A 46,183-nucleotide genomic window follows, 5' to 3' on the forward strand; every position below is an offset into this window, starting at 1 on the left:
CAAACCTGGAAATCTCCCAATCCAAACGATACAAAATAAAACACCGCGGGATGGAGCAGCCAGGTAGCTCGTCAGGCTCATAACCTGAAGGTCGTAGGTTCAAATCCTACTCCCGCAACCAAATAAAACAAGGGCTTAGCCGAAACCGGCTGAGCCCTTGTTCTTTGTTTGGCACAAATTTGGCACACTCAGCGCCAAGCATCGGCGATCACCGTCAACACGGTCCAACCCGCAAGTGTCCAAGCCGGAAGTGTCGGGAGCTTCTTCGGACCAGTCTTGAACGAACGTTCCAAACTCACTATCTCTTTTAGGAATGGAGGCGATGAAGATGCCCTGGGCCAAGAGCTTTGATGTGACGGAGACGCTTGAGAAGGCCATGCAGGCCTTCTGGTCGCATGGCTACGAGGCAACTTCGATGCAGGACCTCGTGGATTGTACCGGCATCAATCGAGGCAGCCTTTATGCGACCTACGGGGACAAGCGTGCGCTGTTCCTGGCGGCTTTGCGCATGTACGACAGCAAGATGCGCCGCGAATTGCTTGCCAAGCTGGAGGCGGGTAACACGCCACATGAAGCCATACGCGCGCTGTTTCAGGCGTTCATGGACGACGTCCTGGAAGGCGGTAGTAATCGCGGCTGCCTGCTAACGAACACGGCACTGGAGCTGGCCGCTCACGATCCCGAGGTTGCGCAGATCGTCGCGCACGCGCAGGAGCAGATGGAGGGCTTCTTCGCCCGCATGATCGCCGAGGGCAGGAAGCGAGGCGAGATTCCTGACCATGTCGATGTTGAGGATGCCGCGCGCGGCCTTCTGGCGAGCCTTATTGGCCTTGTGGTGTTGGTGCGCAGCCGCCCCGACAAGGCCCTGCTCCAGAGCATCGTCGAGGATGCCATGCGTCGCCTCGACTGATTTTTTTGATTTGGTTTGGAACGAACGTTCCAAACCGGGCGATGAAAACCAACCAACTGAAAGGAGACGACCATGACTGCCGAATACCAACTGAACCTGCCGTTTCAGACTCTCGAAGATGCCGAACCTAAAGCCAAAGAGGTTTTGGAGAAGGCCAAGGCACAGGTGGGCTTCATCCCGAACATGTATGCCGGGATGGCCAATTCGCCGGGCCTGCTAGAGACCTACCTCGACGGCTATGAGCGGTTTCGGAACCAATCGGGCTTTACGCCGGCCGAACAGGAGGTGGTGTTCCTGACCATCAGCCGCGGCAATGGCTGCGACTACTGCATGGCCGCCCACAGCATGATTGCGGAAAAGATGTCCAATGTGCCCGCCGAGGTGACGGAGGCAATCCGCAACGGGCAGCCAATCCCGGACGCCAAGCTCGCCGCGCTCGCCACCTTCACCGAGACGCTGCGGGAAACCCGGGGCCTGCCTTCGAAGGCGGATGTCCAGGCATTCCTCGACGCGGGTTTCGAAGAGCGCCACGTGCTGGAAATCATTCTGGCGCTCGCGGTGAAGACGCTCAGCAACTACGCCAATCATCTGCTGCATACGCCGCTCGATGAGGCGTTCGCCGGCCACGCGTGGGAAAGGGCGGCCTGACCGGCCCACTGCGGAGCATCGCAAGGTAACGCGACCGTCCCTATCGGGCAGGAGACCTTGTCCGGTGGGGGCGTCGCCCCACGCACCGAATGTCGGCTCTTCACCTTCGAGGCCGCCATTTCTGGATACGGTTGTTGAGGAAGTCGGCAACGAAGACGCTGCCGTCCTCGGCCACGGCGACGGCCATGGCGTGGCGGAGTTGCCCGGGGCCAATGCCTGTCTCGCCGAAAGCGATAAGAAAGGTGCCGTCTGGTGCGAACTTCTGAACCCGGTCGTTGTAGAAATCCGCGACGAAGACATTGCCCTCCGGGCCGATCGCGATGCTGGTCACCGTGGCGAACCAGCCTTGGAAGGGTCCGAAGATGTTCATGGCGAAGGGGCCGCCCCATTTGTGGGAAAGCGCGCCGTCGGGCCCAAAGACTTGGACCCGGTCGCCATAGCCGTCGGCGACGAACAATCGCCCGTCGCTGCCCAACGCCACGTCGGTTGGGTAATTGAATGCGCCCGCGCCGGTGCCGATCTCGCCGGTGGTACCCCATTGGCGGACAAAGTCGCCGTCGGCGCGCAGGTGCTGGACGCGCTGATTGTAGAAGTCGGCGACATAGAGGTCGCCCTCCGGCCTGACGGCCACGCCGCCGGGCGCGTTGAACTCGCCGGGGCCAGCGCCCTTGCGGCCGATGAGGCGCTTCGAGGTGCCGTCGAGGCCGAACACCTGAATGCGGTCGTTGAAATACTCCGGCACATAGAGCGTGCCATCACGGATGGTCAGGTTCATCGGCCGGCCGAGCTCGCCCGGACCGTCGCCGGGCTGGCCGAAGGCTCGCTTGAAGCTGCCGTCGAGGTCGAAGACCTGAATGCGGCCGTTGCGGGAATCGGCGACGAAGAGCTCATCTGCGGTGACGGCGAGTCCGGTCGGATCGTTGAACTCGCCGGGTGCGGTGCCCTTGCCGCCCCAGGCCTTGACGAATTCGTAGCCGGGCTCCCTGGCCGAAGGGACGAAGGCGATCCAGCCGGCCAAGACCAGCACCACCGACCCCGCGACCACGGCCGCGAGTGCTCTCAGGATCGTTTTTCGCTTTACCATCCGGGCCCCCTCAGAAATTGACCCGGAAGCCGGCCCGGACGATGACATCGTCCTCAAGCGCGGCGCCATTGAGGTTTTGCGCGACGGGAAGCTGCACGATGGCCTCCGCCACCCATCGCTTGGTCACGTATTGCAGGCCGGGTGAGATGAAGAGCTGTTCGCCGCCGGAATCGGGATCATCGGCGCCGCCGACCCGGTTCTTCGCCCGATGCACGAAGTTGCCCTCAAGCACACCATAGAGGAACCCCGGCACGCCCGCGCCCAGCTCGCGCGGCCAGAGGCGATATTGCAGCGAGGCATCGAGGCGCAACTCGTCGCCGAACTCGAAATCGTTCGCCTCGGTGTTGACCTTGTAGCTGGCCTGCGCGTCGATCTGGTAGTCGAGCGTTTGCCAGGTGGCCACAACACCGAAGAATGGATCCCAGGAACCCGATCCGAGTTGCAGCGTGGCGGGGAGCTTGCCCAGGCTGTCGGTATCGTCGTCGTCGCCGGTGGGCAGTTCGATGCCAGCAAAGGGTGCAACCCGGAAAGTGCGTCCCTTCGCATCGGCGCGGAAGGCGGTGTAGCGGCCGAACAGGCGAATGTCGCCCAGGCCGCTCGTGTCGCGGTTCACACGCGCGCCGCCGGAGGTCGTGAGATCGAGGCTCTTGTCGAGAAAGGGAGCAACACCGAAGAGGGCCAGATCGCCCGTCGCGCCATAGCCGAGCACCGATATGCCGCCCAACACTTCCAGATCCCGGTTCGCGGCACTCGGGTCGTCATCGGCCTTCCGGTAGAAGAACTGCTGGCGAAAGACGAACTCGCCCTTGGCCACGGGCAGCGCCGTGTTGAAGGTCTGCGGCGCGGCGTTCGCGCCGGTCGGAAGGCTCGCCGTCAGGACGAGAAGCAACAGGCCAAGGGCGGATCGGGAAAGGCATGAGAGCGGGGCTATCTGCATGCGGGTGTCGTCTGTCCTCATTGGCCGCCGCCCGCCGGTGCCTCGAAACCGTCCAGCGTGAAGCCCGCGTCCTCGACGGCCTGCGCCGCCTCCGCCCGGTCGAGGGTTTCGCCCTCAGCCATCTCGACGATGACCACGCCGTCTTCGATATGTGTCTCGACGCGCGCGACCCCGTCGATCGCGCTCAGGCTCTTTTCGATCCCGTAGGCGCAGAACGGGCAGGCGAGGCCGGCGACATGGACCTTGTAGGTGGGCCCGGCGGCGTGGGCCGCCGTGGCGACGGTCAGGGCGAGTGCCAACAGGATTGGCGGAAGCACCTTACGCATCGGCCGGAACCTTCTCTTGCGGGTCGGCCCGCTCTCCGCCATCCCAATCGGTATCGCTCAATGCGCTCAGGATGCTGCATGCGCGGAGCGCCCCGCGCCCCGGACAGTCGGCGATCAGCTCGTCGAGAGCGTCGCGAATGCGGATGAGCTGGTCGATCTTGCGCTCGACTTCGGTGCGCTTTGCCTGGGCGCGGTCGCGGACATCGCCACAGGCGGCGTCGGGCTGCGCCTGAAGCGAGAGAAGTTCCTCGATCTCCTTGAGCGAGAAGCCAATCTCCTGCGCCTGCCGGATGAAGCGGATGCGCGCCACGGTCTCGGGCGGATAGGTTCGATATCCGCTCTCCGGCTTGCGTGGCTGCGCGATCAGGCCTCGGCGTTCGTAGAACCGGATCGTCGCGATCCGCACGCCTGCCGCCTTCGCCGCCCTGCCGATTGTCAGATTCGCCATGTGTTTCCTCCCTGGTCGCAACCCTAAACCCTGCACCACGGTGCAGGGTCAAGTGCCGCGGTCGCGCGAGATGATGGAACTGGCTACCCCGCACAACAGGACAGCATCGCCACGTCCTTGTCGAAGGTCTGCGCGGCGAGCTTCAGCCCTTCTACGGTCGTCAGGTACGGGAAGAGCATCTCGCCGAGCCCCTTTGCCATCATGCCGGTTTTGAGGGCAAGCGCCAGGGTCTGGACACTGTCGGCACCTTCGGGGGCGAGTATCTGCCCGCCGAGCAGGCGGTCGGTTCCCGCGTCCGCGACCAGCTTTATGAGCCCGCGGGTGTCGCGCGCCGCGAGCGCCCGGGGCACCTGATCGAGTGGCAGGGTTGAGGTCTTGACGTCGTAGCCCGCGTCCCTGGCCGCGGCCTCGCTCAGGCCGACGCCGGCCACCTGCGGATCGGTGAACACCACCCATGGCATGGCGGTGTTGTCGTAGACGAGGCTGTCGCCATTCAGCGCGTTGTGGGCAGCGAGTTTGGCGCCGTAGGCGGCCATGTAGACGAATTGATCGCGCCCGGTCACATCCCCGGCGGCGTAGATGTCCGACCTTGAGGTGCGCATCCGTTCATCGACCGCGATGGCGCCTTTGTTGGAGACTTGCACCCCGTTTTCTGGGAGGTCGAGCCCCCGCGTGTTGGGCGTCCGCCCTGCCGTTACGAGCACCTCTTCGGCCATCAGCGTTTCTTCCTGTCCGTCAATCTCCACGGTCAGGGCAACCCCGCCGTTTGCTTGCACGATCCGCCGATAAGCGAGGCCATCGCGCACGGTCAGGCCCTCGTCGCGCAGATAGCCGGTCAGGGCTTCCGAGACTTCCGGCTCGGCCTCGGGTAGCAGACGAGAGCGGGTGACCAGCGTCACCGCCGTGCCCATGCGCGCGAACATCTGTGCAAGCTCGCAGCCGACATAGCCGCCGCCGATCACGATCAGCGAGCGGGGCAGAGCCGTCAGCTCCAGCGCGGTGGTGCTGGTTAGCCAGGGCACGTCGTCGATGCCGGGGATATCCGGCTTTGCCGGCGCGGCGCCGGTCGTGATGATGGCCTTACCCGCCGGTACGATCTGTCCGTTCACGGCGATGCCGTCAGGGCTCAGGCGCGCGGCCCCGTCGAGGTAGGAAATGCCGGGCCAGGCGGACAGAAGATCAATGTATTTGCCCTGGCGCAAGCTCGCGACGAGATCGTCCTTGGCGGTCACGAGTGCTTGCCAATCCGTCACCTGCGCCTCGCAGGAAAGGCCGGGGAAACGGCTTGCCGTGCGCGCGCCATGCAACGCCTCGGCGGCGCGGATCATGGTCTTCGACGGCACGCAGCCGACATTCACGCAGGTACCGCCGATGGTGCCGTGGCCGATGAGGGCGACATTGGCACCCTGTTCGGCCGCCGTGATGGCGGCGGAGAACCCCGCGGAACCGGCGCCGACAACGGTGAGGTCGTAGCGTCCGCCTGACGGCGGCGTGCAGCAGTCAGTCATGTCAGCTGTTCTCCTGTTTTGCATTGGTATCGGTCTTGCAGCAGGCGGCAGCCTGCCGCCGCCGCCAGAGGCCGTAGGCCGTAATGCCGATGAAAAGCGCCAGTGCCGGCAACAGCACGTAGTCCAGCCAGCCGAGCCAGGCCGAGAGCCCGACCACGCCCAGCCCGATGGCCAGAACGGGTGTGAAGCAGCAGATGGCGGCGATGACGGTGCCGATAACACCGGTCTTGATGATCGTGGCGTCTTTCATATGCGTTGCCTTACGATTCCGGTTTGGCGGGATATCCCGCATTCGTCGACGCAGCGGCGATATCCGCCGTGGACGTGGTGCTCGGGTCGAACATGGCGGTGGCGATCTTGGCCTCGAAGTTCACTTCGACGGAGCGCACGCCTTCGACCCCTTCCATGGCCTTGCGCACGGTGATCGGGCACATGGCGCAGGTCATGTTCTCGATGGCGAAGGTTTGCGTGACGGTTTCCGCCGCCGCGGTTGTCGATTGAGCGCTCGCCTGCGACAGGGGCGTCATGGCAAGTGCCGCGGCGATACTCAGCAGGGCGGCGGCGGCAGTGATGACGAGAGGTCGTTTCATGTGTTCGTCTCCTAGTAAAACAGCGGCGCCCACCAGTTGATTGTGAGCGCCAGAATGACCAGCGCCGTCCCGATCCAGAGGGCCGTTTGGGTAATGATCGAGGATTGCGGTCGCGCGCAGTAACTGCCGTCCGCACAGGCTTTTTTCGGCTTCACATAGACTTGGTAGAAGCCGAGCCCGATGAAGACGAGGGCCACCGCGGCGAAGTAGGGCTTGTAGGGCTCCAGCGCGGTCAGATTGCCGATCCACGCGCCCGAGACGCCGAGCGTCAGCAACACGAGCGGCGCGATACAGCACGACGACGCCAGAACAGCGCCGATGAGCCCACCGGCCGCGTACCAGCGCTTTCTGTTTTCACCCGCCTTTTCCGGCGTTTCGTGGGCTTCAGAGTCGGTTCGCACCTCATGCATGTCGGTCTGTTCTCGATCTTGTTCATTATTTAAGGTAATGTCTGTAGTAACTACAGACTCAAGAGGTTCTTGCAAAAAAGATGAAGCACGACACGTCAGGGAAGGGATTGCACCGCGCTGCGCTTGCGCGCCGGACCGGCTGCAACCTGGAGACCATCCGCTACTACGAGAAGATCGGCATGATGCCGGAGCCGCCGCGCACGGAGGCCGGGTATCGCGTCTATGATGACCGCCATGTGGAGGGGCTGCGGTTCATCCTGCGGGCGCGTGAGCTGGGCTTCTCGCTCGACGATATCCGCGGGTTGCTCGCCCTCGTCGACCGCGGGACGCAAACCTGCGCCGAGGTCAAGGATCGTACCGAACGGCATCTTGCCGACGTGCGTGAGAAGATCGCCGATCTCAGGCGCATCGAGCGGGTGCTGGCTGATACGGCGGCGCAATGCTCCGGCGAGGAGGTGCCCGATTGTCCCGTGCTGGAGGCGCTGACGGGTTGATGCCGTGGTCCGGTTCATTCCCGGGCGTATGCTCCGGCGTCTGGAGTATTACCGCGAACACCCGCGTTCACTCGACCTGGCAAGCGATCGATTGGCCATCGAAATTTCGACCGCTCTGGCAAGATTCTGTGTTATCGTTTTGCAAGAACAAAGAGTGAATATGGTAATGAGTGTCAACTGTGCTGAGCAAGGCGATTTTCTTGATGTCGAAGCTATAGACGGCGTGCAGACCGAACCTGCCTCGCTTGTCGGTGTTCCGGCGAACGACAACAGCCCGATACCCCGGCATATGTCCAAGCTCTTCACCTCGGCCATGGAGATCGAGGTCGAGGAAGCGAAGGAGGCCGGGGCTCTCGGCTTCATGGCGCGGGCCATGGTACAGGCCAGCATGCCGCACCGGCGTGTCCCCGGGAACGAGTTCTCGCGCACCAACGGTGCGTTCACCATGACAATGCTGGCCCCGTCAAAGGTCGGCTTGCCTTATGGCAGCATTCCGCGCCTAGTGACCGGCTTCCTGACCACCGAAGCTGTCCGGACTGGCGAGCGTGAGGTCGTACTCGGGCGGAGCCTGAGCAAATTCATGCAGGAGCTCGACATTGCCCCGACCGGGGGCCGGTGGGGATCAATCCCCCGTCTTCGCGATCAGATGACGCGGCTGTTCGCCTGTTCAATTTCCTGCACCTACACCTCGCAAGGGGCACTCAGTCTGGAAAATGTCAACATCGCGGATACGGCGTCGCTGTGGTGGACGCCGCACCAGCCCGATCAGGCAGCCCTGTGGGAAAGCACGGTCGTGCTCTCAGAGCGGTTCTACAACGAGATCACGCAAAACCCGGTGCCCATCGACGTCCGCGCGCTCAAGGCGCTGAAGAAATCTCCAATGGCGCTCGATGTCTATCTCTGGCTGACCTATCGCATGTCCTATGTGAAAAAACGGACGCCGATACCCTGGTCCGCGTTGCAGCTTCAGTTCGGGGCCGATTACGCCACAACGGCGCAAGGCCGTCGCGACTTCAAGAAGGCATTCCTGCGCGCACTGGCCAAGGTTTCCGTGGTTTACCCAGCCGCCCGCATTGACGCCGATACGTCGTCGGATAAGCTGACGCTTCTGCCGAGCCGCCCGCATGTCGGACGCTTATAGGCTCTCTCTGAAGATCGGATTTAATTTCACGCATTAACGCTCCCGCCTTATGAGTAACTCTCAGTTCGAATTCACCATTAAGGACCGAGGTTTTCGCCGCTTTGACGCTGTGCAGCGCGGTTTTGTGTGCGGGGAAGGTTTTACGCATTAACGCTCCCGCCCTCTATGGGTGCTGATCCTGTGAAAAACCCTGTGGATAGAAAAAGTTATCCACGCATTAACGCTCCCGCCCTGGAGGTGGCGGATTTTCTGGAAGTCGGAAAATCCGTACGCATTAACGCTCCCGCCTTTACGCATTAACGCTCCCGCATTACCTATATATACCTGTATTATTAAATACCTGTAGTTGGGATCAGCGATTGGGGATAACTCGATTTTGTGCGATTATGAAGCAGGATGCGGGGCCGCGATCCGGCTGCCAATCGCTGCGGCCGTCTGCCGTAAAGGTTCCGGGCGATTACGTGCTGCCCCGTTTTTCCTGCTTGGGATAAAGGGAAGGGGCCGGTATGCCAATGGGCGCACAGCCGGCGGTGCAAGCCGAACCGGCGACATATCGCACCTATTCGGATATGGGCGTTTCAGGCCGAACCAGCGCCGGGCCTGCACCATGACCAATTGCTTTTGAAGGTGGGGCGGCCTGAGAGGCCGCTGTGTTCATTCTGCAAGGGTGTCTGGTGCCGTCACCTTCCCCGGGGTGCCAAACGCCACAGAATGGCCGTTGTGTTCGTCTGACGCCCGTTCCAGTCACGCAACAGCTGCCTCCCGGTCGAGCTCGTGCAGGTTCCGGATAATGTTGCCTTCGATGACGGCGCGTTTGCGAACACGGACCAGATATTTCTGCGAGACGGTCAGCCGCTCGGCCGCCGCCGTGTCGGTGCCGGTGGCGATGGTGCCGCCAAGACGTTTCGGGTCCCAGCCCGCCCGGCGCATGATCGGCTCCATCCGAATATCCGAGACGGAGACATAAGCGGCGAGCCCGCGCGCCACCCCGAATTCCAGCATCCCGGTCATCAAGAGCGCGGCAATGTTCCGCGGGGCGCGCTCGTGGTCGGCGCAGAAACGGGTGCTTTCCCAGATGCGGGGATCACGGGGCGGCTCGCCGTCCACGAGACCGGCGAACACGTCGCCCAAAAGATAGGGGCCGGTCGTCGGCAATAGCCGTGTGCAGGCATCGACGCGGCCTGCGGCGTCCTGATGAATGAGATAATGGGCGTCCGGGATATCGAACTGGTCGATCTCCAGGCCGTTGATGACGGTCACGCCCCAGCTAAGGCGCTCGCTGAAAACCTGTCGGCGGAGCTGGTGCATGGACGCCAGCGCGTCCCAATGCAAATGGGCGTTCTCTTGCGATATAATGGACAGCACATGTCTTCCTCCGGTTGTTTGACGACCGCCGATTGAGGCAGAGACTGCGCTGCCTGTCAGCCTGTATACCGGGACAGGGTCATCGCCCTACGGATCGATGATGCGGCTTTGAAGGGCGCGGATGATGGCGTGATGCGTGGTCGAGGCTCCCAGCTTGAAGCGGACATTTTGCAGGTGAAACACTACCGTCCGACGGCTGATGCGAAGAATCCGGGCGATATCCCACATGGACTTGCCCTGCGCGTACCAAAGCAGACACTCGCGTTCGCGCGGCGTCAGATAGGGCACGGGCAGTTGCGTGGCGGCGTTCTGGGAAAGATCCCGGACGGCATTGTGAAACGCGAGGCCGAGGAACTGCAGAAGCTGTCCCTGGGCGTCGAGAAGGCGCTTGGTGTCCTTGGCGCGCAGATCGGTGACCATCGAGACCATGGCGTGCGATCCAGCCGGCCCGAAGACCGGAATCCCGATGCCTTCGGCAACGCCGACATCGGCCGCTTCTCGGAAGAATTCCAGCTGGCGCGCCGTCAAGTCTTCGCCGAAACTCAGCGCGCTCCACTGGAAGGGCATCAGTTGCTGCGGCCCGCGCAGGACAACCGGGTCGATGAGATCGTAGCGGTTATCGAGGTAATGCCGGTACCAGGCCTCGGGGAAGGTGGTGAGGATGGCGGGCGGATCGAGGCCGGCCCTGTTGGTCTTGATGATCTGATGGGCCCAGCCGTGAAAGCCGAGCTCGGCAAGCGCGCGGGAAAAGAGCGCCTCCAGTTCGGTCTGATTGGAGACGTGGCGAAGGCGGTCGAGGAAGCTGACGGCTTCGATACGTATCGCGGTTTCCCCCGTTTTGCTTTGTGGGGGCTTATGTAAATGAATAAAAATGCATTTCTGTTTTTCTGGAAATCGATAATTCGTTATTATTAAAGAAAACAATGAATGGATACAGGACCTTGATTATTGGAGTTGTTTCGCAAAAGGGAGGGGTTGGCAAGAGTACGCTGGCGCGGCTGATTGCGCGGGAATACGCGCAGGTCGGATGGCATGTGAAGATCGCCGATCTCGATATTCAACAAGGTACCGCCTTCAGCTGGCAGGCCCGTCGCCTTCAGAACGCATTGGAGCCGACGGTGGCGGTCGAGCGCTTCGGGACCGTGGCCCAGGCGATGCAGGCCGCCGGCGCCCATGATCTGATGGTGCTCGATGGCCCGCCCCATGCGAGCATGGGCACAAGGCAGATCGCCGAGGCCAGTGATCTTGTGCTGCTGCCCACGGGGCTTGCGCTGGATGATCTGGAGCCGTCGGTGCTGCTGGCGCATGAGCTGCGCAAGGCGGGGATCGCGGCCAGCCGGGTTGCCTTTGTGCTGAGCCGTGTCGGCGACAGCGACGCTGAACTCGACGAGGCGCGCGCCTATATCGACCAAGGCGGCTATCACTGCCTCAAGACGACGCTGCCCGAGAAAACGGCCTATCGTCGTGCCAGCGACGAGGGGCGGGCGCTGACCGAGACGCGCTTTGCCTCGCTCAAGGCACGGGCCGATGCGCTCGTCCAGGAAGTTGTCGATCTGGTTGAAACCAACAAGAACCGGGAGGCGGCATAGCATGACGAAAATCGCTCCCCCCCAACGCACGCGAAAAGGCGCGCCACCGTCACCGAGCGAAACGCTCGATAATCTGCACCGGTCCGAGGCCGCGGAGCTGAAGCCGCTGAACTTCAAGGTGCCCGCAGAGTTCCACCGGGAGTTCAAGGCGCATGCCGCCATCCACGGCGTCTCCATGGTCGAGCTCTTGCGGGAAGGCTTCGAGATGGTGAAAAAGAAGCGCGGCTGTTGACGAAATAACGAAGTGTCGAATTCGTTACCTGTCCAATGTTACAGCTTGTCGGGCTGAGATTGGATGCCCAAAACAGTAGTGTTGCCGAAATCCGCTGGTTGCGTATCGCTAGGGACCTATTGATACACGGAAATCGGCAACACTTTCATTTTACGTCATAGTAGCTGACTTTTCCACCCGTCAGGAATGAAATTCCGCTGAGCCACATAAGTCCCTGGTTGCGTAAAAATAGGGACTATTGCCATGTCATTCATTCGCGTGTTGTGGCGAACGCTGCGGTTCGTCGTCTTCGATCTCCCGAAGTGGATACTGATCCTTGCCGGGTTTTTTGTCTTTCTCCATTACGCGGCGCAAACGCCGCTCGGGGCTTGGGCCATTGCCGCCGTCGCGGCGGTCGTGGCGCTTCCCGTCCTGGTCGGGCTCTGGCGCTATATGCGCCGCCCGCGTCAGGCCTATGGATCGGCGTCCTTTGCCAAGGGCCGTGAGTTGCGCAAGGCGGGTCTGCTCACCTCAAAGGGGCCGATCATCGGCAAACGCGATGGCCGGTTCCTGCGCTATGCGCGTCCGGGTCACCTGCTGACTTTCGCACCAACGCGCTCGGGAAAGGGTATTGGCGCGGTTGTGCCCAATCTGCTGGATCATCCGGGTTCGGTCTTCGTGACCGATATCAAGGGTGAGAACTACCGCATCGCCGGTGGCTACCGGGCGGAGCTTGGTCGCATTGTCGTCTTCGCGCCTTTCGATTCGACACTGTCCAATGCCTTCTTCAACCCGGTCGATTTCATCCGTGTGGGCACGCCGAACGAGGTGGATGACGCGCGGCTGATGGCGGAAATGATCGTGGCACCCAATGTCGTGACTGCGGATCATTGGGAACGCGAAGCGCGCGTCCTGATCATAGGGCTCTTGCTGCATATTGCGCGGGATCTCGAAGATGAGGAACGGACGCTGCGGCAGTTGCGGGTCATGCTGATGCGCTCGCGCATGGGATTTGATGAGGCGCTGGCGGCGATGATGGGGTCGGCCAGTGAGACGGCGGCGCGGATCGCCGAAGGCTTTTCGCAGAAGGAGGACAAGGAACGGTCGGCTGTCATCTCGACGGCCCAGGGCTGCACGGAGATCTTCGAGAGCCCGCAGCTGGCGGAGATGACCGGACGGTCGTCGTTTCGCTTCGAGCAGATTAAGGAGCACACCTTCTCGGTCTTCCTGATCGTGCCGCCCGAGTTCGTGGCGGCCTATCAGCCCTTCATGCGGCTCATGGTCGGGATCGCCACCGCCGCGATGAGCCGTAACACGCGCACCCCTGACACGCCGGTGCTGTTCCTGCTGGACGAGTTGCCCGCCTTGGGCCGGATGCGCCCGATAGAGGATGGCATCGGCTATCTGGCAGGCTATGGCGTGCGGCTCTGGCTGTTCGTTCAGGATCTGGACCAGCTTCAGAAGACCTATCACAAATGGCGCTCGATGATCGCCAACTGCGCCGTGCGCCAGGCGTTCAACGTGCAGGACCCGGAGACGGCCAACATGCTTTCGAACATGCTTGGCCAGCGCACCGTGAAGGTGCGCAGCGGCGGGCGCAGCGGGCGTTTTGCGTGGCTGGGCCTGCCCGCGTCCTTCAGCGAGAGCGAAAGCGAGACCGGACGGCCGCTCTTGTCCCCCTCGGAGGTCACGCTGCTGCCGGACAGCCGCATGCTGGTCTTCGTGCAGGGCTGCCGTCCGATACTGGCGGAGAAACTCCGCTACTACGCGGATGCTGTTTTCCAGCGCCGTCTGAGCCGTCCGGCCGAGGCTGCCGAGGATGCGGCCAAGAATTCGTTAAATCCAGAAATCCTGAAAGGGTGAATTAATGAATTCATTACACAGAGGTGAAACCGGTCTGCTGATCGTGTCGGCCGTCTGCATGGCGGGGGCGTTTCTAAGCGTCGCGGCGCTGGCAGCGCGTGCTGAAAAAAACGTGGACGTGGACCACCTGCCAGGATGCACCGACGCTGAAACGCTGGGAATGGTGCAGGAGAGCCTCGATGCTTGCGACAAGCTCACGGTGCTCGGGCTTCACAGTCCACACGAACTGAGGCTCAGTCATGGTGCGGACCTGCGCACTTGTGTGGTCGATGTGATCACCGATTTCGGGGCGCGCACGACGACCTTTATGGTCGGCTGGAAGGATCGTGGTTCCGGGCTGACATTTGTCGCCGGCGAACCCCTGGAATAAACAGGATTGCCGGTCAGTCGAACATGTCGAGATCGAGCCCAAAGGCGTCACCGCGCTCGCGTTCCCTGGACCGGGCGCGCTGGCGCTCCTTCATGCGGCGATAGGCCTTGTCGAGCTGCTCCTTGCGCGCGTCACTGAGTCGGCTCTGCCGGATCGCCTTCTCGGAGACGCGTGACAGCGCCAGCGCGCGCAGCTTCACCTTCTGCAGCATGATCCGCTTGAGGTCTTGCCGGCTCCCGGCGGCATGCTGGAGCATCTCGAAGTCGCGGACGGCGACGCGCGTGCGCTGACGGGCGCGCTCGATCTGGCTGCGGGTGTGCTCCAGTCGGTTGCGCGACTCCCGCCATTTGCGGCGGCGCTCGCCCAGATACTGTGACATCCGCTTCGCTTCGGCGCGCGCGGCGTCCCGCTTGTCTCCGATGCGCAGGCCCCGGACCTTGCCCAGCACATGCGGGTTATCCCGCACGAGCTTTTCGGCCTCGGCCACGCCGTGCTTTTTCTCCAGCACATCCCAAGCGCTCTTGGCGGCGTAGGGGTCGCCGTAGACCTTGTCGAGAATCCTGAGCAGGCTCACCGTGCGCCGCTGGAACCATTCGGTGTCGGTCTTCTCGCGATCACGATAGTAGCTCTCCTGGCGCCTGGCATAGGTGATCCGGTTCTCGGCCTGCCGATAGGCGGCCTCCACCTCGGCCCAGTAGCGATAGTCCATATCGGCCGCGTCGAGCGCGTTGATGGCGTTCTCGTGCAATGGCTCGGACTCGCGCATGCCGTCGAGGGTGCGCTTTTCTTCCGGAGAGAGCTCATCCGCATCGGTGGCGTCCGCCCCTTTGGTGCGGTCGCGCTTCAGCTCGGCGGCGCGGCGGATCAGGAAGGCGTCGTATTCCTCGCCAAAGCGATCTTCGAGGGTATGGAACCGCACCCCCTTGCCCATATCCGAGAGTTTGGCGAAGCGGTCGCCGTCGGTCAGCACCAGACCCTGGCCCTTGCGCTCCATGGTGATGCCCTTGGCATTGAGGCGTTGCGTCAGCTCCTCCCACGACCCGGCCTCGTGGAAATCCGGCTTCAGATGATCCCGCAGGGCCCGGACGGCGTCTTTGTCGAAGGGCCGTTGCGCCGCGCGATCCTCGCGCTTGGCTTTCCAGAACTCGGCATCGCTCGGCTCGGGGCCAAGGTCGGCCTCCAGACCCTTCTCGCGGACATATTCCCGATTGCGCAGGACATTGAGCCCCAGCTCCCGGGCGCGTTCCTGCACGATCCCGGCGAGCCGTGTTCCGTCACGGTGCCGGTTATAGGCCTTGTGCCGGGACGGGTGGATGCGGTTGACGAGGAAGTGCAGGTGCGGGTGGTCGGTGTCCTGGTGGGAATAGACCAGCGCCTGGTGCTCGCTCAGCCCCATATCGTCGAGCACCTTGCGCGCCAAATCCCGTTTGACCTCTTGGGTGACTTTTCCGGCCTCCGCGTCCTTCGGGTCGAAGGTGATGATGAAGTGATAGGCGGGGGTCTTGCAGCGATGGTTCTGGGCGGCGGTGGCGTCCATGACGGCGGCGGCCGCGCGGGGATCGGTTGTGTAGAGATTGTGTCCCTCGACGAACTCGACGCGGTCGGGGGACAGGCCCTTCACTTGCCCGGCCAGGTAAAGGCTGGACGCCTTGAAGCTCTCCGGCTGACGCTTGGGGACCTTAAACCGCATCGGTCCCGCCTTCGTCCTCGTCCGGGCCCGGCCCGAACTCCGACCCGGTCTCAGGGGGTGGCTGCGATATGGCGTCGTGGATCGGTCTGACGGCCTGTTGGACGGCGAGAAGTGCGTCGCGGGCCTCTCGGAGATCGAAGGCTTTGCCCATGTTGGCCCGGTGGGCGAGGCTGTTCACCCAATGGCCCGCCGCGTTGATGGTCTCGATATGGGCCTCGATGGTGGGCGTCAGATCGGCGCGGCGCGAGACATGCTCCACCAGTTTGCCGCCGACATATTGCGCCCAGTCCCGATAGGCTGTCTCGCCGGTGGCGTCGGCCAGCTGGCTGAGATTCGTCGCGATGGAGGACAGCTCGTAGAGCAGGGCCGTCATGGCTTTGTGCTGCGGCGGCTTCGCTCTGGGCTTCTTGCCGGTTAGCATGGCCCGGGCGTACTCGGCCACAGTGACGCCAACCTCCTCGGCGGCACGCTCAAGGTCGCGCTTCTCAGCGGGCGTGAGACGGACGCGCAGATACTTCGTGCGCCGTTTATCGGGATCGAGCGGCGGGCGCGCCATCAGCGGAGCCCTCCGTCAGGAGTTCCTTGGCCTCGCAGAGCAAGATTGACGGCGCTTGAGACCCCGGCAGGGGGTCGAATGCCCCAGAAATTGTTGTACCCCAAAAACCCTCGATGGCCCTTGTCAGGGTCTCGATTCAGGGATTTTTGGGGTACAACATCCATCTTGCCTCCCTACTGAAGTTACACTTCTGCTCACCCCTTTATGGGGCCAACTTCCAGCGGGAGCAAGATTCACACTGACAGGTCAGTGACTTAATCTCTATCGGAACCAACGGAATACTAGCCGAAATTAACCCCGCCGACAAGGTTCAATCACCTTCCACAACACTCAAATGCCGCCAACGCGCCTTGTCCCCCGGTCAGGCTACGACCTATCGGCCGCCGCCATAAGCCCCCGGATGAGAAACCAACGGAGTGAATGGCTCGTGTGGACATACGTAATCCTGGGGCTCGCCGGCGCGGCGAATGTGGCCGGACTGGCGGTGGCGGAGTCGCTACCGATGAAGGCACTGAGCACGCTTTGCGTCGTGGCGGCCGCGGTCGCCGCCGTCATCGTGCATCACCGTCGCCAGCGGTAGGGCGACCGGCTGGTGGGGGATGGCAGGTTGCTTTCGGCGGACGGCACGAGACCGTCCACGCCGACGGCGTAGGCCGTCGGCGGGCCGGCCCGGCTCAGGCGGCGCGCTGGCGAAGCCGCGGGTTGCTCTCCAGCATCGCGATGACGCAGCTCCACGGGGACAGGCCGGCGTCGTAGGCGGCGGCGATGTCGTGCATGTGGTCCGGGCCCAGCTCTTCGCCGCTCTCGATCAGGAGCGCGTCCTCCACCTCGATGACGAATTCGTCCCAGCTCTGCTCGGCGAATGTGTCGATGGCGTTCAGTCGATTCATGGCTTTCCTCCTTCCGTTGGTTCCGTGCCGCGTCGCCGCGGCCTTCATGGGCGACGAAAAGCGGCCGGCCGAGCCGTCCCGAGCGCACCGTCAGGCCGCAGCGGGAGCGGAGGACGCGGAGGCGCGGCTTTGTTGTCTCGCGAGGAAGCCGGCGCAGCCGGCGGGGAAGAAAGCCGTGACGACGGGTTGCGCCGGGCGGCGCCGGACGCAGGTTCGCCCAGTGAAGAAGGCCGCTTGCGACGCCGGAACCCGGCGGACGAGGGAAGACATCGACGCGCGCCGAGACCATCGCCGGGGGCAGAGCGGACGTGGGCGTTGGCGTCAGGTGAGGCGCTTGCGGTCGAGACCAGAAGAGGGAAGGAACCACATGGAGGATCATCGCCGATGACGACAGCCGAAAACCCCGTGAGCGTCCGCGTCAAAGCGGGGCTGTACGAGTTCACCTTCGCCCTCGCGCCGGAGGAGTTGGACGAGGCCACGGCACGCGCCAGGCGGTGCGGGCTGACCTTCGATGCCTTTGTCCGTCAGAAGATGCTCGGGCCGGATCCGGAGCGCCGCCTCGAAATCGCCGAGGACTGGCCCCTCGATGCGCGGCTGGTGGGCTGGCGCATTCGCCTGCCCGAGGACGTCAGGAGCCGTTTGCGAGTGAGCGCATAAGACCTGTGAAAGACGACATTGCGGCGAAGAAATAGTGCCCGCAGAAGGTCCACACCGTGACGTTGCACCTATATATCCCAATGCGAAAGCCGCCTCGAAAGAGGCGGCTTCGTCGTGGGGGGCGGCGTTACCACCAAGATGTGTAGAAGACGGTCGCACCGGCCTCGATGTGGGTGCGTGCACTCGCGATGAAGGCAAGATCGTCCTCGGTCTCACTGCCATCGGATGCGCCGAAGAAGAAGCCCTCGGTGTGTGGCAGGTTCCCTGCCTTGACGACCGTCTCTAGCCGGTCGAGGTCATCGGCGGTGAGCTTGACGGTGGCGCAGTTGAACATCTCGTCCTGCCCGCCCTTCTCGAAATAGAGCCGCTCCATCCAGCCGTGCAGGTTCGGGTGCTTGCGCCAGTAGTGAAACTCCGTGGCACCCTCGGCGCTGAAGTCGACGCCCCGCTCGATCTGCCGGTCGGTCGTGAACGCATACATATCCAGTCCCATGTCTTGATCCTTTCGCTTTGGTTGTCCGTCCCGAAGGACGCGGATCAAAGGCCGGGCGGGATGAGCCGCCGCCGTCATGCGCAACACGGGGGACCGGCGCGGGCCGCGCATTGACGGCAAGGCCCCGCCCGGCAGGGACGCGCTTCCCTCCGAGGGACGGCAACCGCGAAAGGGCGAGGCGGGACGGTGTGGAATGCTGCGATCGGACGGCGACGCTGGAGATGGTGACTTTGCGCCTGTGGCGGCTCCGGCATTGCATGGCGCATGCAGAGAGAAGCGCCGCCGGAGCGGCGCTCGGTGGAAGGGCGGACAGGTCAATCGACCGGCACCTCGATGTCGACGTGCGGTGGCCGCGGCTGCGCGGCGATGAAGTAGCCGAGGCGGTTCACGAAGTGGACGCCGCTCAGGACATAGAGCGTGTCGTCGTCGCCCTCGACCAGCGTCCAGACGCGGTCGGCGGGCGTGTCGCGGACATGCGCCAGTTCGGGGCCGAAGGTCTCGAACATGAGGCCGTCGAAGGGGGCGCTCTTGGCGAGCGGGTTGGGCACGGGCCGGTAGGTCTCCAGCCAATCGTCGTAGGTCATCGTCAAATGTGGAAATGTTGAATTCGTCATCGGTCAAATCTCCTTGTGTGATATGAAGTGCCCCGCCGGAGCGGGGCGGGTTGAAATGGCGCCGATCATCGCTGGTCGGCCTCCGGCTGATACTCGCCGATATAGTAGGTGGTCAGCTCGTGCTGCTCGCCCTCGGCGGGGCCGAGGTCGGGCATCTCGCCGGCCTTGAAGCGGGCAAGCGCGATCCCCTCCGGATCGTTAACGTCGTCGGTGAGCGCCACTACGTAGCGGTAGACGGTGAGCTGCTCGACGGCGATCTCGGCGTATTCGACGGGGCGCGTCGGATCGTTGGTCGTCATCATATTCATGGTCGAAATCTCCTTTGTTGAAATGGCTGGCCCCGCCGCCGGAGCGGCGGGGCCGGTTTCCGTCAGCGGGCCCAGATGAGGGTCGGCTTGCCGTTGCGGTCGACGAGGTTGGCGTAGACCGGGGCCGGGAAGCTAGGGTCGTCCAGCTTCACCGAGATGTAGCTGTTGCCGCCCTTGCTGGTGCGGTTCCAGGCCGCGCCGATCTCGGCGGTGCCCGCCATCACGCGGAAGTCGGGGGCGTTCTCGCCGCCGTTCTCGACCGGGGTCAGCGCCACCTTGGCCTTGAAGGTCAGGGTCCGGATGTCGCCGTTGTAGCCCTTGTCCGTCTTGGTGAAAGTTCCGATGGTTGCCATGTCTAGGTCTCCTTTCAGTTCGTTGGAGGCCGCGCCCGTCGCGACCTTTCCATGGCCAGCCGAAGGCACCGGTGAACACCGCCCCCTGCACCCGTCAGGGCCGCAGCAGGGCGAAGGACGGCGGGCAGGCTGTTTCTTGGGGCGCGAGGAAGGCCGACAGGCCGGGGAAGAAACCGGCTGCCCGCCGTTGCCGGGGGCGGTGCCGGTGCCAGGTCTGCCATGTGAAGGAAAGGGCGCAGGGCGCGTGTGGCTCGCGACTGAAAGGGGACGCGGCAACTGCAGGATATGTCCACAAGACGGCGGCTGCGACGGCATCTGACAATCGGGCCTCAGGCCAAGCGGGGCTGGCCGATATGTCAGGCGGCATGAAAAAGCCCCGGACTTCCGCGTGATGGCGGGCGGGAGCCGATGAGGCGCGCCGGAAGGTGGTAACGCCCAGCAAGATGGCGGCGCCCTTTCATTCGGCAGCGAGAGCCACCTGCATTCGCGGCCTTGGCCCTTCGAACGACCGGACGACCGCAGCGATTAGCCCAAAGCAAGCGTGGCTAGCGACGGCAACTCTGCCGCGCTCCGGTCGGCGGGTTTTCGGCCGGTGACGATGAAGGCATTGAATACGCCTCACACTGTTCCCATACCATCGGCATATATTTCTTCCCTTTTTTCAGCTTTCCCTGAAATAGGCCCTGTGTGCTTGCGCGTGCAGGTGAAGAAACCCTATGTCTAAACAACCTTCAAAGGACGACGTGCTTGCGGCGCTTGACGTGCTGCGGGCTTATGTCGAGGGTTCGGTGCCCGCTCGTCCACAAATTAAGAAAAATGACATCATTCAGGTTGGTGAGTTTTTTTGGATAAAAGATGATCTCATAGGTGTATCCGATGATGCCGAACACGCGCACCATATCTACGACGGTGGCTCTGCGGATCAATCGTGCAGAATCCAAGTGCTTTCGGTCGAAGGCGAAACTGTTGTCGCCAAACTTCTAAGAGATTCTGTACCCTATGGAGCAGAGGCGGCACATGGATTGTTATTCAGGCTGAGTGTGGAACAGATCACTCGCTGGATAACCGACTCAGGCAGCTGCTGTTAGCGACAAACCCTCCCGCTTCGGCGGGAGGGTTTTTTCTTGATTGGCAAAGGATTTATCGCCTCGGTCCCTTGAACAACCGCACGATTGTCACGAGCGCGGCGAAGCCCAGCGGGATGGCGACGGGAACGCCCAGCAGCACCCAGAGGGTGTCGTCGGGGTTGCCGGTCATGTTGGTGACGATGGCCATGAGGGCGATGACGATGATCGCGCCGAGGATGGTGCCCATGTTCGTGTCCTCCGTGTTCGGATAAAGAAAGTGGCGGCGCGGCCAATGCCGCGCCGCCGCTCGGTCAGGCCGCGTCCTCGGCGGCCTCGGCGGATGCGCCCGGGTCGGCCTCCGCATCGGCACCGGCCTCGGCGTCCGTCTCGGGCGGGATTGCCGCCCCCGCGTCCTCTCCGGTCACGGCGGGGAAGTGCATGGCACCGGGCAGCCAGTCGCGCCCTTTGCGGTCCTCTTCCGCTGCGTCGTCGCCCATATCCTTGGTGCGCTCGAAGTGTCGTACCAACGCCGCGACCATGCCTTTCTTGGAATAGTCCTTGGCGCGCCCGATGCGCTTTTCCGCGCCGCTTTCCTTGGCGATGGTCTCCAGCTGATCCTTGCGGCGGCGGGACAGGAACTCCGCATCGGGTCGCCAGTGATTGCGCATGTCCACCTCAAGGTCAGTGGCGATGCGGTTGAACAGGCTGTCGCCCGTGTCCAGCGTGTCCATGTCGCCCTGCCCGAAGGTGAGCGCGGTCAGTAGGAGGTGCAGCTGCTCCAGTTCCGCATCGGTCAAGCCCTGCACGGCCTCATAGAGGGCGAGCGGCTCCTTGCGGCTGCGCAATAGCTGCTCCCATGCCCCGCGCGTCGGCGCGGCATAGGGGGAGTTGTCGGCCTCGATGCCGAGTGCCTGCGCGGTTTCTTCGGCTTCCCGCGCGATGGCGCTGTAGCTGGTGGGTTGCACCTCGGCTTCCGCGAAGTAGGCGAGCGCCGGGTGCGGGTCGAGATGGACGCGCCCCGTCCAGTCATAGCCCTGCATCATGCCGGTGACGGCCACCTCCTTCGCCTTACGGGGATTGGCGAGAAGCGCGTCGATCACGGCAAGGCTCTTGTGGGCGCTCACCATGCGGATGACGGGGCCGGAATACTCGGGCTTGGGCTTCGGCGCGGCGGGAGCCTCCTTGGTGTCCTCGGCCACGCTTGGGCGTACCTCGCGCCTGACCAGCCCCTCGCGGGTTTGAACCCGTCCCGATGGGGCGAACTGGATGACCACGCCGCCCGGCTCGCCGTCCTCGGCCTCGCGGTACTGCCACCACGGCACGTAAGACTCGTGCACCACCTCGACGAAGGCCGCCATCCGGCGGTGGGTGTCGGCCAGTTGCTCGACGGCCTCGGATTGCAGTCGATAGAACTGCTCCATGTCGTCGAAGAAGGTGCTGGCATCGTCCGCGAACAGGTCGGCGGTGTAGGTGCCCTCGTAGCGGTCGAGCGGAAAGATGGCGAGCGCCACGGACGGCTTCTCGCCCGTCAGGATGTGGCGGATGTCATCAGCGTCGTAATGCCAGCCCTGTTCCAGCCGCTCGATGACGGCGCGTTGCTGGTCATGGGTGCCGAGCGTCAGCGCCTCGGCCACACCAAGGGGCACGTCGCCTTCCCGCACCAAGGCTTTCACCTCGTCACAGAGGGAGGCCAACGCCACGCGCCGCTTGACGGTCAGAGGCGACACGCCCGCTTTCGCGGCCACGTCCTCAAGGCTGGCCCCGTCCGCCAGAAGGCTGGCGAAGGCCTCGGCCTCGTCCATAGGCGGCAACTGCTCGCGCTGGATATTCTCGATGGTGGCCAGCCTCAGGGTGTCGGCAGCGGACAGCCGCTTGCGGATGTCCACGGGCACAGGATGGTCGGCTTGGATGTCGCCGCGCTCGGCCAGAAGCCGGAGCGCGCGATAGCGCCGCTCGCCGGAGACGATGTCGTAGCCTTTGCCCTTGCGCGGGCGCACGACAAGGTTCTGCAAAAGCCCGTCGGTCTTGATGGAGGCGGCCAGCCCCTCAAGGGCGGTCGCGTCCATGCGGCTGCGCGGGTTGGCCTTGGGCGGGTTCAGCTGGTCAAGGGTGATGGTCTCGATGGTCATGATTTCGTCCTTTCGTGATTTCTGGATTTCGTTACGGGAGCCGCTCACGCCTTGATGCGGCCGCAGGCTTGAGCCTCGGCGGCATAGGCGGAGAGCGGCTTGTCGGCGGTGAAATGGCGGTCGCGCTCGATGCCGAGCGCCCCGCCCATCAGCTTGACGCTGGCCAGTTCGGACAGACGCACGCTGCCGAGTTCGGGACAGCCCATGCCGAGGTCGCACAGCCCGAAGGCGATGTCGGGTTCTTCCGGGTCGAGCTCCGTCAGGAGCCAGGTCGCGCCCCCACACGGGTTGAACAGCTTCACCACGGGAAAGAAGTCGTGCGCTTCCCCGTCGCTGTCTGGATTTGCCAGCTGCTCGGCGTTGGCTTGCCCGTTGGCGAGCAGCTTTTGCCGCTGGTCTTGGGTCAGTAATTTCATGGTCTTGCCTTTCGTTCAGTGGTTCAGTCGGCCACAGGGCAAAGCCCCGCGCCTGAACCCCTGCCCAGCGGCGAGCGACCCGAATAAAAGCGACAGAGTGAGAGACGTGGCGAGCGCCGGCTCAGTGGCGGGCGACAAGGTGGCCGCCCCTTGGGGCGTCAGTCCGGCCCAACACGGGAGCGTAGCGAATGGAGCGGGCGGGGCCGGACGGCCACCTTGGTCAAGCCCGTTACGGCCGGCATAAGCTGGACAGAAGGGTTCAAGCGCGCGGCACGCGCGCGCTCACATCAGATGACGGCCTGCAAGGCCGACCGCTTGCCTCGGGGGCGTTGCGGGGGTTGGCCCCCGCAGATGGGGTGACCGGAAAAACGCCGCAGGCGGTTGCAGGCAGGGGAAGGCTTTCCCCTACGACGTCGATTACAGCAAATCAGCCATGTCGTTAGATGAATTTGTGTGCCGGCCCATAAACCTTTGAATCCAATGAATTGGAGTAAAAGGACGATGGGCAAGGATATCAAAGTATTATTCAGAATGACGACGTGTCTGGCGGTGCTTCTGACGCTGCCGGTCATCGCCGCAGCGCAGACTGCCAAGACGGCCACGGGTGTGAAGGGGGCAAGCCAGTTCTCGACACTGACCAATCAAATGGATGTACGGGCAAATGTCGTTGACGGTCAGATTTCAACGCTTAGATCGCGCGCGGACAGCATCGAGGCGGATATCGCCGATCTGGAAAATCGCCTGTCAAAGATCGAGGGGATCGTTGGGCGCATGACAAGCTCGACCTGTAGCGGCGCGAATACCTTCTCCATCGGATATGATGACGACGGTTCGGTTATCTGCAGAAGCGTGCAGCTTCCTGATGCAGCGAAGCCGCCTATTGTAGCGTCTAAGACGCCTTCAGCAAGCAAAGCGCCAACCAAAACAGCCAGCGCAGAAGTGTGCACGGCCTCTCCTGCGATTTGCCGGGTTTACAAGAATGAACTCGGTCGTGTGCCGGATAAAGGAGGCGCGATGTTTTATCAGGATTACTATGACAAGCTCATGAGCCAAGGCTATTCGCCGACAGCAGCAGAGAATATGGTAGCCAAAAACATTGCCGGATCGAATGAGGCGCTCGGACGTCAGGAGACATTTGCTGACATTCAACAACGTAACGAGTTCGCAAAAGCGTACAAGATCGATAACCGGCTTCAGGGCTGTGCTGCGGGAACAAATTGCAACGTTGGCGGAACACAGAATGCGGTAAAACAGACCTATCGTGAGGTACTCGGGCGCGCGGCGGACACCAAAGGCGCGGCGTTCTGGGAAGGACAAGTGAAATCGGGCAATGTCAACGCCAATGAATTGACCGGTTACTTCCAGCGCTCTAACGAGGGTGCCCAGAACGCGATTGACCAGATCTATAGCGATGTTCTCGGACGCGAAGCGGACGCGGCCGGCGCGGAATTCTGGAAAGGCAAGATCACGAGCGGCGAGCTGACGGCCGACGAAGTTCGCCAGCAAATTGCCAACTCACCCGAGGCACAGGGCAAGTAAGAGCTCCGTATCCTCCATCAAAGCCCAAGTCCAACGAAGCCGATCGGGGCCGCCTAGGAAGGCGGCCCCGGTGCTCTTTCTGGGCCGGGCATATCGGTTGGTCACAGCTGCGGGTCATGGAACATCGCTCTCCCCACAAAGTCGCAAGCATGCGTCCGCATTGGGGGCGATAAAGTGATGGCTGCGGCGCCTGAAGATGGTCACGAGAAAGTGTATGCGTCAGCATAGCTGACATAATTCCTAGTGCCGGACTACATAAGATGTTAGAATTAAACAAAAATTAGGTTTCAACAATGCGATATTCATTGGTTGTATTAGGGTTTCTGGCCTTGGGGGGCGTATTTTTCGCATCGTCTGCTGTTGCCCAAGGGCGGGTGACAGCGACGCCTGAACGTAGCACCAGTCAAGTGCACGCCAATCAGTTGGCGATAGAGAGCAGCCGCGATACGGAGCAGACCGCGCGGTTGGACGTGGTGGATCAGAAAGATGCTGCCTTCGCCGCCTGCGGTGATGCCGGCCGCCTGTGGGGACCGGGTCATGTGCTTTCTGACGGGAATGGCTGCATTACGGCCCTGACCATCGGGGCCGATGGCCGTGTGTTGCTGACGGGCGGGCTTCAGATCGGGACCGGTAACACATGTGACCCGACGCGGGCCGGCGCGTTTCGCATGCCACCATCGGGCGGCGCGCCTGAATATTGTGACGGGACTTCCTGGAGGGTCGATTGGTGAGGGTGCGCTTGTGGCTGGCGTTCCTGGTGCTGACGGCACTCGGCGGCGCGGCGGTTGTGTGGGAACCTGTTGAGGCTCAGGATAAACTCTTTGCCGTGTCGGGACAGGGTCGCACTGGTGGGCAAGCGAGCAAAAACGCTGCCCATATCGACCAGATTCAATCGATCAACAGCGATCAGGACACCCGCCTCGATGATTTGGAGACGTCGATCTTCGGAGCCGAGGCGTGCGGTGATGCCGGTCGCATTCATGGTCCGAACCACGCGTTGGCCGAGGCGACGACGGGTTGTCTCACACCGCTCACCGTTGACGCTGACGGCGATACCGTTGCCACCGGCTCGGTTCAGATCGGCGACGCGTCGACCTGCAACGGGGCGTCCGAGGGTCTGATCCGCTACAAAGGCAGCGTCGGCTTCCCACAATACTGCGACGGCAGCAATTGGCGGCATTTCGCGCCGACGGGCTGGTACACGTCATCCTGGAGCGCGTGCAGCAACTCGTGCACCGACGCCTATGGTGCCGGGACACAGACCCGGACGGTGGAATGTCGTCTCGGCTCCACGCAGGTGGACGATAGCTTCTGCCAGGGCACCAAGCCAGCCAGCAGCCAATCCTGTACGAATAACTCTGGCTGCACTTATACCTGGATCACAGGTGGCTGGAGCACCTGTTCGGCCTCACCGTACTGGAATACGGGGTCTTGGGGGTCCTGTCAGGGTGCGTCGTGGCAGACCGGTTCCTGGGGGTCGTGCTCGGTGTCTTGCGGTGGGGGTACCCAGAGCCGATCAGTTTACTGTAGTGGCGGCACACAGGCTCGTAGCGTGACCTGCGAGGGTACGTCCGGCACGCAGACGCGGACAGTCTACTGCCGACGGGATCAGGACGGCGCCAGCGTGTCGGGCAGTTATTGCGGCGGCGGCAAGCCAGCAGGGAGCCAGTCCTGCTCGGAAAGCTGTTCCGGCAGCCAGCCGTCGTCGACGCAATCTTGCAATAGCGGGTGCAGTTCCAGCAGCCAGCCGGCGTCGAGTCAGTCTTGTAACACCCAGTCTTGCTGTACGCCTTCGGATCAGATCACATCGACTGGAAGCTGCTCAGCTTCATGCGGTGGCGGCACGCAAACGGTCTATTGGTCTGATGGCTGCGGCTCGACATGGACAACTACTCAGTCCTGTAACACTCAACCTTGCGGCGGCGGCAATGCGTGTGACTGGAATGACCCAGCTAAGATAGTTAACTGTAAATAATATTGAGTCCGCCTTGCTCAGTTGCCTGCGGATGCATCCGGTGGCAAGTTCTGGCAGGGGCAAATCGATAATGGCATGTCCATCGAAGAGGTGCGCCGGCACATGAGGAACTCCGAAGAGGCGCAAGGCCTTTAGCAGGGTGTGCGGCGCGGTCTGATCCGTCAACGTGTGAGGCCGCCTATGCGGCGGCCTCAGTGTTTCCACGGTCCTGAAGGCCAGCGAGGTAATCGCTGGCCTGCGCCGCCTTGGAGGCGGCGGTGAAGATGGCCTTCTTGTCCGCCTTGAGGACGGACAGCCAGTTGTCGATGTAGGCGGCGTGATCCTGGCGGGGCGTGACGCTGATGCCCAGATCGGCGCAGAGGAAGGCCGCCCCAAGCTCGGCCACGAGCTCTTCCATGGCGTAGGCCTGATCGCCGAAGCGCTTGCCGAATTCCCGGTCGCAGCGCTTCTTGGCGCCCGTCCAGTGGGTCAACTCGTGCAGCAGCGTACCGTAGTAGGCTTCGGTCGGCGTGCTCGTCTCGGTGCCAAGGAAGCGCTCGCGCTCAGGCATCTGGATGATATCGTCGGCGGGACGGTAGAAAGCCCGCTCGCCCCCGTGCTTCACGGTGGCCCCGGTCGCCTGAACGAAGGCTTCCGCGGCGTCGATGGGCTCGACCGGGTTCTCGGGTGCCGGCAGGGGCTCGGGCGCGTAGCCGTCCACCTGGTCCGCATTGAAGACCCAGGAGGCCTTGGCAATGAGGCGCTTGTTGTCGGTCTGCCAGTTGCCGTCTTCGTTTTCGAGTTCGTCGTCGGCAATCTCGATCTCCTTGTAGAACACCACTAGGCTGGCTTTCTCGCCCTTGCGCACCTGGCAGCCGTTCTTCTGCCACTGGCGATACGTGCCCCAGATCCCGGTGCTGAAGCCCTTGGCATAGCCGGCGGCCCAGAGGGAGACCACGTTCACGCCGCGATAGGCGTTGGATGTGTCGATGTTGGTGGGGCGGTTGAGGCCCTCGCCGCTGCGGTGCCAGGGCATCTGCCAGTTGCCGGCGCCGGCCTCGATGGCGGCGATGATGTTGTTGGTCACTTGGGTGTAGACGTCGGGCTTTTTGCTCTTGGTCGTCATGGCTTCGCTCCTTTCCGTTTTGCGAGGCCGCGACCGCCGCGGCCTTCCGATGGCTGCCGGAAAGGCAGGGGCGAAGCCGGGCGCGGCACCCGAAGGGCGGGAGCGAAGCGGACGACGGGGAAGCGGGTCTTTCTTGGAGCGAAGCGCGCGCGAGGAAGCAGGCGAAGCCTCGCGGGGAAGAAAGTCCCGCAGCCCCGTTGCCGGGTACGGCGCCCCTGCCAGGCACGCCACACATGAGGAAGGCCCGCCGGTCGTGCTGCTGAAGCCGGAAGGGATTGCGATGCCCGACCAGGATGCCGAAGGCACCGGCGCCAGCCAGAAGTGACCGAGCAGACGCCGGCCCATCCGAGGGCACCGTCGGTAGATGCCCTCAAATCCGCAGCAGTGCTCTCGCCCAACCAATGAGCCACCCCGCCGCCGCGCTGTGACCACCCTCTCCCGAGTGGTGCTAACGGCGCAGTGATTGGCCAGACGGGATTTGGGACGCTATTTTCGGGCGAAAACGTGTGATTCAGGGAGTATGGACGGGAGGGAGCGCATGGTGTTCGGCAAGTTGTTCGGGGGCGGCGGCAGGAAGAAGCGGCAAGAGGCAGAAGAGTATGAGAACTTCCGCCGGGGGCTGGAAGCGCCGATGCGGGCCTTGTTGGACCTGATCTTCGACATGCCGGTGGACCGGGCCTCGAAGATGCTCCTGCGTCAGAAGATTATCGAGCGAGACCGGAACGAGCTGGAGCGGGTGCTTCAGAACGTCATCCTGCCAAAGCTGGATGCCGAGTGGCAGGCGCGTATCAAGGAACTGGGCAAGTCCGAAGCCTGGATGACGTTCGACGGCTATCAGCAAACGCCCATGTGCTGGCGTCGCGGCGAAGACCGCATGGATTTGCTGGAGTTGGGCAAATTCCCGATTCCGACGGAGCTCACGAACGGGCAGCAAAAATATAGCGGAATTGCGTTCGATGGAGACGGCCATTTGCTGACCGTGGCCCCGACCGGCTCCGGCAAGGGCCAGGGCTTCATCATCCGCAACCTCTATCACTACCAGGGGCCAACGGTCGTTTTCGACCCGAAGGGCGAGCTTTACCGGAAAACCGCTTGGCGGCGCGACTGGTACGGCAAGGTCTTCAAGTTCGCGCCGGAGGATCCGGATACGGACTGCTTCAATCCGATGGACATGCTCACGCCGCTACCCGGCGAGGATGCGGACGTGATCTGGGATAACGGTCGCCAGCTTGCCGAGCTGATGATCGAGCCGATGGGGAAGGAGCCGTTCTGGGACAATACCGCGAAGGATTTGGTGACCGCGCTGATCTTCTACGTCTACCACACCTATCCCGCGCGGCAGCGGAATATCCGGGAGGTGACGCGCCTTCTCTATCTCGATGGGGACCGGCAGAACGCCCTTATCGAGAAACTCCAGGATAGCGACGAAGAGCGGCTGCGCGAGCTGGGTGCGTCTCTTCTGGATCAACACGAGAACATGCGCACCTCGATTACGCACACGCTGCGCACGCAACTCGAAATCTGGCGCTCGGGGAAGGTGATGCGGGCAACCCGCGGCACCAGCCATGGCCTTCATCCGCATACGATCGCCGGCGACGACCACATGCGCTGGTGGCTGCATGCGGAAGGTGTGGAGGACAAGCCCGGATTCTGGCTGGACGACGACAACACGGCGATCACCGGGGATGCCCATACGGTGTTCGTGGTAGTGCCGCCGGAACAGATTAGTGTCTACCGCTCGGTCCTGCGCGTGGTGCTCGGCATGATGCTGCAAGGTGTGATGGCGCATCGGCGGCATGTGGAACGGGAGGCGCGAAACGGCCGAGCCTCATTCATGCCGGAGGGGCAGTGGCCGTTCCTGTTTCTGTTCGATGAGCTGCCGCAGCTCGGCTACATGCGGATCGTCGAGGATGCGGTGTCGATCGCCCGCGGTGCGAATATCCGCCTGTGGCTCGTGGCGCAGGACCTGTCCCAGTTCAGAAACGTCTATCCCCGCTGGGAGACGCTGATCGCCAATTCCAAGGCGCAGATGTACTTCCGGCCGAACGATCTCGGAACATCGCGGTACATCTCCGAACTCCTCGGCGAACATCCCGATCTCTGGGGAAATCGGGCGCCTCTCGCTGCACCGCATGAACTGATGGGCGATGCCTTCCGCGATGATGTGATTCTGCGGTTTCAGGGGCACAAACCGATCCGGGCGCGCATGCCGATATTCTGGGACGAGAGCGAGAGCGCCAAGAAGATGGTGGCCACTGCCAAGGCGCACCTGGGCGATAAACCGGCGCGGGAGAAGGAGCCTTGGCCCGTGGACGGTCTGACGCTCGAAGAGCTCCAGATGCAGAATGCGGCCATGCGCAAGCAGGTGCCGGAGCCGTCGGAATCGGCCGAAACGGAATCGGTGCCCAGTAGAGATGAGGATGTGGAGCGGAACGATCAGACGGCCGAGCCCGAGCGCGAAGCTGTTTCGGAGTACGAATTAACGGAGGACGGACTACCCAAGCCGCCTCGGCTGGACTGACTGAAATAACGACCGTTTCTACTATCAAAAATGCTGCGTTGCACGATGTTCGCATTTCCGCAGCCTCGAATTTTGCGTAAACTGGTTGCAGATCGTATTTGAATTGCAATTGGTTTATGAAAGTATTTTTGAGTGCTTATTGGATATGCGCGTGTCTCCAAATCGGACGATCAGAACACCACGGCTCAGGTGACCGCCCTTCGGGAGGCGGGATGTGAGACGATCTATCAGGAAGCCGCCTCCGGCGGCCGATGGGATCGGCCGGAGCTCCAAAAGCTTCTGGACTATCTCCGGTCAGGTGACGTGGTGGTCGTCTGGAAGCTGGATCGACTGTCTCGCTCTCTACGGGATCTCCTGTTCATCATGGAGAAGCTCGATGCGGCCGGCGCCGGCTTCCGGTCCCTGACGGAGTCGATCGACACAACGTCACCCGGCGGCCGGATGCTCATGCAGATGCTCGGCTCGTTCGCGGAGTTCGAACGCGAGATGATTCGCGAGCGGACACGGGCCGGCCTTGAACGCGCTCGCAAGGAAGGCAGGGTAGGCGGCCGTCGGCCGAAGCTGACCGCGGAACAGCAGCGTGAAGCCGTCGACGCCGTCCGCTCGGGACGCCGCACCGCCAGTCAGATGGCGCGGGTCTTCGACGTGCATCCGGCGACAATCAGCCGGGTGGTGAGATCAGGCGTAGTGGCTGATGACTCGTGATCCGGGAGGTTTGCGCGGGGTTGGCGGGACGGGCGCGGCGGCCTGAGGGCTTGATGCTGCCATGCCCGAAAGACCGTAAGTGAGCGCTTTCGGTGTCAAGCTGAGAAACTGCTATCTTAATGTGTATCCGTTGGCTACACTGCGCTGATGAAAGACGTTGGTCTGCGAATCAGGGTTCAGCGCGAGCTGCGTGAGCAATTTCTGGAGGCGTGCCGTCAACAGGACAAGCCGGCCGCTCAGGTGCTTCGCGAGTTCATGCGCGAGTATGTGCGCGAGCATGATTCACTCTCCGAGCAGACGCGTTCGCACAAAAACGAATTGAGGGGGCCGAATGGCGATTAAGAAATCCGAGATATACCGCTCATTGTGGGCGAGCTGCGATGCGCTCCGCGGCGGCATGGATGCGAGCCAGTACAAGGACTATGTGCTGTCGCTGCTCTTCATCAAGTATATCAGCGACAAGTACGCTGGTGAGCCCTATGCACCGATTACCGTGCCAGACGGGGCGAGCTTCGTCGATATGGTGGCGCTGAAGGGCAAGCCGGATATCGGCGATCAGATCAACAAGAAGATCGTCGCACCGCTTGCCGCGTCCAACCAGCAGCTCTCCCAGGCGGATTTCCCGGATTTCAACGACTCAGTGAAGCTGGGCGATGGCAAGGAGAAGGTCGACCGACTTACGAATCTGATAGCGGTGTTCGAGAGCCCGTCGCTCGACTTCAAGGGCAACCGTGCCGATGGCGATGACATCCTCGGCGATGCGTATGAGTACCTCATGCGCCACTTCGCTACCGAGAGCGGGAAGAGCAAGGGCCAGTTCTATACACCGGCCGAGGTCAGCCGTGTCATGGCGCAGATGCTCGGCATTAAGGACGCGGCCACCAGCTCGCGGACGACGGTCTACGACCCGACTTGCGGCTCCGGCTCGCTGCTCTTGAAAGTCGGTGACCAGGCCGGCACGTCGGTCACGCTCTACGGGCAGGAGAAGGATGCGGCCACCAGCGGCCTCGCCCGCATGAACATGATCCTGCACGACTATCCGACCGCGGAAATCCGGCAGGGCAACTCGCTCGCCGATCCCAGGTTTCTGGATGGCGAGGCGCTAAAGACCTTCGACTACGTCGTGGCCAATCCTCCGTTCAGCGATAAGCGATGGACCACAGGCCTTGATCCCGAAAACGACCCGTATGACCGTTTCAAGGCTTATGGCGTGCCGCCCGCCAAGCAGGGCGACTACGCCTACCTGCTTCACATCGTCCGCTCTCTGAAGAGCGCCGGCAAGGGCGCGTGCATCCTACCGCACGGTGTCCTGTTTCGCGGCAACGCCGAGGCGGAGATTCGCCGCAAGCTCGTCCGGAAGGGCTATATCAAGGCGATCATCGGCCTCCCGGCCAATTTGTTTTACGGCACCGGTATCCCGGCCTGCATTGTCGTCATGGACAAGGAGGACGCCCAGGCCCGCAAGGGCATCTTCATGATCGACGCCAGCCAAGGCTTCATGAAGGACGGGCCGAAGAACCGTCTGCGCTCGCAGGACATCCATCGGATCGTCGATACCTTCTGGAAGGGCAACGATATCCCCGGTTATGCCCGGATGGTGCCATTCGAAGAGATCGAGAAGAACGAATTCAACCTCAATCTGCCGCGCTACATTGACAGCCAGAAGGAAGAGGACCGGCAGGATATCGAAGGGCACCTGCGCGGCGGCATCCCCGCCGCCGACATCGATGCCCTGCAACCCTACTGGGATGTCTATCCCACGATGAAGCAGGTTCTGCTCCGTGAATGCCGACCCGGCTACTTCGAGCTCAAGATAGACAAGAGCGATGTCCGTCCGACGATTTTCGAGCATCCGGAGTTCGTCGCCTTCCGAGAAAAGATGCGCGCGCATTACGATCAATGGCGTGAGCGCACAGCCTCGTATCTCAAAGGCCTCGACGCCGGCTGTGATCCGAAGCAGGTGATCTTCGACATCTCAGAGGACCTGCTCGCTCACTACACCGGCAAGCCGCTGGTCGATAAGTACGACATCTATCAGCACCTGATGGATTACTGGTCGGAGACGATGCAGGACGACTGCTACCTGCTCGCGGCCGACGGCTGGAAGGCCGAAACCTACCGCATCATCGAGGAAGGCAAGAACGGCAAGCAGAAGGACAAGGGCTGGGCCTGCGATCTCGTGCCAAAGGAATATGTTGTCGCGCGCTTCTTTGCTGGCGAACAGGCTCAGATCGATCAACTAACGGCCGAGCTCGAAACCGTTGAGGCCGAAAAGACAGAGCTGGAGGAAGAGCAGGGCGGCGAGGACGGCGCTTTCGCCGATTTAGAAAAGGTCAACAAGGGCAACGTCAATGTGCGCTTGAAAGAGATAAAGGGCGACGCTGATGCCGCCGAAGAAGAAGCCGCGTTGAAGGCGTGGCTGAAACTGACCAACACCGAGAGCGATCTGAAGAAGCGGATCAAGGAGACCGAGTCTGCGCTCGACAAGGCCGCCTACGCGAAATTTCCCGAACTGACCGTCGAAGAGATCAAGGCGCTTACCGTCGACGACAAATGGCTCAGCGCCGTTCAGGCCATGATCGAGGACGAAATGGATCGCATCAGTCACGCGCTGGCCGAGCGCGTGCTTGTCTTGGCGGAGCGCTACGAGTTCCGTTTGCCTGAGATCACCGAGCGCGTTGCCAATCTTGAGACGAAGGTCAATCAGCACCTTGAGCGGATGGGGTTTGCATGGTGATGGGCTTAGCAATCTCAGCACCCGATCAGACCGGGGGCCAGCAGGAGACTGGTCGATTTAGGGAGTCGGAAGCTGGCCTTATTCCGGCAGATTGGGAAGCCGTATATATCGAAGATATTGCCACGATCACTACCGGCAGCCGAAACACCCAGGACCGTGTAAAAGGAGGCGTTTATCCGTTCTTTGTTCGCTCTCAGAACGTTGAGCGGATAAATAGCTACTCCTTTGAAAAAGAGGCTGTTCTGACAGCAGGAGATGGCGTCGGAACAGGAAAGATATTTCACTATATCGATGGAAAATTTGACGTCCATCAGCGCGTCTACGTGATGTCAGATTTCGTAGACAGAATTTCTGGATACTTTTTCTATCTTGTCTTTTCTTCAAGATTTTACGACCGAATAATGCAGATGACCGCGAAATCATCCGTGGATTCAGTTCGTCGTGAAATGATCGCGAGGATGGCCATACCCTTGCCGCCTCGTCGCGAACAAGATGCGATTGTTGAAGCTCTGCAGGAAGCCGACGGGCTAATTGTCGCACTCGAACAACTCATTGAAAAAAAGCGCCTCATCAAACAGGGCGCGATGCAGGAGCTGCTCTCCGGCCGCCGCCGACTCCCGGGATTCAGTGGTGAGGTCTCCAAACGTAAATTTGGGGAGATTGCGGTTCCTCGTAAACGACGGATAAACCCAGCGACTGCGGGATGGCAGCCCTTCTGCGTCGAACTTGAGCATATTTCAAAGGGGACCGGTCGTTTAGAAGGGTGGTCAGAGGCACGCGAAAACGCTTCTTTGAAGGCGGTGTTCGAAAAAGGTGATGTTCTCTTTGGGAAGCTACGGGCTTACTTGCGGAAATACTGGCGTGCAGACCGCTCCGGTGTTTGCTCGACCGAGTTTTGGGTCTTGGCTCCTGCCGAGGACATGACAACCAGTTCCTATTTGTATCAGGTTGTTCAAACTGATCATTTCATTGAAGTAGCCAGTCAGGGGTACGGGACTCACATGCCTCGCTCTGACTGGTCCTCAGTTTCAGAAATTGAACTCCCCGTTCCAGCGCTTGACGAGCAAGAAGAAATTGGGCGCGTCCTTGGGGAAATGGACGCGGAGATTGAAGCGCTTCACACTCGGTTGGACAAAGCCCGCCAGATCAAGCAGGGAATGATGCAGGAATTGCTGACCGGGAGGGTGCGGCTGGTATGAGCGATGTGCTGAAACCGGAGAAGGCGACCCAGCGGCGTGTGATCGAGTTGTTTCGCGATGAGCTTGGCTACGACTTCCTGGGCGACTGGACTGACCGGCCGGGCAACAGCAACATCGAAGAGAAGTACCTGACCATGTGGCTGGAAGGGCGTGGCTATACGCCTGCGCAGATCAGTGGTGCGCTTCAGCGGCTCCAGCGTGAGGCGACGAATACAAACCGCAGCCTCTATGCCAACAACGAAGCGGTCTATGGGTTGCTGCGTTATGGCGTGGCTGTGAAGACCGAGGCCGGCAAGCCAGCCGAGACCGTACACCTGATCGACTGGGATGATCCGGACGCCAATGACTTCGCGATTGCCGAAGAGGTGACGCTCACCGGCGGGCATGAGCGCCGGCCGGACATCGTGCTCTATGTGAACGGTATCGCCGTCGGCGTGCTGGAGCTAAAGAACAGCCGGGTGAGCATCGGTGACGGTATCCGGCAAAACCTTTCGAACCAGCGGCCGGAGTTTAACGCCTGGTTCTTTCCGACCGTGCAGTTCGTTTTCGCCGGCAACGATACCGAGGGGCTTCAGTACGGCACGATTGGCACGCCGGAGAAGTATTTCCTGAAATGGAAGGAGGATGAGGAAGAGGATGAAGGCTACAAGCTCGACAAGTACCTGACAAAGCTCTGCCGGAAGGACCGGCTGATCGAGTTGATGAAGGACTTCGTCCTGTTCGATGCCGGTGTGAAGAAGCTGCCGCGGCCGCATCAGTATTTCGGGATCAAGGTGGCGCAGGACCATGTGAAGCGCCGCGAGGGCGGGATCATTTGGCACACTCAGGGCTCGGGCAAGAGCATCGTCATGGTGCTGCTCGCCAAGTGGATTCTGGAGAACAACCCAAACGCCCGCGTCGCCGTCATCACCGATCGCGACGAGCTCGACAAGCAGATCGAAGGCGTGTTCGCCGGGGTCGGCGAGCCGATCGAGCGCGCCAAAAGCGGCCGTGACCTGCTGGGCAAGCTGGGCGAGGCGACGCCGCGGCTGCTGTGTTCGCTGATCCATAAGTTCGGCAAGCGCGAGGTCGAGGACTTCGACGCCTGGATCAAGGATATGGAGGGGCAGCCGAGCTCTACGGTTGGTGAGGTGTTCGTCTTCATCGACGAATGTCACCGCACCCAGAGTGGCAAGCTGCATCGGGCGATGAAGGCGATGATGCCGAATGCCGTGTTCATCGGCTTTACCGGCACACCGCTTCTGAAGAAGGACCGGAAGACCAGCATGGAGGTCTTCGGGGGCTACATCCATACCTACAAATTCAGCGAGGCGGTCGAGGACGAGGTGGTGCTCGACCTGGTCTATGAGGCCCGCGACATCGACCAGCGGCTCGGTTCGGAGGAAAAGATCGAGGCATGGTTCGACGCCAAGACGAAGGGCCTGAACGACTGGCAGAAGGACGAGTTGCGCAAGAAGTGGGGCACGATGCAAAGCGTGCTCAGTTCCAAATCGCGCATGAACCGGGTCGTCAGCGACATCCTGTTCGATTTCAGCGTCAAGCCGCGCATGTCGAGCGAGCGCGGCAACGCGATCCTTGTCGCCTCCAGCATCTATGAGGCATGCCGGTATTTCGAGTTGTTCAACAAGACGCCGCTCAAGGGTAAGTGCGCGCTGGTGACCTCCTACAATCCGAACACGCAGGACGTGACGAAAGAGGAAATTGGGGCCAATTCCGAAACCGATAGGCAGTTCATCTACAACACCTACACCGAGCTTCTGAAGGAGGTGACGCCGCGCGCGGGTAAGTCGAAGACGGAAACCTACGAGGACGACGCCAAGGACCTGTTCACCAAGCAGCCGGCAAACATGAAGCTGCTGATTGTCGTCGACAAGTTGTTGACCGGCTTTGATGCGCCGCCCTGCACCTACCTTTACATCGACAAATCAATGCAGGATCACGGCCTGTTTCAGGCGATTTGCCGGACCAACCGACTGGACGGTGAGGACAAGGAATTCGGCTACATTGTCGACTACAAGGACCTCTTCAAAAAGGTCGAGAACGCCATCGCAGTCTATTCCTCCGAGCTCGACGACAGCGCGCCGGGGCCATCGCCGGATGTCCTGCTCCAGGATCGGCTGACCAAAGGCAGGGAGCGTCTGGACGACGCACTCGAAGCCCTCGAAGTATTATGCGAGCCGGTGGATCCGCCAAAGGGCGAGCTCGACTATATCCATTATTTCTGCGGCAACACCGAAATCCCGTCAGACCTCGAAGAGCGCGAGCCGCAGCGGGCCATGCTTTACAAAGCGGTCGCCGCCTTCGCCCGTGCTTATGCCAACATCGCCGATGACATGGACGAGGCCGGTTACAGCCAGGCCGATATCAAACGCATCAAAGGCCGGCTTGATCACTTCCTCGCCATTCGTGAGATCATCCGTAACGCCAGTGGGGAGACGCTCGATCTGAAGGCCTATGAGGCGGACATGCGCCACCTCATCGACACCTATATCGAGGCCGATGAAGCCCGCAAAATCTCGCCATTCGACAATGTCAGCCTGCTCGATCTGATCGTGAAGACCGGGATCGCGGACGCGATCGCCCAGAAGCTCGGCAGCATGAAAGGCAATAAGGAAGCCATTGCCGAGACGATCGAGAACAATGTGCGCAGCAAGATCATCAAGGAACACCTGAACGATCCGGCATTCTACGACCGAATTTCGGCGTTGCTGGATGAGATCATCAGGAACCGGCGCGAGAAGGCCCTCCAGTACGAGGAATATCTCAAGCAGATTGCTGACCTGGTGAAGCGAGTTGACGCCGGCACGGCGGAAGACACGCCTGAGAAGCTCGACACGCCGGGCAAGCGCGCGCTCTACAACAATCTCGAAAATGATGAAGAGCTGGCGCTGCGCCTTGATGCCGCTGTGAAGAAAAATGCGCCCGATGGCTGGCGCGGCAACGAGCCCAAGGAGCGCGTCGTTAAGAAGGCGCTCTATCAGGAGCTGGGCGACAAGGACGAGGTTGAGCGCATTTTCCTGATCATCAGGGCACAGAAAGAGTACTGATGGTCCGCGAGCTGCGTTTGGGAGACATATCGGTCGATGTGGTGCTGAAGGACATCAAGAACGTCCATCTCAGCGTGCACCCGCCGACCGGTCGCGTGCGGATTGCCGCACCGCGCAGCATGACGCTGGAGACCATCCGTCTGTTCGCCATCTCCCGGCTCGGCTGGATCAAACGGCAGCAGCGCCGGCAACGCGCCCAGGACCGGGAGACGCCGCGCGAATACATAGAGCGCGAAAGTCACTATCTGTGGGGACGCCGATATCTGCTGCGCATCGTCGAGGATGTGCCGCGCAGCTATGTCGCCATCGACCATCGCCACATTGAGCTCGGCGTCCCCGAAGGCGCCGGCACCGAAAAGCGGCAGGCTGTGCTCGATAGCTGGTACAGGGAAGAGCTGCGTGCCGCCGCGTCTGATCTGATCGTCAAATGGCAGGACCGGTTGGGCGTTGAGGTCGAGCGCTTCTACATCCAGCGCATGAAAACCAAGTGGGGCGGCAGTAGTCCGTGCCGTCGCACGATCCGTCTGAACCTCGAACTTGCCAAGAAGGACCCTGAGTGTCTGGACTACGTCATCCTGCATGAGATGGCGCATTTCATTGTTCCGCATCACGGAGGTGATTTCGCGGCGCTGCTCGATCAGCATATGCCAAACTGGCAGCATGTAAGAAAACACCTGAACGATTTGCCTCTAGGTCCCGTTTCGGGAGAGTAGATTCAACAAAGGAGGGGGAATTGAAGCAACATAATGCAACTTTCGCCAATTTCATCTGCCGATTTGGCGACGAGAAGGTTCTTCTCGACTATGCCGAGGAAGTCGTGATTCCGGCCTTCACGCGGGACACTTATGTCAGGAGTTACGGCCAGCGCACACATTATCATTTTTACGAGGTCGAGATCGTCGAGCTTTCCGGTGATGACACGGCGCCGGTGCTGGGTCTTGCGGGCCGATTCATCAAGGATACCGAACTGACGCGCCACCAGATTTTTGACGCGAAGCAGGGCCTCATCAAAGATGAGCAGCACATGCGCTCCGCGCCCTCGATCTTCTTTGTGCTGATCTTGAACAATCATCGCCTTATCTATTTTCCGGAAACGCCGCACGCCCCTGATCTTGGATCATTTAAGACCACTGCCGAGCAGTTCCTTCGCCGCCGTCATAAGGAGTATATCGACGAACTCTATAACGAGATGAAGAAAACGGAGCAGAAGGTTACGAAGAAAGCTCTCTACGAAACCCATCCCGTGCCCACGCTAGAGGTGATCGCGCTGACGGGCGCCGAGGATGTGGCCCAGTTTGTGCGCCGGTATAAAACCCTCAAACAGATCGACTTCCGGCTGGTCCTGCCCAACGATGATATCGATGCCGGCGAAATTCTTGGGCAAGTGCGCAGCCTTGGTCAGGAACTCAATTCCGATCGGACCAAGCTGACCACCGCGAACAGCGAAGGGCTGGATATCGAGGCCTCGATTGACGCGGTGAGCGCAGCCACAGCTACCGGAAATCAGGAAGTCAAGCTCTCCGGGGTGGATCAGGCAGGCAATGCCCTCTCGGGCAACAACGACGAATTTCAGGTTTCTGCGCCGGTTGAGAACATACCAGCGACTCGCCGTGGCCTGATCGACAGGCTTTACGGCATCTATGAGGGGCTCACGCGATCCGGCACTGTGCGCGCGCCCGCTGTCGAGCGCACGGTGGACAGGATCAGACAGCTAACAAGGCTGCTTTAGATGGACTGGAAGGATCGTATAACCAGCGAGAAGAGCCTCTTCCAAGTCTATTTGAAGGCACGAAAGGTCGCTACAGCCCGCTCAAACGCCCGTATTGCCTGGATTGTGTTTGGTCTTGCCGCCGCCGGTCTTGCGGCAAACGCCTGGTACGGTCTGCCTGTCGCGCCATATTCGTCACTGATCACAGGGATCAGGCAGATCGCCGACATCGGCTTTACGTTTACGACGGCGATTCTCGGCTTCCTGATTGCGGGGTTTGCGATATTTGCGAGCATTACAAAGCCGAGTGTTTTCATCCTACTGGCGCAGCTCAATCATACAAAGGGCGATATCTCACGACTTCAGTTCATATTCTTCAATTTTCTGTTTGTTTTTATTCACTATTTGTTCTTTCTTATGGCCTGCGTTCTGGTAAAGGTGACGCTTTTCAACGGTGGCCCGCTCTCCGGCGCCTTGAGCGCGCTCGCCGAACTTGACGCGCGGTTCGTTGTTCTTGGTGGGAGCCTTGGCTTTGCTGTGTTCGCCGGATGGCTCGTATTCCTGTTCATGCTCCTGAAATCATTTATATGGAACATGTATCAGGCGGTGCTGGTAACGATTGTGATCGAGGCGGAGATGGAGGACCAGGATGCGAAGCAGGACGATAATTCTTAGCGTCCCTGATTGCCGAATATCTGATCGTCAGGCGCTTCAATTTCCTCTGGTTGTTCACGGCCAGTGCGGTCGAATTTCTTGTGTTTCTTTCAGTTGAGAGATGATAACCGCAGCATCTTATCTTTTCCCTCTCCGAGGCAAGTGCTACTTTGTGTTCCGAAATGCAGGATAGTGTAACAGCGGCAACTCACAAGTACGTGATGATTATTTCTCAGTCTCTCCCCCACATCCTCCGTGCGATTTCCCGTTCCTCCAATCCGACCGCGTTACCGTAGATGGCGGTCGTGGCAATGTCCGAATGCCCCAACCATTTCTGCACCAGATTGAGGGGCACGCTCTTTTCCAGGGCGGCGATGGCGAAGGCGTGCCGCAGTCCTTTCGGGCTGGCGTACGGACCTTCGATGCTGCCCCGTTCCATCACCGCCTTGATCCGCCGATAGCCGGTCATCCGGCACCACGGCCAGAGAAGCTCCTGATCCGGCGGCAGTTTGCGCAGCAGATTGCTGAGCCGACGTGACATGGCCGAGGGGATCGGAACGGCCCGGTACACCCCGTGCCGGCGCTTCTTGAGCGTCTCCAGGATCACTACCTGTTCGACCAGATCGACCCGGTCGCGGGTGAGATTCAGCGCCTCCGAGAGACGGCAGCCGGTATAGGCTACGGTCAGGCAAAGCGCGGCAACCTCCGAAGGCTCCTTGCGGGCTGCGTGGATGAAGGCGGTGCGTTCCTTGATGCTGAGGTATTTGCGGTGGCCGGCGTCGTCATAGAGGCTCCAGTTGGCCATGGGGTTTCCGATGCTCTCGAAGGCTGCTGTCCTCCTTACGCTTTGATTCTATTGTGAGAATCGTACCGCACGGAGACTCTCCCAGTGACAATTTCCTGCATTCTGTCACTGACTTCGCATGTCGCCCTGTGGCTGGCGTGCAACACAACTGCACGGGGAGTCTGACCATGAAGAAAGCCTACAATGCAGCCATCCGCGGGGCGGCAGGCCTCGCATTCGCGGGCCTCGCGCTGGCGGCGTGCCAGACGACGCAGGTCGATGAAATGGCGGTCGCCGAGCCGCTCGCGCCGATGGCGGAGCCGGCGCCCTATGCCGAGGGAACCGTGTTCCACGGCATTCGGAACGGCGAGCAGGTTCGGAACACGCTGATCGCCGTCGACGGCGGCCGCTATACGTGGCAGCGCGATACCGATGGCTGCACCTGGACGATGGATGCCGGTATCGGTCTCAACTTTGGTCCCGAGGTGAGCTGGGAGAACTGCAACAGCAGCGGCACCACGACCGTCACGAACACGTCGGGCGATATCTGGCCGCTGGAAGTCGGAAAGACGGTCTCCTACGAGGGTACGGGCCACACCGCCGGCGGGAACGACTGGACTGCGGATCGCACCTGTGAGGTCGAAGGGCAGGCGCGTGTCACCACGCACGCCGGCACGTATGACACCTACAAGGTGGTCTGCCGCACGAAGTGGCGGGAGATGGTCTCCTACATGTCGCCGGAGGTGGGTGCAGCCGTGAAGTTCGTGCAGCGACCGCGCCGGTCGGACTCGAATTCGCCTTCAATCGACTTCGAGCTCACGCGGATCGAAGCGCAATGAGGGGGGCGACGGTGATCCGCAATCTTGTGGTTGGCGCCTTGCTGCCGCTGAGCGTGGCGGGGTGCTTCAAAGACAAGTCCGTGAAGCTCGAAGTGGCCGAAATCTTGGAGCGCGACACGACGTGGGACATCTGTTACATGAAAATCGTCGCGACGAACGAGCTTGATGAGCCAATCGAAACGCTCGTGGCCACGCTCACCGTGAACGATCTCCCGGTCTATGACGGCTACGCCAATAGCTTTTCGACCGAGAAGGGGCGGCAGAAAACCGACCGGATCGTGATCGGTCAGAGCTATACGGAAGAACTCTACTTCAAGGGTGAATGCCCGGAGAACGCTGAAATCACCAGCGTTAAGATCGAAGCCTGCGCGACTACTGAACGCGATTGTAGCAAGGACGTGACTTTCTGAAGCAGGATAAGCACCATTTTCAGATTGATTGAAAAAGAGCCCCGCCGGTTGGCGGGGCTTTGAGTTTGGTCGGTGTCAGGCAGCCTGGTTCTGGGACTTCGGCGCCATACGCTGGCCTTCGAGCCATTTGTTGAACTCGGAACGGTCGATATAGACACGACCGCCGATTTTGATCAGCGCCGGTGCCATGCCGTTCGTCTCGGCATGGAAGATCCACCAGCGCAGCTTGCTCTCGGTCACGAACGGCGCTTCCGCCGCAAGCTGCTTGACCGTTCGCAGCTCCTTGTAATCGATCAAGGGCTGAGCCCTCCGTCGTCGATTGACGTCAAAAAGAGCAGGAACAGGTCGAAACTACGCGGAAACGGCGGGAATCTCAATTTCCGGCGATGCTGAGGTGCGTCAGGCGTCCGGCTGATCGCCTTCGCTCGGCCCGAGGTAACGGGTATTCATCCGGCCGACCACGTCCTTGACGTGGCTCTCGGACAGGTGCGCATAGCGCCGCACCATCTGAAGCGTCCGGTGCCCCAGCACTTCGGCAATCTCCACAAGACTGGCGCCGTTCATGGCGAGGTAGCTGGCCGTGCTGTGCCGCAGGTCATGGAAGCGGAAGTCCTTCAGGCCGGCGGCGTTGCGTGCGTTCTCCCAAGCCTTGCGGATGTCGATCGGCCCCTGGCCGTCCCGACGCGGGAACAACCACTTGGTCTCCGGCGGCTCGGGCAGCTCCTTGTAGAGCCCCTTGGCATAGGCGATCTGATCGCGGATGGCTGGGGCGATCTGCGGCACGATGTGGGCGGCGCGCGTGTCGCCGTTCTTGGTGTTGCGCAGGATCGCCGTTTCGCGTTTCAGGTTCACGTCGTCGAGCGTGAGGCCGAGTATCTCGCTGCGGCGCGCGCCCGTGCTGATCGCCAGCAACACCACGGGATAGAGCTGCGGGTTGTCGCTCTCCTGACAGGCATTGAGCAGCGCCGCCCGCTCGTCATCGTCCAGATAGCGGGTCCGCTCGTTCCGAATCTTGGTGATCTTGTTCACCCCATCGAGCGGGCTGGTGGCTGTCCAGCCCCATTGGATTGCGTACTTGAACAGCAGCGCGAGCTCGTCGCGATAGTGCTTCAGCGTCTTCGGGCTCTTGGGGCGGCGTGCCTTCTTCGGCTTGCCGTTCTCGTCGTCGGGCTTCCGGCGGCTGTCGCCGGCGGCGGCAAGGGCGTTCATCTTTTCGCTCACCAAGTCGGGCGTGATATAGGCGAGGGCGTATTCCCCCAGCTCCCGCTCCCAGAAGTTCAGGAACGAGCCTTCCGCCCGTTTGGTGCTCTCGGCGCGATGGATGAACACCTCCTTGCGGAAGCGGTCGATCACGTCCTGGAGCGTCTTGCTGCCGGCCGTGCGGACGACGTTCTTGAACTCGCCCTTGCGGATGCCGCTCTCGGTATCCTGCGCCCACTGCTTGGCGTCGGTCAGCCGCTTGAATGTGCGGGTCTGGGGCGGGAAGCCCTTCATGCGGACCATGACCCGATAGCTCGGACCGTTCTTGCCGTTGCGCTTTTGGATGGTCGCCATGATCGTGCCTGTGCGAAGCGAGGGGGAGGGGTGTGCCAAGCTCTCTTTTGGCACATTCTTGGCACACTGAAAACCAAAAACCTTCAACAATGACCAAGCGAGCCAAGCAGAAAAATCACGATATATCAGTTTATAATAAGTTGGAGAGTGTTGATCGATTGTGCCAAATATGGGTTTTCGCTTGGCTCATAACCTGAAGGTCGTAGGTTCAAATCCTACTCCCGCAACCAAAATAAACACACAAAATCAACACAGTAACGCCCAATAGGGCGCTCCTTGCATCCACCCCATCCCGCGCGGTGCTACGCCGGTGCTACACCACAGCGCAAAGATAAACGCCCAAACGTCACGCCGAACAAACCAGCGCGACTCAGAACGGCAGAAACGGCCCTAACCTGCCTTTCACCAGTGGGGTGAGAGCCGCAGTGCGGTCCGCCAAATCGGCCGTTCATGCACGGCGCAGCATTGCTCGAAAAACAACACGTCATTCACGATTTGTAATGACAACTTGTTCAATGTGTTGAGAACACCCATACTCTAGGTACAAGGGACCCATTAAAAATGCCATACGATCCACGAAAAGCTGCGCAAACGATTGCCTTTTTCACTATGAAAGAAGGTGGAGCTATCAACGTGCTTAAGGTGGTGAAACTGGTGTATTTGGCCGACCGGGAAAGCGTTCGGCTGCGCGGGCATCCCATTCAAGATGAAGGCCGCGTTTCCATGCCCCATGGGCCAGTCAATTCCTTGACGCTTGACTATCTAAATGGGTTTTACCGTGACGATGGTGGATGGTCGCAGTTCTTGCGGGACCGTGCCGACAATGACGTTGGCTTGGCAAGCGTGGAGGTGACAACCGATTCTCTGGACGAGTTGAGCGAGCGGGAAATCGGCATCCTGCAAAAAGTCTGGGAAGAATTTGGGCACATGGACCGCTTTGATCTTGCGGAGTGGACTCACAAAAACATTGCCGAGTGGGAAGACCCGAACGGATCATCGCGACAGATTCCCTTGGACCGCATGATGACGGCAGTCGGCTTAGACAAGCCTATTGAGCGCGCGCGCGAACTGGAAAGCCTCAACCGGGCGACCTCGTTTCTGGCTTCGCTTTAAAACATGGCGTTCCGGCGCGGAACCTTTCTCATGCCATCCGGGCCTCGACACAACCCCGATATAATGCACCTGCAGGTAGTTTGTAACGACACATGCGCCTTGGGCCTCAACCTACTTGTGCCAATTTCCAGCTTCTTCGACGGCTGCGACGATACCTGTCTCTTGGACACGGGCGACCATAAAAGCGTATTGCACCTGTCGTATGTGTTCTATGCCAATGCTAAGATTTTCAGAGCCTCGCAAATCGACAAGGGGTTAGAAATAAAGTTCTTGTTTCCGAAACCCGACCTTGCAGAGGCGGTGTTTCAGCGTATCGAACAGGGCATTTGCGTTTCGCCAGACACTCCTCCAAACGTGAGGAAATATCACGGGTGTTGAGACTGCAAGTGCTGCCCAGGTCTATTTAACGGCAGGCGAGGTCGGCCCTGAGCGCACTCTGAACGTGTTTGCTAATGCAGCAATGCAACTTCGTCAAAACGGACATTGGCTTGGATGGCTGTCATCAGTAGAGTTTCGGACCGAATGAAATCAAAAACTAGGTCCGCTTTATCAAGCTTGCTGAAGGTTCGATAAGGGTGGCATAGTTCAGACACTTCACCAAATGATGTAGACGATGGACCTCTCGGAAGAGAACGAGCATTCGCCACATGTAGTCCAATAATTGAATTTGGCATTTCTTTTCCCGCGCCATGCCTTCTAGTTTAGGGTAGTACGTTATTGTCTGTAAGACATCTTCGTAGTTAATCTTGTTGTGAGCTATGGCGTTTCGAAGTTAGTTATCAAGCGCATCCGAATTAATCACATGCCATGGATCATCCAAATCCAGCATTTTGTTTCCAAGAGACACATCCGCGTACTTACTGAGAGTGGATGGCGCAAGATCCTTCCCGCTCTTCGTAACGTGAACACCTTTTGCGAATGCGTTATGGTCACCGCGTTTGACTAAGTTATTGATCCCCGCCACCAAAACCAACTGCCGGTTAAGAACTTCGGATAAATCCTTGTAGACTTCCTTATACTCTTCGAAGTCCTGCGAGCTGACTCGCATCGCAATCGTTCCTGACGCATAAGTTCGGTCGACATCAAGAAACAGGGCGGGTCGGAGCGGGAGTTCCGCTTCGAAAATCGGTTGGTCGTGTCTCGAATCTGGTTGAAATTCTGCGGCGGCGCTCTCCGAACGGTGTGATTTTGGCCTGCTCAGGCGGCGAGGTCAAGGGTCATGGGTT

General features: G+C 60.9%; 50 protein-coding genes and 1 tRNA gene. 25 read left to right on the forward strand and 26 right to left on the reverse strand.

Features of this window, described 5'->3' with window-relative positions:
* Nucleotides 1–44: 44 nt before the first annotated feature.
* The 3 genes from ABIE58_RS16785 (at nucleotide 45) to ABIE58_RS16795 (ending at nucleotide 1,558) form a co-directional block, all read left to right on the forward strand.
* A tRNA-Met gene (locus tag ABIE58_RS16785) sits at nucleotides 45–121 on the forward strand.
* 192 nt (nucleotides 122–313) lie between these two features.
* Nucleotides 314–910: a TetR/AcrR family transcriptional regulator gene (locus ABIE58_RS16790; RefSeq protein WP_354545859.1), complete on the forward strand. Its 597-nt coding sequence runs from the start codon at nucleotides 314–316 to the stop codon at nucleotides 908–910.
* Nucleotides 911–982: 72 nt separating this feature from the next.
* Nucleotides 983–1,558, forward strand: coding sequence for a carboxymuconolactone decarboxylase family protein (locus ABIE58_RS16795; RefSeq protein ID WP_354545860.1), 576 nt, complete (start codon nucleotides 983–985; stop codon nucleotides 1,556–1,558).
* 100 nt (nucleotides 1,559–1,658) lie between these two features.
* Here ABIE58_RS16795 and ABIE58_RS16800 read toward each other — a convergent pair whose 3' ends face one another.
* The 8 genes from ABIE58_RS16800 to ABIE58_RS16835 form a co-directional block, all read right to left on the reverse strand.
* Nucleotides 1,659–2,642 (reverse strand): NHL repeat-containing protein, encoded by a 984-nt coding sequence (locus tag ABIE58_RS16800; protein WP_354545861.1) that lies wholly within the window; start codon nucleotides 2,640–2,642, stop codon nucleotides 1,659–1,661.
* 10 nt (nucleotides 2,643–2,652) lie between these two features.
* Nucleotides 2,653–3,600 (reverse strand): transporter, encoded by a 948-nt coding sequence (locus ABIE58_RS16805; RefSeq protein ID WP_354545862.1) that lies wholly within the window; start codon nucleotides 3,598–3,600, stop codon nucleotides 2,653–2,655.
* Nucleotides 3,597–3,905 (reverse strand): heavy-metal-associated domain-containing protein, encoded by a 309-nt coding sequence (locus ABIE58_RS16810; RefSeq protein ID WP_354545863.1) that lies wholly within the window; start codon nucleotides 3,903–3,905, stop codon nucleotides 3,597–3,599. The genes ABIE58_RS16805 and ABIE58_RS16810 overlap by 4 nt, the downstream gene beginning before the upstream one ends.
* Nucleotides 3,898–4,353, reverse strand: coding sequence for a MerR family transcriptional regulator (locus ABIE58_RS16815; RefSeq protein WP_354545864.1), 456 nt, complete (start codon nucleotides 4,351–4,353; stop codon nucleotides 3,898–3,900). Before ABIE58_RS16815 ends, ABIE58_RS16810 begins: the two co-directional genes overlap by 8 nt.
* Before the next feature lie 83 nt (nucleotides 4,354–4,436).
* Nucleotides 4,437–5,861 (reverse strand): mercury(II) reductase, encoded by a 1,425-nt coding sequence (gene merA, locus ABIE58_RS16820; RefSeq protein WP_354545865.1) that lies wholly within the window; start codon nucleotides 5,859–5,861, stop codon nucleotides 4,437–4,439.
* Between the two features lies 1 nt (nucleotide 5,862).
* Complete coding sequence (gene merF / locus ABIE58_RS16825) at nucleotides 5,863–6,111, reverse strand: mercury resistance system transport protein MerF (RefSeq protein ID WP_354545866.1); 249 nt, start codon at nucleotides 6,109–6,111, stop codon at nucleotides 5,863–5,865.
* Between the two features lie 10 nt (nucleotides 6,112–6,121).
* Nucleotides 6,122–6,451 carry a heavy-metal-associated domain-containing protein gene (locus tag ABIE58_RS16830; RefSeq protein ID WP_354545867.1) on the reverse strand — a complete coding sequence of 110 codons (330 nt, stop codon included), beginning with the start codon at nucleotides 6,449–6,451 and terminating at the stop codon, nucleotides 6,122–6,124.
* A gap of 11 nt (nucleotides 6,452–6,462) precedes the next feature.
* Entirely contained in the window at nucleotides 6,463–6,861 is a 399-nt protein-coding gene (locus ABIE58_RS16835) for a mercuric transporter MerT family protein (RefSeq protein ID WP_354545868.1), read from the reverse strand.
* Nucleotides 6,862–6,941: 80 nt separating this feature from the next.
* Here ABIE58_RS16835 and ABIE58_RS16840 point away from each other — a divergent pair, with 80 nt between their 5' ends.
* Both ABIE58_RS16840 and ABIE58_RS16845 read left to right on the forward strand, forming a co-directional pair.
* A complete protein-coding gene (locus tag ABIE58_RS16840; protein WP_354545869.1) occupies nucleotides 6,942–7,355 on the forward strand; it encodes a MerR family transcriptional regulator in 414 nt (137 codons plus the stop codon).
* A 166-nt stretch (nucleotides 7,356–7,521) separates the two neighbouring features.
* Nucleotides 7,522–8,496 carry a replication protein RepA gene (locus ABIE58_RS16845; RefSeq protein WP_354545870.1) on the forward strand — a complete coding sequence of 325 codons (975 nt, stop codon included), beginning with the start codon at nucleotides 7,522–7,524 and terminating at the stop codon, nucleotides 8,494–8,496.
* Nucleotides 8,497–9,240: 744 nt separating this feature from the next.
* Here ABIE58_RS16845 and ABIE58_RS16850 read toward each other — a convergent pair.
* Both ABIE58_RS16850 and ABIE58_RS16855 read right to left on the reverse strand, forming a co-directional pair.
* Nucleotides 9,241–9,828, reverse strand: a complete 588-nt coding sequence (locus tag ABIE58_RS16850) for an acyl-homoserine-lactone synthase (RefSeq protein WP_354545871.1) — start codon at nucleotides 9,826–9,828, stop codon at nucleotides 9,241–9,243.
* Between the two features lie 120 nt (nucleotides 9,829–9,948).
* Nucleotides 9,949–10,785, reverse strand: coding sequence for a helix-turn-helix transcriptional regulator (locus tag ABIE58_RS16855; protein WP_354545872.1), 837 nt, complete (start codon nucleotides 10,783–10,785; stop codon nucleotides 9,949–9,951).
* Nucleotides 10,786–10,802: 17 nt separating this feature from the next.
* Between ABIE58_RS16855 and ABIE58_RS16860 the strand changes: the two genes are divergently transcribed.
* From ABIE58_RS16860 to ABIE58_RS16875, 4 genes are all read left to right on the forward strand, one after another.
* Nucleotides 10,803–11,450 (forward strand): nucleotide-binding protein, encoded by a 648-nt coding sequence (locus ABIE58_RS16860; RefSeq protein ID WP_354545873.1) that lies wholly within the window; start codon nucleotides 10,803–10,805, stop codon nucleotides 11,448–11,450.
* Between the two features lies 1 nt (nucleotide 11,451).
* Nucleotides 11,452–11,682 carry a hypothetical protein gene (locus ABIE58_RS16865; protein WP_354545874.1) on the forward strand — a complete coding sequence of 77 codons (231 nt, stop codon included), beginning with the start codon at nucleotides 11,452–11,454 and terminating at the stop codon, nucleotides 11,680–11,682.
* Nucleotides 11,683–11,925: 243 nt separating this feature from the next.
* Nucleotides 11,926–13,524, forward strand: a complete 1,599-nt coding sequence (locus tag ABIE58_RS16870) for a type IV secretory system conjugative DNA transfer family protein (protein WP_354545875.1) — start codon at nucleotides 11,926–11,928, stop codon at nucleotides 13,522–13,524.
* 4 nt (nucleotides 13,525–13,528) lie between these two features.
* Nucleotides 13,529–13,894, forward strand: coding sequence for a hypothetical protein (locus tag ABIE58_RS16875; RefSeq protein ID WP_354545876.1), 366 nt, complete (start codon nucleotides 13,529–13,531; stop codon nucleotides 13,892–13,894).
* Between the two features lie 13 nt (nucleotides 13,895–13,907).
* On the opposite strand, the gene ABIE58_RS16880 is transcribed toward ABIE58_RS16875, so the two are convergent.
* From ABIE58_RS16880 to ABIE58_RS16890, 3 genes are all read right to left on the reverse strand, one after another.
* On the reverse strand, nucleotides 13,908–15,584 hold the full coding sequence (locus ABIE58_RS16880) for a relaxase/mobilization nuclease domain-containing protein (protein WP_354545877.1): 1,677 nt from the start codon (nucleotides 15,582–15,584) through the stop codon (nucleotides 13,908–13,910).
* Entirely contained in the window at nucleotides 15,574–16,140 is a 567-nt protein-coding gene (locus tag ABIE58_RS16885) for a plasmid mobilization protein (protein ID WP_354545878.1), read from the reverse strand. Before ABIE58_RS16885 ends, ABIE58_RS16880 begins: the two co-directional genes overlap by 11 nt.
* 674 nt (nucleotides 16,141–16,814) lie before the next feature.
* Nucleotides 16,815–17,030 carry a hypothetical protein gene (locus tag ABIE58_RS16890; RefSeq protein WP_354545879.1) on the reverse strand — a complete coding sequence of 72 codons (216 nt, stop codon included), beginning with the start codon at nucleotides 17,028–17,030 and terminating at the stop codon, nucleotides 16,815–16,817.
* A gap of 384 nt (nucleotides 17,031–17,414) precedes the next feature.
* On the opposite strand from ABIE58_RS16890, the gene ABIE58_RS16895 reads away from it, so the two are divergent.
* Complete coding sequence (locus ABIE58_RS16895) at nucleotides 17,415–17,687, forward strand: hypothetical protein (protein WP_354545880.1); 273 nt, start codon at nucleotides 17,415–17,417, stop codon at nucleotides 17,685–17,687.
* 127 nt (nucleotides 17,688–17,814) lie between these two features.
* On the opposite strand, the gene ABIE58_RS16900 is transcribed toward ABIE58_RS16895, so the two are convergent.
* The 4 genes from ABIE58_RS16900 to ABIE58_RS16915 all read right to left on the reverse strand — a co-directional run bounded on the left by ABIE58_RS16900 (nucleotide 17,815) and on the right by ABIE58_RS16915 (nucleotide 19,455).
* Entirely contained in the window at nucleotides 17,815–18,180 is a 366-nt protein-coding gene (locus ABIE58_RS16900; protein ID WP_354545881.1) for a phosphoglycerate kinase, read from the reverse strand.
* 314 nt (nucleotides 18,181–18,494) lie between these two features.
* On the reverse strand, nucleotides 18,495–18,794 hold the full coding sequence (locus tag ABIE58_RS16905; RefSeq protein ID WP_354545882.1) for a hypothetical protein: 300 nt from the start codon (nucleotides 18,792–18,794) through the stop codon (nucleotides 18,495–18,497).
* Between the two features lie 65 nt (nucleotides 18,795–18,859).
* Nucleotides 18,860–19,102: a hypothetical protein gene (locus ABIE58_RS16910; protein ID WP_354545883.1), complete on the reverse strand. Its 243-nt coding sequence runs from the start codon at nucleotides 19,100–19,102 to the stop codon at nucleotides 18,860–18,862.
* Between the two features lie 62 nt (nucleotides 19,103–19,164).
* Nucleotides 19,165–19,455 (reverse strand): DUF736 domain-containing protein, encoded by a 291-nt coding sequence (locus ABIE58_RS16915; protein ID WP_354545884.1) that lies wholly within the window; start codon nucleotides 19,453–19,455, stop codon nucleotides 19,165–19,167.
* 743 nt (nucleotides 19,456–20,198) lie between these two features.
* Between ABIE58_RS16915 and ABIE58_RS16920 the strand changes: the two genes are divergently transcribed.
* Nucleotides 20,199–20,543 (forward strand): hypothetical protein, encoded by a 345-nt coding sequence (locus ABIE58_RS16920; protein WP_354545885.1) that lies wholly within the window; start codon nucleotides 20,199–20,201, stop codon nucleotides 20,541–20,543.
* 52 nt (nucleotides 20,544–20,595) lie between these two features.
* Here ABIE58_RS16920 and ABIE58_RS16925 read toward each other — a convergent pair whose 3' ends face one another.
* From ABIE58_RS16925 to ABIE58_RS16935, 3 genes are all read right to left on the reverse strand, one after another.
* Nucleotides 20,596–20,769, reverse strand: a complete 174-nt coding sequence (locus ABIE58_RS16925; protein WP_354545886.1) for a hypothetical protein — start codon at nucleotides 20,767–20,769, stop codon at nucleotides 20,596–20,598.
* 64 nt (nucleotides 20,770–20,833) lie between these two features.
* Complete coding sequence (locus ABIE58_RS16930) at nucleotides 20,834–22,651, reverse strand: ParB/RepB/Spo0J family partition protein (RefSeq protein ID WP_354545887.1); 1,818 nt, start codon at nucleotides 22,649–22,651, stop codon at nucleotides 20,834–20,836.
* 44 nt (nucleotides 22,652–22,695) lie between these two features.
* Nucleotides 22,696–23,067 carry a DUF2958 domain-containing protein gene (locus tag ABIE58_RS16935; RefSeq protein WP_354545888.1) on the reverse strand — a complete coding sequence of 124 codons (372 nt, stop codon included), beginning with the start codon at nucleotides 23,065–23,067 and terminating at the stop codon, nucleotides 22,696–22,698.
* Nucleotides 23,068–23,568: 501 nt separating this feature from the next.
* Here ABIE58_RS16935 and ABIE58_RS16940 point away from each other — a divergent pair.
* A complete protein-coding gene (locus tag ABIE58_RS16940) occupies nucleotides 23,569–24,606 on the forward strand; it encodes a DUF4214 domain-containing protein (protein WP_354545889.1) in 1,038 nt (345 codons plus the stop codon).
* Nucleotides 24,607–25,222: 616 nt separating this feature from the next.
* On the opposite strand, the gene ABIE58_RS16945 is transcribed toward ABIE58_RS16940, so the two are convergent.
* Nucleotides 25,223–25,588 carry a hypothetical protein gene (locus tag ABIE58_RS16945; RefSeq protein WP_354545908.1) on the reverse strand — a complete coding sequence of 122 codons (366 nt, stop codon included), beginning with the start codon at nucleotides 25,586–25,588 and terminating at the stop codon, nucleotides 25,223–25,225.
* 15 nt (nucleotides 25,589–25,603) lie between these two features.
* On the opposite strand from ABIE58_RS16945, the gene ABIE58_RS16950 reads away from it, so the two are divergent.
* Nucleotides 25,604–26,581 (forward strand): thrombospondin type-1 domain-containing protein, encoded by a 978-nt coding sequence (locus tag ABIE58_RS16950; RefSeq protein ID WP_354545907.1) that lies wholly within the window; start codon nucleotides 25,604–25,606, stop codon nucleotides 26,579–26,581.
* A 178-nt stretch (nucleotides 26,582–26,759) separates the two neighbouring features.
* Here ABIE58_RS16950 and ABIE58_RS16955 read toward each other — a convergent pair whose 3' ends face one another.
* Nucleotides 26,760–27,686, reverse strand: a complete 927-nt coding sequence (locus ABIE58_RS16955) for an ArdC family protein (protein ID WP_354545890.1) — start codon at nucleotides 27,684–27,686, stop codon at nucleotides 26,760–26,762.
* A 538-nt stretch (nucleotides 27,687–28,224) separates the two neighbouring features.
* Here ABIE58_RS16955 and ABIE58_RS16960 point away from each other — a divergent pair.
* The 9 genes from ABIE58_RS16960 to ABIE58_RS17000 all read left to right on the forward strand — a co-directional run bounded on the left by ABIE58_RS16960 (nucleotide 28,225) and on the right by ABIE58_RS17000 (nucleotide 40,278).
* Complete coding sequence (locus tag ABIE58_RS16960) at nucleotides 28,225–30,207, forward strand: type IV secretory system conjugative DNA transfer family protein (RefSeq protein WP_354545891.1); 1,983 nt, start codon at nucleotides 28,225–28,227, stop codon at nucleotides 30,205–30,207.
* Nucleotides 30,208–30,339: 132 nt separating this feature from the next.
* Nucleotides 30,340–30,912, forward strand: a complete 573-nt coding sequence (locus tag ABIE58_RS16965; RefSeq protein ID WP_354545892.1) for a recombinase family protein — start codon at nucleotides 30,340–30,342, stop codon at nucleotides 30,910–30,912.
* A gap of 147 nt (nucleotides 30,913–31,059) precedes the next feature.
* Entirely contained in the window at nucleotides 31,060–31,254 is a 195-nt protein-coding gene (locus ABIE58_RS16970) for a ribbon-helix-helix protein (protein WP_354545893.1), read from the forward strand.
* A complete protein-coding gene (locus ABIE58_RS16975) occupies nucleotides 31,244–33,649 on the forward strand; it encodes a type I restriction-modification system subunit M (protein WP_354545894.1) in 2,406 nt (801 codons plus the stop codon). Before ABIE58_RS16970 ends, ABIE58_RS16975 begins: the two co-directional genes overlap by 11 nt.
* Nucleotides 33,643–34,848: a restriction endonuclease subunit S gene (locus ABIE58_RS16980; RefSeq protein WP_354545895.1), complete on the forward strand. Its 1,206-nt coding sequence runs from the start codon at nucleotides 33,643–33,645 to the stop codon at nucleotides 34,846–34,848. Before ABIE58_RS16975 ends, ABIE58_RS16980 begins: the two co-directional genes overlap by 7 nt.
* Nucleotides 34,845–37,895 carry a type I restriction endonuclease subunit R gene (locus ABIE58_RS16985; RefSeq protein ID WP_354545896.1) on the forward strand — a complete coding sequence of 1,017 codons (3,051 nt, stop codon included), beginning with the start codon at nucleotides 34,845–34,847 and terminating at the stop codon, nucleotides 37,893–37,895. Before ABIE58_RS16980 ends, ABIE58_RS16985 begins: the two co-directional genes overlap by 4 nt.
* The gene (locus tag ABIE58_RS16990) at nucleotides 37,895–38,608 is read left to right on the forward strand and encodes a M48 family metallopeptidase (RefSeq protein WP_354545897.1); all 714 of its coding nucleotides are present in this window, start codon (nucleotides 37,895–37,897) and stop codon (nucleotides 38,606–38,608) included. The genes ABIE58_RS16985 and ABIE58_RS16990 overlap by 1 nt, the downstream gene beginning before the upstream one ends.
* Before the next feature lie 20 nt (nucleotides 38,609–38,628).
* On the forward strand, nucleotides 38,629–39,624 hold the full coding sequence (locus tag ABIE58_RS16995) for a DUF4747 family protein (protein WP_354545898.1): 996 nt from the start codon (nucleotides 38,629–38,631) through the stop codon (nucleotides 39,622–39,624).
* The gene (locus ABIE58_RS17000; RefSeq protein WP_354545899.1) at nucleotides 39,625–40,278 is read left to right on the forward strand and encodes a hypothetical protein; all 654 of its coding nucleotides are present in this window, start codon (nucleotides 39,625–39,627) and stop codon (nucleotides 40,276–40,278) included.
* A gap of 211 nt (nucleotides 40,279–40,489) precedes the next feature.
* Here the strand turns inward: ABIE58_RS17000 and ABIE58_RS17005 are convergent, their stop codons facing one another.
* A complete protein-coding gene (locus ABIE58_RS17005; protein ID WP_354545900.1) occupies nucleotides 40,490–41,062 on the reverse strand; it encodes a tyrosine-type recombinase/integrase in 573 nt (190 codons plus the stop codon).
* Nucleotides 41,063–41,229: 167 nt separating this feature from the next.
* On the opposite strand from ABIE58_RS17005, the gene ABIE58_RS17010 reads away from it, so the two are divergent.
* Together ABIE58_RS17010 and ABIE58_RS17015 are read left to right on the forward strand one after the other, a co-directional pair.
* Entirely contained in the window at nucleotides 41,230–41,880 is a 651-nt protein-coding gene (locus ABIE58_RS17010; RefSeq protein ID WP_354545901.1) for a hypothetical protein, read from the forward strand.
* Between the two features lie 11 nt (nucleotides 41,881–41,891).
* A complete protein-coding gene (locus tag ABIE58_RS17015; RefSeq protein ID WP_354545902.1) occupies nucleotides 41,892–42,290 on the forward strand; it encodes a hypothetical protein in 399 nt (132 codons plus the stop codon).
* Between the two features lie 75 nt (nucleotides 42,291–42,365).
* Here ABIE58_RS17015 and ABIE58_RS17020 read toward each other — a convergent pair whose 3' ends face one another.
* Nucleotides 42,366–42,587 carry a DNA-binding protein gene (locus ABIE58_RS17020; protein ID WP_354545903.1) on the reverse strand — a complete coding sequence of 74 codons (222 nt, stop codon included), beginning with the start codon at nucleotides 42,585–42,587 and terminating at the stop codon, nucleotides 42,366–42,368.
* A gap of 102 nt (nucleotides 42,588–42,689) precedes the next feature.
* Complete coding sequence (locus ABIE58_RS17025; RefSeq protein ID WP_354545904.1) at nucleotides 42,690–43,844, reverse strand: tyrosine-type recombinase/integrase; 1,155 nt, start codon at nucleotides 43,842–43,844, stop codon at nucleotides 42,690–42,692.
* Between the two features lie 561 nt (nucleotides 43,845–44,405).
* On the opposite strand from ABIE58_RS17025, the gene ABIE58_RS17030 reads away from it, so the two are divergent.
* The gene (locus tag ABIE58_RS17030) at nucleotides 44,406–44,957 is read left to right on the forward strand and encodes a Panacea domain-containing protein (protein WP_354545905.1); all 552 of its coding nucleotides are present in this window, start codon (nucleotides 44,406–44,408) and stop codon (nucleotides 44,955–44,957) included.
* Nucleotides 44,958–45,729: 772 nt separating this feature from the next.
* Here ABIE58_RS17030 and ABIE58_RS17035 read toward each other — a convergent pair.
* The gene (locus ABIE58_RS17035; protein ID WP_354545906.1) at nucleotides 45,730–46,005 is read right to left on the reverse strand and encodes a hypothetical protein; all 276 of its coding nucleotides are present in this window, start codon (nucleotides 46,003–46,005) and stop codon (nucleotides 45,730–45,732) included.
* Nucleotides 46,006–46,183 lie beyond the last annotated feature (178 nt).

The sequence above is a fragment of the Roseovarius sp. MBR-78 genome (assembly GCF_040547535.1).
Classification (GTDB): domain Bacteria; phylum Pseudomonadota; class Alphaproteobacteria; order Rhodobacterales; family Rhodobacteraceae; genus Roseovarius.

Excerpts from the sequence above, each read along its gene's own strand:
- ABIE58_RS16790 (WP_354545859.1), top strand. The coding sequence starts at position 314 with ATGGAGGCGATGAAGATGCCCTGGGCCAAGAGCTTTGATGTGACGGAG.
- ABIE58_RS16795 (WP_354545860.1), top strand. The coding sequence starts at position 983 with ATGACTGCCGAATACCAACTGAACCTGCCGTTTCAGACTCTCGAAGAT.
- ABIE58_RS16800 (WP_354545861.1), bottom strand. The coding sequence starts at position 2,642 with ATGGTAAAGCGAAAAACGATCCTGAGAGCACTCGCGGCCGTGGTCGCG.
- ABIE58_RS16805 (WP_354545862.1), bottom strand. The coding sequence starts at position 3,600 with ATGAGGACAGACGACACCCGCATGCAGATAGCCCCGCTCTCATGCCTT.
- ABIE58_RS16810 (WP_354545863.1), bottom strand. The coding sequence starts at position 3,905 with ATGCGTAAGGTGCTTCCGCCAATCCTGTTGGCACTCGCCCTGACCGTC.
- ABIE58_RS16815 (WP_354545864.1), bottom strand. The coding sequence starts at position 4,353 with ATGGCGAATCTGACAATCGGCAGGGCGGCGAAGGCGGCAGGCGTGCGG.
- merA (WP_354545865.1), bottom strand. The coding sequence starts at position 5,861 with ATGACTGACTGCTGCACGCCGCCGTCAGGCGGACGCTACGACCTCACC.
- merF (WP_354545866.1), bottom strand. The coding sequence starts at position 6,111 with ATGAAAGACGCCACGATCATCAAGACCGGTGTTATCGGCACCGTCATC.
- ABIE58_RS16830 (WP_354545867.1), bottom strand. The coding sequence starts at position 6,451 with ATGAAACGACCTCTCGTCATCACTGCCGCCGCCGCCCTGCTGAGTATC.
- ABIE58_RS16835 (WP_354545868.1), bottom strand. The coding sequence starts at position 6,861 with ATGCATGAGGTGCGAACCGACTCTGAAGCCCACGAAACGCCGGAAAAG.
- ABIE58_RS16840 (WP_354545869.1), top strand. The coding sequence starts at position 6,942 with ATGAAGCACGACACGTCAGGGAAGGGATTGCACCGCGCTGCGCTTGCG.
- ABIE58_RS16845 (WP_354545870.1), top strand. The coding sequence starts at position 7,522 with ATGAGTGTCAACTGTGCTGAGCAAGGCGATTTTCTTGATGTCGAAGCT.
- ABIE58_RS16865 (WP_354545874.1), top strand. The coding sequence starts at position 11,452 with ATGACGAAAATCGCTCCCCCCCAACGCACGCGAAAAGGCGCGCCACCG.
- ABIE58_RS16870 (WP_354545875.1), top strand. The coding sequence starts at position 11,926 with ATGTCATTCATTCGCGTGTTGTGGCGAACGCTGCGGTTCGTCGTCTTC.
- ABIE58_RS16875 (WP_354545876.1), top strand. The coding sequence starts at position 13,529 with ATGAATTCATTACACAGAGGTGAAACCGGTCTGCTGATCGTGTCGGCC.
- ABIE58_RS16880 (WP_354545877.1), bottom strand. The coding sequence starts at position 15,584 with ATGCGGTTTAAGGTCCCCAAGCGTCAGCCGGAGAGCTTCAAGGCGTCC.
- ABIE58_RS16885 (WP_354545878.1), bottom strand. The coding sequence starts at position 16,140 with ATGGCGCGCCCGCCGCTCGATCCCGATAAACGGCGCACGAAGTATCTG.
- ABIE58_RS16890 (WP_354545879.1), bottom strand. The coding sequence starts at position 17,030 with ATGAATCGACTGAACGCCATCGACACATTCGCCGAGCAGAGCTGGGAC.
- ABIE58_RS16895 (WP_354545880.1), top strand. The coding sequence starts at position 17,415 with ATGACGACAGCCGAAAACCCCGTGAGCGTCCGCGTCAAAGCGGGGCTG.
- ABIE58_RS16900 (WP_354545881.1), bottom strand. The coding sequence starts at position 18,180 with ATGGGACTGGATATGTATGCGTTCACGACCGACCGGCAGATCGAGCGG.
- ABIE58_RS16905 (WP_354545882.1), bottom strand. The coding sequence starts at position 18,794 with ATGACGAATTCAACATTTCCACATTTGACGATGACCTACGACGATTGG.
- ABIE58_RS16910 (WP_354545883.1), bottom strand. The coding sequence starts at position 19,102 with ATGAATATGATGACGACCAACGATCCGACGCGCCCCGTCGAATACGCC.
- ABIE58_RS16915 (WP_354545884.1), bottom strand. The coding sequence starts at position 19,455 with ATGGCAACCATCGGAACTTTCACCAAGACGGACAAGGGCTACAACGGC.
- ABIE58_RS16925 (WP_354545886.1), bottom strand. The coding sequence starts at position 20,769 with ATGGGCACCATCCTCGGCGCGATCATCGTCATCGCCCTCATGGCCATC.
- ABIE58_RS16930 (WP_354545887.1), bottom strand. The coding sequence starts at position 22,651 with ATGACCATCGAGACCATCACCCTTGACCAGCTGAACCCGCCCAAGGCC.
- ABIE58_RS16935 (WP_354545888.1), bottom strand. The coding sequence starts at position 23,067 with ATGAAATTACTGACCCAAGACCAGCGGCAAAAGCTGCTCGCCAACGGG.
- ABIE58_RS16940 (WP_354545889.1), top strand. The coding sequence starts at position 23,569 with ATGGGCAAGGATATCAAAGTATTATTCAGAATGACGACGTGTCTGGCG.
- ABIE58_RS16945 (WP_354545908.1), bottom strand. The coding sequence starts at position 25,588 with ATGAATGCGACCGGCATCACCGCACGCCTCGGCTCCGAAGATCGACGT.
- ABIE58_RS16955 (WP_354545890.1), bottom strand. The coding sequence starts at position 27,686 with ATGACGACCAAGAGCAAAAAGCCCGACGTCTACACCCAAGTGACCAAC.
- ABIE58_RS16960 (WP_354545891.1), top strand. The coding sequence starts at position 28,225 with ATGGTGTTCGGCAAGTTGTTCGGGGGCGGCGGCAGGAAGAAGCGGCAA.
- ABIE58_RS16970 (WP_354545893.1), top strand. The coding sequence starts at position 31,060 with ATGAAAGACGTTGGTCTGCGAATCAGGGTTCAGCGCGAGCTGCGTGAG.
- ABIE58_RS16975 (WP_354545894.1), top strand. The coding sequence starts at position 31,244 with ATGGCGATTAAGAAATCCGAGATATACCGCTCATTGTGGGCGAGCTGC.
- ABIE58_RS16980 (WP_354545895.1), top strand. The coding sequence starts at position 33,643 with ATGGTGATGGGCTTAGCAATCTCAGCACCCGATCAGACCGGGGGCCAG.
- ABIE58_RS16985 (WP_354545896.1), top strand. The coding sequence starts at position 34,845 with ATGAGCGATGTGCTGAAACCGGAGAAGGCGACCCAGCGGCGTGTGATC.
- ABIE58_RS16990 (WP_354545897.1), top strand. The coding sequence starts at position 37,895 with ATGGTCCGCGAGCTGCGTTTGGGAGACATATCGGTCGATGTGGTGCTG.
- ABIE58_RS17000 (WP_354545899.1), top strand. The coding sequence starts at position 39,625 with ATGGACTGGAAGGATCGTATAACCAGCGAGAAGAGCCTCTTCCAAGTC.
- ABIE58_RS17005 (WP_354545900.1), bottom strand. The coding sequence starts at position 41,062 with ATGGCCAACTGGAGCCTCTATGACGACGCCGGCCACCGCAAATACCTC.
- ABIE58_RS17010 (WP_354545901.1), top strand. The coding sequence starts at position 41,230 with ATGAAGAAAGCCTACAATGCAGCCATCCGCGGGGCGGCAGGCCTCGCA.
- ABIE58_RS17025 (WP_354545904.1), bottom strand. The coding sequence starts at position 43,844 with ATGGCGACCATCCAAAAGCGCAACGGCAAGAACGGTCCGAGCTATCGG.
- ABIE58_RS17030 (WP_354545905.1), top strand. The coding sequence starts at position 44,406 with ATGCCATACGATCCACGAAAAGCTGCGCAAACGATTGCCTTTTTCACT.
- ABIE58_RS17035 (WP_354545906.1), bottom strand. The coding sequence starts at position 46,005 with ATGCGAGTCAGCTCGCAGGACTTCGAAGAGTATAAGGAAGTCTACAAG.